The 40,808-nt window shown below is 65.3% G+C and carries 46 protein-coding genes (1 of these 46 cut by a window edge); 27 read left to right on the top strand and 19 right to left on the bottom strand.

The features are described 5' to 3' along the window. From YWC_RS0115145 to YWC_RS0115125, 5 genes are all read left to right on the top strand, one after another. Positions 1 to 241 (top strand): IS30 family transposase (locus tag YWC_RS0115145; RefSeq protein ID WP_027866142.1); only part of this gene is annotated, 241 nt, incomplete at its 5' end. Positions 242 to 707: 466 nt separating this feature from the next. Further along, positions 708 to 1,859, top strand: coding sequence for a TRAP transporter substrate-binding protein (locus YWC_RS0115140; RefSeq protein ID WP_027866141.1), 1,152 nt, complete (start codon positions 708 to 710; stop codon positions 1,857 to 1,859). Between the two features lie 76 nt (positions 1,860 to 1,935). After that, a complete protein-coding gene (locus tag YWC_RS29520; RefSeq protein WP_036214465.1) occupies positions 1,936 to 2,520 on the top strand; it encodes a TRAP transporter small permease subunit in 585 nt (194 codons plus the stop codon). Further along, positions 2,517 to 4,442: a TRAP transporter large permease gene (locus tag YWC_RS0115130; protein ID WP_027866140.1), complete on the top strand. Its 1,926-nt coding sequence runs from the start codon at positions 2,517 to 2,519 to the stop codon at positions 4,440 to 4,442. The genes YWC_RS29520 and YWC_RS0115130 overlap by 4 nt, the downstream gene beginning before the upstream one ends. Before the next feature lie 340 nt (positions 4,443 to 4,782). Further along, positions 4,783 to 5,430, top strand: coding sequence for a YitT family protein (locus YWC_RS0115125; protein ID WP_027866139.1), 648 nt, complete (start codon positions 4,783 to 4,785; stop codon positions 5,428 to 5,430). An 18-nt stretch (positions 5,431 to 5,448) separates the two neighbouring features. Here YWC_RS0115125 and YWC_RS0115120 read toward each other — a convergent pair whose 3' ends face one another. Continuing rightward, positions 5,449 to 6,576 (bottom strand): serine hydrolase domain-containing protein, encoded by a 1,128-nt coding sequence (locus YWC_RS0115120; RefSeq protein ID WP_027866138.1) that lies wholly within the window; start codon positions 6,574 to 6,576, stop codon positions 5,449 to 5,451. A gap of 215 nt (positions 6,577 to 6,791) precedes the next feature. On the opposite strand from YWC_RS0115120, the gene YWC_RS0115115 reads away from it, so the two are divergent. Then, positions 6,792 to 8,486: a sensor domain-containing diguanylate cyclase gene (locus tag YWC_RS0115115; RefSeq protein ID WP_027866137.1), complete on the top strand. Its 1,695-nt coding sequence runs from the start codon at positions 6,792 to 6,794 to the stop codon at positions 8,484 to 8,486. Positions 8,487 to 8,505: 19 nt separating this feature from the next. After that, a complete protein-coding gene (locus tag YWC_RS0115110; protein ID WP_027866136.1) occupies positions 8,506 to 9,237 on the top strand; it encodes a helix-turn-helix domain-containing protein in 732 nt (243 codons plus the stop codon). A 22-nt stretch (positions 9,238 to 9,259) separates the two neighbouring features. Here YWC_RS0115110 and YWC_RS0115105 read toward each other — a convergent pair whose 3' ends face one another. After that, positions 9,260 to 10,555 (bottom strand): alpha-amylase family glycosyl hydrolase, encoded by a 1,296-nt coding sequence (locus YWC_RS0115105; protein WP_229413114.1) that lies wholly within the window; start codon positions 10,553 to 10,555, stop codon positions 9,260 to 9,262. Positions 10,556 to 10,770: 215 nt separating this feature from the next. Here YWC_RS0115105 and YWC_RS0115100 point away from each other — a divergent pair, with 215 nt between their 5' ends. Next, positions 10,771 to 11,760 carry a porin gene (locus YWC_RS0115100; protein ID WP_027866134.1) on the top strand — a complete coding sequence of 330 codons (990 nt, stop codon included), beginning with the start codon at positions 10,771 to 10,773 and terminating at the stop codon, positions 11,758 to 11,760. 74 nt (positions 11,761 to 11,834) lie between these two features. Next, positions 11,835 to 12,269: a hypothetical protein gene (locus tag YWC_RS0115095; RefSeq protein WP_027866133.1), complete on the top strand. Its 435-nt coding sequence runs from the start codon at positions 11,835 to 11,837 to the stop codon at positions 12,267 to 12,269. Here the strand turns inward: YWC_RS0115095 and YWC_RS0115090 are convergent. Beyond that, positions 12,231 to 13,253 (bottom strand): SDR family oxidoreductase, encoded by a 1,023-nt coding sequence (locus YWC_RS0115090; RefSeq protein WP_027866132.1) that lies wholly within the window; start codon positions 13,251 to 13,253, stop codon positions 12,231 to 12,233. The genes YWC_RS0115095 and YWC_RS0115090 overlap by 39 nt on opposite strands. Before the next feature lie 241 nt (positions 13,254 to 13,494). Here YWC_RS0115090 and YWC_RS0115085 point away from each other — a divergent pair, with 241 nt between their 5' ends. Beyond that, positions 13,495 to 13,965, top strand: coding sequence for a hypothetical protein (locus YWC_RS0115085; protein ID WP_027866131.1), 471 nt, complete (start codon positions 13,495 to 13,497; stop codon positions 13,963 to 13,965). Between the two features lie 55 nt (positions 13,966 to 14,020). On the opposite strand, the gene YWC_RS0115080 is transcribed toward YWC_RS0115085, so the two are convergent. Together YWC_RS0115080 and YWC_RS0115075 are read right to left on the bottom strand one after the other, a co-directional pair. Beyond that, positions 14,021 to 15,037: a sulfate ABC transporter substrate-binding protein gene (locus YWC_RS0115080; protein ID WP_027866130.1), complete on the bottom strand. Its 1,017-nt coding sequence runs from the start codon at positions 15,035 to 15,037 to the stop codon at positions 14,021 to 14,023. A 92-nt stretch (positions 15,038 to 15,129) separates the two neighbouring features. Continuing rightward, a complete protein-coding gene (locus YWC_RS0115075; RefSeq protein ID WP_027866129.1) occupies positions 15,130 to 15,342 on the bottom strand; it encodes a hypothetical protein in 213 nt (70 codons plus the stop codon). 162 nt (positions 15,343 to 15,504) lie between these two features. Between YWC_RS0115075 and YWC_RS0115070 the strand changes: the two genes are divergently transcribed. Together YWC_RS0115070 and YWC_RS0115065 are read left to right on the top strand one after the other, a co-directional pair. After that, positions 15,505 to 16,257, top strand: coding sequence for a phosphatase PAP2 family protein (locus YWC_RS0115070; protein WP_027866128.1), 753 nt, complete (start codon positions 15,505 to 15,507; stop codon positions 16,255 to 16,257). Between the two features lie 25 nt (positions 16,258 to 16,282). Beyond that, complete coding sequence (locus YWC_RS0115065) at positions 16,283 to 17,119, top strand: metallophosphoesterase family protein (protein ID WP_027866127.1); 837 nt, start codon at positions 16,283 to 16,285, stop codon at positions 17,117 to 17,119. A gap of 6 nt (positions 17,120 to 17,125) precedes the next feature. Here the strand turns inward: YWC_RS0115065 and cls are convergent, their stop codons facing one another. Both cls and YWC_RS29515 read right to left on the bottom strand, forming a co-directional pair. Beyond that, a complete protein-coding gene (gene cls / locus YWC_RS0115060; protein ID WP_027866126.1) occupies positions 17,126 to 18,514 on the bottom strand; it encodes a cardiolipin synthase in 1,389 nt (462 codons plus the stop codon). Beyond that, entirely contained in the window at positions 18,511 to 20,625 is a 2,115-nt protein-coding gene (locus YWC_RS29515; protein ID WP_036214462.1) for a site-specific recombinase, read from the bottom strand. The genes cls and YWC_RS29515 overlap by 4 nt, the downstream gene beginning before the upstream one ends. Positions 20,626 to 20,751: 126 nt before the next feature. Between YWC_RS29515 and YWC_RS0115050 the strand changes: the two genes are divergently transcribed. Next, positions 20,752 to 21,588 carry a branched-chain amino acid aminotransferase gene (locus tag YWC_RS0115050; protein WP_027866125.1) on the top strand — a complete coding sequence of 279 codons (837 nt, stop codon included), beginning with the start codon at positions 20,752 to 20,754 and terminating at the stop codon, positions 21,586 to 21,588. 30 nt (positions 21,589 to 21,618) lie between these two features. On the opposite strand, the gene YWC_RS0115045 is transcribed toward YWC_RS0115050, so the two are convergent. The 5 genes from YWC_RS0115045 to YWC_RS0115025 form a co-directional block, all read right to left on the bottom strand. Next, a complete protein-coding gene (locus YWC_RS0115045; RefSeq protein ID WP_027866124.1) occupies positions 21,619 to 22,203 on the bottom strand; it encodes an NUDIX hydrolase in 585 nt (194 codons plus the stop codon). Between the two features lie 163 nt (positions 22,204 to 22,366). Further along, positions 22,367 to 23,035, bottom strand: a complete 669-nt coding sequence (locus YWC_RS0115040) for a YiaD family glycine zipper/OmpA-like lipoprotein (protein WP_027866123.1) — start codon at positions 23,033 to 23,035, stop codon at positions 22,367 to 22,369. 112 nt (positions 23,036 to 23,147) lie between these two features. After that, positions 23,148 to 23,294: a lmo0937 family membrane protein gene (locus YWC_RS32830; protein WP_020652694.1), complete on the bottom strand. Its 147-nt coding sequence runs from the start codon at positions 23,292 to 23,294 to the stop codon at positions 23,148 to 23,150. A 116-nt stretch (positions 23,295 to 23,410) separates the two neighbouring features. After that, positions 23,411 to 23,638, bottom strand: coding sequence for a hypothetical protein (locus YWC_RS0115030; RefSeq protein WP_027866122.1), 228 nt, complete (start codon positions 23,636 to 23,638; stop codon positions 23,411 to 23,413). A gap of 179 nt (positions 23,639 to 23,817) precedes the next feature. Further along, on the bottom strand, positions 23,818 to 24,603 hold the full coding sequence (locus tag YWC_RS0115025; RefSeq protein ID WP_027866121.1) for a glycine zipper 2TM domain-containing protein: 786 nt from the start codon (positions 24,601 to 24,603) through the stop codon (positions 23,818 to 23,820). A 219-nt stretch (positions 24,604 to 24,822) separates the two neighbouring features. Between YWC_RS0115025 and YWC_RS0115020 the strand changes: the two genes are divergently transcribed. Next, positions 24,823 to 25,551, top strand: a complete 729-nt coding sequence (locus YWC_RS0115020) for a Crp/Fnr family transcriptional regulator (RefSeq protein ID WP_036214460.1) — start codon at positions 24,823 to 24,825, stop codon at positions 25,549 to 25,551. A gap of 69 nt (positions 25,552 to 25,620) precedes the next feature. Here YWC_RS0115020 and YWC_RS0115015 read toward each other — a convergent pair whose 3' ends face one another. The 3 genes from YWC_RS0115015 to YWC_RS0115005 form a co-directional block, all read right to left on the bottom strand. After that, the gene (locus YWC_RS0115015) at positions 25,621 to 25,842 is read right to left on the bottom strand and encodes a YMGG-like glycine zipper-containing protein (protein ID WP_027866119.1); all 222 of its coding nucleotides are present in this window, start codon (positions 25,840 to 25,842) and stop codon (positions 25,621 to 25,623) included. A gap of 22 nt (positions 25,843 to 25,864) precedes the next feature. Beyond that, positions 25,865 to 26,176, bottom strand: coding sequence for a BON domain-containing protein (locus YWC_RS0115010; protein WP_027866118.1), 312 nt, complete (start codon positions 26,174 to 26,176; stop codon positions 25,865 to 25,867). Positions 26,177 to 26,268: 92 nt separating this feature from the next. After that, entirely contained in the window at positions 26,269 to 28,356 is a 2,088-nt protein-coding gene (locus tag YWC_RS0115005) for an AsmA family protein (protein ID WP_051306480.1), read from the bottom strand. Between the two features lie 191 nt (positions 28,357 to 28,547). Here YWC_RS0115005 and YWC_RS0115000 point away from each other — a divergent pair, with 191 nt between their 5' ends. The 6 genes from YWC_RS0115000 to YWC_RS0114975 all read left to right on the top strand — a co-directional run bounded on the left by YWC_RS0115000 (position 28,548) and on the right by YWC_RS0114975 (position 31,739). Then, positions 28,548 to 28,958 (top strand): DUF4398 domain-containing protein, encoded by a 411-nt coding sequence (locus YWC_RS0115000; protein ID WP_229413113.1) that lies wholly within the window; start codon positions 28,548 to 28,550, stop codon positions 28,956 to 28,958. Between the two features lie 75 nt (positions 28,959 to 29,033). After that, positions 29,034 to 29,954 (top strand): OmpA family protein, encoded by a 921-nt coding sequence (locus YWC_RS0114995; RefSeq protein ID WP_027866115.1) that lies wholly within the window; start codon positions 29,034 to 29,036, stop codon positions 29,952 to 29,954. A gap of 36 nt (positions 29,955 to 29,990) precedes the next feature. Further along, complete coding sequence (locus YWC_RS0114990; RefSeq protein ID WP_027866114.1) at positions 29,991 to 30,524, top strand: ferritin-like domain-containing protein; 534 nt, start codon at positions 29,991 to 29,993, stop codon at positions 30,522 to 30,524. 45 nt (positions 30,525 to 30,569) lie between these two features. Then, positions 30,570 to 30,923 (top strand): ElaB/YgaM/YqjD family protein, encoded by a 354-nt coding sequence (locus YWC_RS0114985; protein WP_027866113.1) that lies wholly within the window; start codon positions 30,570 to 30,572, stop codon positions 30,921 to 30,923. Positions 30,924 to 30,941: 18 nt separating this feature from the next. Next, a complete protein-coding gene (locus YWC_RS0114980; protein WP_036214457.1) occupies positions 30,942 to 31,328 on the top strand; it encodes a phage holin family protein in 387 nt (128 codons plus the stop codon). A 24-nt stretch (positions 31,329 to 31,352) separates the two neighbouring features. Continuing rightward, positions 31,353 to 31,739 carry a hypothetical protein gene (locus tag YWC_RS0114975; protein WP_027866111.1) on the top strand — a complete coding sequence of 129 codons (387 nt, stop codon included), beginning with the start codon at positions 31,353 to 31,355 and terminating at the stop codon, positions 31,737 to 31,739. A gap of 257 nt (positions 31,740 to 31,996) precedes the next feature. On the opposite strand, the gene YWC_RS29510 is transcribed toward YWC_RS0114975, so the two are convergent. Together YWC_RS29510 and YWC_RS0114965 are read right to left on the bottom strand one after the other, a co-directional pair. Beyond that, positions 31,997 to 32,383, bottom strand: coding sequence for a hypothetical protein (locus YWC_RS29510; RefSeq protein WP_036214454.1), 387 nt, complete (start codon positions 32,381 to 32,383; stop codon positions 31,997 to 31,999). A gap of 197 nt (positions 32,384 to 32,580) precedes the next feature. Next, positions 32,581 to 33,045, bottom strand: a complete 465-nt coding sequence (locus tag YWC_RS0114965; RefSeq protein WP_027866110.1) for an outer membrane lipoprotein — start codon at positions 33,043 to 33,045, stop codon at positions 32,581 to 32,583. A gap of 216 nt (positions 33,046 to 33,261) precedes the next feature. Between YWC_RS0114965 and YWC_RS0114960 the strand changes: the two genes are divergently transcribed. The 3 genes from YWC_RS0114960 to YWC_RS0114950 all read left to right on the top strand — a co-directional run bounded on the left by YWC_RS0114960 (position 33,262) and on the right by YWC_RS0114950 (position 35,500). After that, positions 33,262 to 33,810, top strand: a complete 549-nt coding sequence (locus YWC_RS0114960) for a hypothetical protein (RefSeq protein WP_027866109.1) — start codon at positions 33,262 to 33,264, stop codon at positions 33,808 to 33,810. Positions 33,811 to 33,874: 64 nt separating this feature from the next. Next, positions 33,875 to 34,189 carry a BON domain-containing protein gene (locus tag YWC_RS0114955; protein ID WP_027866108.1) on the top strand — a complete coding sequence of 105 codons (315 nt, stop codon included), beginning with the start codon at positions 33,875 to 33,877 and terminating at the stop codon, positions 34,187 to 34,189. Between the two features lie 45 nt (positions 34,190 to 34,234). Next, a complete protein-coding gene (locus tag YWC_RS0114950; RefSeq protein WP_084416443.1) occupies positions 34,235 to 35,500 on the top strand; it encodes an AI-2E family transporter in 1,266 nt (421 codons plus the stop codon). A 205-nt stretch (positions 35,501 to 35,705) separates the two neighbouring features. Here the strand turns inward: YWC_RS0114950 and YWC_RS29505 are convergent, their stop codons facing one another. Next, positions 35,706 to 36,659, bottom strand: coding sequence for a YihY/virulence factor BrkB family protein (locus YWC_RS29505; RefSeq protein ID WP_051306479.1), 954 nt, complete (start codon positions 36,657 to 36,659; stop codon positions 35,706 to 35,708). 108 nt (positions 36,660 to 36,767) lie between these two features. Beyond that, the gene (locus tag YWC_RS0114940; RefSeq protein ID WP_027866106.1) at positions 36,768 to 37,799 is read right to left on the bottom strand and encodes an OmpA family protein; all 1,032 of its coding nucleotides are present in this window, start codon (positions 37,797 to 37,799) and stop codon (positions 36,768 to 36,770) included. Between the two features lie 408 nt (positions 37,800 to 38,207). Here YWC_RS0114940 and YWC_RS0114935 point away from each other — a divergent pair, with 408 nt between their 5' ends. The 4 genes from YWC_RS0114935 to YWC_RS0114920 form a co-directional block, all read left to right on the top strand. Next, positions 38,208 to 38,822 carry a winged helix-turn-helix domain-containing protein gene (locus tag YWC_RS0114935; RefSeq protein WP_027866105.1) on the top strand — a complete coding sequence of 205 codons (615 nt, stop codon included), beginning with the start codon at positions 38,208 to 38,210 and terminating at the stop codon, positions 38,820 to 38,822. 201 nt (positions 38,823 to 39,023) lie between these two features. Further along, a complete protein-coding gene (locus tag YWC_RS0114930; protein WP_027866104.1) occupies positions 39,024 to 39,785 on the top strand; it encodes a glutathione peroxidase in 762 nt (253 codons plus the stop codon). Between the two features lies 1 nt (position 39,786). After that, positions 39,787 to 40,674 (top strand): M90 family metallopeptidase, encoded by an 888-nt coding sequence (locus tag YWC_RS0114925; RefSeq protein WP_027866103.1) that lies wholly within the window; start codon positions 39,787 to 39,789, stop codon positions 40,672 to 40,674. Between the two features lie 89 nt (positions 40,675 to 40,763). Beyond that, positions 40,764 to 40,808 carry the 5' end (the start) of a membrane protein gene (locus YWC_RS0114920; protein WP_027866102.1) on the top strand. The gene runs 513 nt beyond the window's last position, so only the first 45 of its 558 coding nucleotides appear in the window; its start codon is at positions 40,764 to 40,766; its stop codon lies beyond the right edge, outside the window.

The raw sequence follows: 40,808 nt of genomic DNA, 5'->3' as shown, positions 1-40,808 counted from the left end.
GATCTACTTCGCCGACCCGCACAGCCCTTGGCAGCGAGGGTCAAACGAGAACACCAATGGTCTGCTGCGCCAATATATGCCCAAGGGCTCGGACCTGTCGATCTACTCCCAAGACGAGCTCGATGCCATCGCGCTATCGCTCAACACGCGCCCTCGAGAAACGCTCGGATGGAAGACTCCACTCGCCGTTTATACCGAGCATATGGTTCGGCTACAATTGCAGGCCGATTCGATTCATTAATCCGGTGTTGCAGTTGGTTCTTGAGACCGCCCAGCTATACCGCGCAGCGCATCAATTTCACCAAGGCGTGAACGAAGGGCCTGCGGCCGATTTACATTGAGCATCTGATTAATGTTTTGTTATTGAAGCGACTGCAAATGACTGACTTCCCTTGCAGTTTGGACAATCAGAATACTAGCTGAGCTAAAGCTTCAGACCTAGCTATTTGTGATGCTTGTCCGACGAAGGCAACACTGTTGGTTCCCAACCTGCCGTCACGGCCACCCTTCATGTCTGAACGAAAAGCCACACTTGACAGGATAAAAGAACAATATGATCCTGCGTCAGCTTGGCGTAAGAAATCCGTAAGGAAACAAGCCCATCCTGCTTGACGGCGTGTCAATACTCAATGAAGGAGCAGTGCCCTCGAGCCAGAAGTTGTACGTGTACCGATTCATCTCGTAAAAAACCAAACAGGAGACAGACGATGAAGCAGCGTAACGACGATTCAAAGAAGCCAGCATCCACCCGCCGCAAGTTCCTCGGCACCGCAGCCGCCGGCACCGCCGGCGCCACCCTCGCGGTCCCGATGATCGCCACCGCCCAAACGCCGAAGCAGATGCGCTTCCAGAGTACCTGGCCCAGCAAGGACATCTTCCACGAATACGCCCTCGACTTCGCCAAGAAGGTCAACGACATGACCGGCGGCGAGCTGAAGATCGAGGTGCTGCCCGCCGGCGCCGTCGTTCCCGCCTTCGGCCTGCTCGACGCGGTCTCCAAGGGCACCCTTGACGGCGGCCACGGCGTCATGGGATACAACTACGGCAAGCAGAGCGCCATCGCGCTGTGGACCTCGGGCCCGGCCTTCGGCATGGACGCCAACATGGTGCTGGCCTGGCACAAGTACGGCGGCGGCAAGGCGCTGCTGGCGGAGCTGTACAACAGCATCGGCGCCAACGTCGTCTCCTTCCTCACCGGCCCGATGCCCACCCAGCCGCTGGGCTGGTTCAAGAAACCGGTCAGCAAGGTCGAAGACCTGAAGGGCCTGAAGTTCCGCACCAACGGCCTGGCGATCGACATGTTCACGGCCATGGGCGCGGCGGTCAACGCGCTGCCGGCCGGCGAGATCGTGCCGGCGATGGACCGCGGCCTGCTGGACGGCGCCGAATTCAACAACGCCAGCTCCGACCGGGTGCTCGGCTTCCCGGACGTGTCCAAGGTCTGCATGCTGCAAAGCTTCCACCAGAGCTCCGAGCAGTTCGAGGTCACCTTCAACAAGACCAAGTACAACGCGCTGCCTGCAAAAATGAAGGCGATCATCGAGAACGCCGTCGAGGCGGCCTCAAGCGACATGTCGTGGAAGGCGATCGACCGCTATTCCAAGGACTACGCCGGCATGCAGTCCCAGAACGGGGTCAAGTTCTACAAGACGCCGGACTCGGTGCTGCAGGCGCAGCTGGCCGTGTGGGACCAGGTGGTGGCCAAGAAGGGCGCCGACAATCCGCTGTTCAAGAAGGTCGAGGCCTCGATGCGCGCCTTTGCCGAACGCGCGATGAAGTGGGACATGGACACCAACAACCCGCGCCGCATGGCCTACAACCACTACTTCGGTCGCAGGGCGCCTGCCAAGAAGGTCTGAGCGACACCCATAGCCAATCATGTGCCCACCCTTCATGAAGAGGGGCGGGCTCTGTTCGTTCGACCGGAGCAGCTCCATGCGAAACGTCTTGTTTTTCGTCGACCGGGTCAGCAGCTGGGTGGGCCAGGCTTTCTCCTGGCTGATCGTCGCGCTCACCTTCCTCATCAGCTGGGAAGTCTTCGCGCGCTATGTCCTGAACACGCCCAACCCCTGGGCCTTCGACCTGATGATCATGATGTACGGCGCCGCCTTCATGATGGCGGGAGCCTACACGCTGGCCAAGAACGGCCACGTGCGCGGCGACGTGCTGTACAGCTTCTTCCCGCCGCGCCTGCAGGCCGGCCTCGACCTGATCCTGTACTTCGTCTTCTTCATCCCCGGCGTGGTGGCCCTGGTCTGGGCCGGCTATACCTACGCCGCCGAGTCGCTCGCCATCCGCGAGCACTCGACCCTCACCGCCAACGGCCCGCCGCTGTATCCCTTCAAGATGGTGATTCCCTTCGCCGGCGTCCTGCTCCTGCTGCAGGGTCTTGTCGAGATCGTGCGCTGCATCGTCTGCCTGCACAAGGGCGAATGGCCCGCGCGCGAGGCCGACGTCGAGGAGGTCGACGTCGACAAGCTCAAGGCCACCGTGAACGCACCAGGGGAGCGCACGCCATGAGGAAGGAAATCTGGTTCGGCCTGTCGATCCTGGTGGCGATCGTCATTGCCTTGTTCGTCCTGATGCCGGCACCAAGCGAGATGACCAACGGCCACCTGGGCCTGCTGATGCTGGCGCTGGTGGTGGTGGCCATCATGCTCGGCTTCCCCACCGCTTTTACCCTGATGGGCATGGGGGTGATGTTCGCCTGGTTCGCCTACCACAGCCAGAACCCCGACCAGGCGGTGCAGCAGACGCTCGACCTGATGGTGCAGCGGGCGTACTCGGTGATGGCCAACGACGTGCTTATTTCGATCCCGCTGTTCATCTTCATGGGCTACCTGGTGGAGCGCGCCAACCTGATCGAGCGGCTGTTCAAGAGCCTGCATCTGGCGATGGCGCGCGTGCCCGGCTCCCTGGCGGTGGCCACCATCGTCACCTGCGCGGTGTTCGCCACCGCCACCGGCATCGTCGGCGCCGTGGTCACGCTCATGGGCCTGCTGGCGATGCCGGCCATGCTCAAGGCGGGCTACAGCACCCAATTGACGGCAGGCTGCATCACCGCGGGCGGCTGCCTGGGCATCCTGATTCCGCCGTCGGTGCTCTTGATCGTCTACGGGGCGACGGCCGGGGTATCGGTGGTCCAGCTGTATGCGGGGGCCTTCTTCCCGGGGATCATGCTGGCGGCGCTGTATGTCGGCTACGTGCTGATCATCGCCAAGCTCAAGCCGGGCATGGCGCCGCCGCTGCCGGCATCCGAGCGGGTCGTCGCGCTGCCGGCCTTTACGCAGGCGATCCCCGGCGCCTACGGCAAGAGCGCGGTGCCGGCCCTGGTGCGTGCCTTCAAGGGCCGGCGCGCTGCCGATGTCCCGGGCCGCACCCTGGCGTCGAACCTGGCCGTCGCACTGCTGCCGGCACTGGCCTTTGCCGCCGTCATGGGCCTGAGCTACCGGATCGTCACCGCGCCGGATGCTCCCCAGACGGAACTGGTCGAGATGGGCGCGCAGCAGGAATTCGACAGCGCGGCAAGCGTCGAGGAGGGTGGCTTGCAGGAGCCGCCCGCCGAGGGAGAATTGGCCGAGCCGCCGGTGGAAGGGGAGGCGACGCCGCTCGCGGCAGCCGGCGCGACGCCTGTCGCGGCAAGCGCCGAAGCGGCCATCCCCGCGGCCGCGCCGGAGCCGGTGGCCAAGCCGGCGTCCAGGGCCTACTGGATCACGTTTGCCGTGGTGGCTGCGGCGCTGGCCATCTTCTACGTGTTCTTCAGCTTCGCGCGCCTCGAGATCTTCAAGATGCTGCTGGGCTCCTTGTTCCCGCTGGTGATCCTGATCCTGGCCGTGCTGGGCAGCATCGTGTTCGGCCTGGCCACGCCGACCGAGGCGGCGGCGATGGGCGCCTTCGGCGGCCTGATCCTGGCGATCGCCTACCGCCGCTTCAACTTCAACCTGCTGCGCGAGTCGGCCCACCTCACCACCAAGACCACGGCCATGGTCTGCTGGCTGTTCGTGGGGTCGAGCATCTTCTCGGCCGCGTTCGCGCTGCTGGGCGGGCAGGAGATCATCAACAACTGGGTACTGGGCATGGACCTGACGCCGGTGCAGTTCATGATCCTGGCCCAGGTGGTGATCTTCCTGCTCGGCTGGCCGCTGGAATGGACCGAGATCATCGTGATCTTCATGCCGATCTTCGTGCCGCTGCTGCAGCATTTCAATATCGATCCGCTGTTCTTCGGCCTGCTGGTGGCGATGAACCTGCAAACCGCCTTCCTGTCGCCGCCGGTGGCGATGTCGGCCTTCTATCTGAAGGGCGTGTCGCCGCCGCATGTGACGCTGAACCAGATTTTCCTGGGGATGCTGCCCTTCATGGGACTGCAGGTGCTGGGGATCATCCTGCTCTACACCTTCCCGGCGATCGGCATGTGGCTGCCGGAGGTGCTGTACAAATAAGCCTGGCAAGAGGGGGCGGTTCGGCAGGCCGCGCCCCTCATGTGGAATTTCTCCTGCGCCTTTGTCAAGTTATGCGTCGCATGAATGGCTGACATGCGGAACGCGAAGTTTCATTGCGGTGCAACATCGGTAATAATGGCGGCCTCTACCCAGCCGTACCTCCCACGTTTCCGGATCTTGCCACCACAAGTGCCATCTTCCGGCAGCGCTGACTCCCCCGACTTTGTACACGCATTGTGAGGAAAATGAAGCATCATCTCCTGCCCGGCTCGACTTCCTACCGATTTGACGGATGCGCCCCGCATGCGTCGGCGCATGTGTCGAGTACTGAGGTGGCGCGATGATGCAGGGCGCCCTGCAAACGCAGCCAGCCCAGGGCAAGAACGTGGCCTCGATCAAGCCGCACACCCTGTTCGACGACGTCTACGGCATTACCGTGGGCGTGCTGTTCGTCGCGATGGGCGTCCTGCTGCTGCAGGCCGCCGGCCTGATCACGGGCGGCGTGGCCGGCATCTCGTTGCTGACGTCTTACGTGTCCGGCTATTCGGTCGGCCTGCTGTTCATGCTCATCAACCTGCCGTTCTTCCTGTTCGGCTACCTGTTCATGGGCGCGCGCTTCACCATCAAGTCGCTCCTCGGCAGCATCCTGATCATGGCCCTGCTCAAGCTGATGCCGAGCGGCCTGGTGATCGGCCACGTCCATCCGATGGTCGCGGCCCTGGGCGGCGGCACCTTCTGCGGCATGGGCATCCTGGCGCTGGCGCGCCATGGCGCCGGCGTGGGCGGCACCGGCATCGTCACGCTGTGGCTGCAGAAGCGCTACGGCATCAATGCCGGCCGCACCCAGGTGGCGATCGACGCCGTGATCCTGCTGGCGGCGCTGGCCATCGTGTCGCCCGAACTGGTGGGCTGGTCCTCGCTGAGCGCGATCGCCATGAGCAGCATGGTCATGGCATGGCACCGCCCGGGCCGTTATTTCGGCAACTAAGACCGTAGCTAAAGCCATCTACGGCTGGTGCCAGCCGTATTCCCAGCGCCACGGCATGTCGGTCTCGCCCAGCACCCGCCGGGCGATCTCGGGATAGATCCGCTCGGCGCGCACGTCGTTGGCCAGCATGACCACGCAGCGCTGGCCGCGCTCCAGGCACAGCACCATGTTGCCGGTGCTGTCGTTGTGCCCACCCTTGAACCAGGCCGGCCCGCTGCGGTCGAGGAAGCTCACCACGCCCAGGCCCGCCGCCAGCGACTGCGGCCAGCTGGCCTGGGGCGCGGTGAGCGTCGGGAACTGGCTGGCGGAGCCGATCGGCAGCCAGGCCTGTACCAGCATGGCGCGCGCTGCCGCGCTCAATCCGTCTCCCCGTACGATACCCGCCCACAGGCGCGCCTGGTCCTCGATGGTGGTGTCCATCGAGCCCGCCGCGCTCGGGCGGCTGCGCTCGTCGTGCGCTTCCATCTTGCCGTCCAGGGTGTAGCCGTCGGCCAGGTTGTTGGCGAAATCCGCGCGCCACTGCATGCTGGTGTTGCGCATGCCGAAGCGGTCGAATACGCGGCGCTGCATTTCCCTGCCCGTGTCCAGGCCCAGGCCGCGCTCGACCACCAGCTGCAGGATATAAAAGCCTTCGCCCGAATAGGCGTAGCGGGCGCCCGGATCGAAGTGGAAGCGCAGCTTGCGGTCCGGCTCCAGCCAGCGGAAGTTGGCGAAGCCGGACGAATGCGTGAGCAGGATGCGCGGCGTCAGCCGGCGCCAGCGTTCGTCGTGCGCGAGGTCGGAGAAATCCCATGGCTGCTTGTCGTAGGCGGGCAGGGGCTGCGGCAGCAGAGCGGGCAAGGGCGCGTCGAGGTCGAGCCTTCCCTCGTCCACCAGCTGCAGCAGCATGTAGGCAAAGGCGGCCTTGGTGAGCGAGGCGCCATACATCACCGTCTGCGGCGTGAGCGGCAGGTCACGTTCGACGTTGCGCTTGCCGTAGGCCTGCACGCTGACGACCCGGCCGCGGGCTATGGTCGCCAGCGCCAGTCCCTGCACGTACTCGCGCGCCATCAGGCTGCGTACTTCATCGTCGGAGATGGGGGCAAGCGAAGGCGCGGCCGCGCATCCCGAGAGCAGGCAGGCCAAGGCGCACAGTGCTGTTTTCATCGGTGCTCCCGAAATGGTCATGGGCGCGCTCATGCTACACCGGCAGGGCCCGCCTGTGGTCGGCGCGGCGTTCATACGAACGGAACGTGCTTTTTTGTTGCGTTGCCGCAAAAAATTGACCGATCGCCAATAAATGATGCCGATATGTATTTAATTATTGTTAGGAAACTAGTTACAATAGTCGGCTATTTGAATCACATCGCAATCATTCGTCCATGAGCGGCATCTTCGGAAAAATGCGTTTGTCCAGCCTGATGACCCTGGCCGTCTGTGCCACGGTCGCGCTGACGGTTGCGCTGCAGCTGGCGCTGGTGAACCATTTTGCAGTGCGTCAGGCGCGCGAAGAGGCCCAGCTGCGCCTGCAGCAGCTCTCCTGGCAGATGCGCGATTCGCTCAACCGCGTGATCGAGCAGGCGACCCGCGACACCCGCCTGCTGGCCGAACTGCCGCAGGTGCGTTATTCGAGCGATGCCGACGCGACCCGCGGAGTACTCGAAAGCCTGCAGCGCAGCTTCCCCGACTACGCCTGGATCGGTATCGCCGACCTGGACGGCAAGGTGGTGGCCTCGACCGGCCGCATGCTGGAGGGCGCCAACGTCGGCAAGCGTCCCTGGTTCACCGCCGGCATGCGCGGCGTGGTGGCCACCGACTACCATCCCGCCTTGCTGCTCGAGAAGATCCTGCCGCGCAAGCCCGACCCCTGGCGTTTCGTCGACGCCTCCGGCCCGATCGTCGATGCCGGCGGCAAGCCGGTCGCCGTGCTCGGCCTGCACCTGAGCTGGGAATGGGCGCGCAGCCATGCGCGCACGCTGCTCACGCCGGCGCTGCGCGAGTACGGCGCCGAGATCTTCGTGATCCGCGACGACGGCACCGTCATGCTTGGCCCGGCGCCGCTGGTCGAAACCAGGGTGGACACCACCAGCCTGCGCCTGGCGCAGAAGGGGCAGACCGGATCGCTGCGCGAGGTCTGGCCGGACGGGCGCGCCTACCTCACCGGCTACAGCCAGACCGGCGACATGCTCGATCCGGCCTCGCCGCGCTGGAGCGTGCTGGTGCGCCAGACCGAGGGCCGGGCGCTGGCGGGCGCGGAGGACCTGAAGGGGCGCATGCTCGGCTGGAGCGCGCTGCTGGCGCTGGCGCTGGCCGGCGCCGCGGCGCTGATGGCGCGCCACCTGGTGCGGCCGATGGCAGAGCTGCGCGAGGCGATCGAAGGAATCACCGCGGCCACGCGAAGCGGCAAGGAGCCGCCGCCGATCCCGCCGGTGGAAGGCTTCCTCGAGACCCAGATCCTGTCGCGCACGATGCGCGAACTGGTGCAGAGCGAGATCGCGCACCGCAAGGCGCTGCTGGCCCTGAACGAGCGCCTCGAGCTGGCGGTGGCCGAGCGCACCGCCGAACTGCAGGCGCTCCTGCGGCGCGACGTGCTCACCGGCCTGCCGAACCGGCGCGCGCTGCTGGAGGCGCTGCCCGAGGCGATGAGCCGCGCGCGCCGCGTGGGCCGTCCGTGCGCGCTGCTGTTCCTCGACATGGACGGCTTCAAGGCGGTCAACGACAACCACGGACACGAGGAGGGCGACGAGCTGCTGCGCCAGTTCGGCGAGCGCCTGGCGCAGGGCGTGCGCAAAACCGACATGGTGGCGCGCCTGGCCGGCGACGAATTCGTCGTGGTGCTGGAGATGCTGGCCGACGCGCTGCACGCCGAAGACACCGCGCACAAGCTGCTCGAACGCCTCAAGGAACCGTACGTGCTGCGCAGCGCCACCGTGGCGGTCGGCGCCAGCATCGGCATCGCGCTGCACCGGCCGGAAGACCCGGCGGACGTCGACGCCTGGCTGGCGCGCGCCGACCATGCGATGTATGCGGTCAAGCGCACCGGCAAGAACGGCATCGCACTCGCGGCCGAGGTCTGATACTGCTACCATCGCCCGCATGTCCGAAATCACCCAACTCATCGCCACCCTCAAGCGCGAACTCAAGCAGCAGGGCAAGACCTACCGCGACGTCGCCGAAGCCCTCGACCTGTCCGAGCCGAGCGTCAAGCGCCTGTTCGCCACCGAGCAGTTCACGCTCGAGCGCCTGGTCGAGATCTGCGGCTTGCTGGGCCTGACGCTGGCCGAGCTGGCGCAGGAAGCAGGGCAGGGCCATCAGCGGCTGCGTACCTTGAATCCGGCGCAGGAACGTGAGCTGGTCTCCGATGCGCGCCTGCTCCTGGTGGCGGTGTGCGCGCTGAACCACTGGACCATGGCCCAAATGCTGCAGGCCTACCGCCTGAGCGAAGCCGAATGCGTGCAGCTGCTGCTGCGCCTCGACCGGCTGGCGCTGATCACGCTCCTGCCGGGCAACCGCATCCGCCTGAACGTGGCGCGCGACTTCGACTGGCTGCCGGGCGGGCCGATCCGCCGGTACTTCCGCGAGCAGGGCATGCCTGAATTCATCGACAGCGCCTTCGGGCAGCCTGGCGACGCGCTCGACTTCGTGCACGGCATGCTGACCGAGAGTGCACACGCCAAGCTGCAGGGCGAGCTGCGGCAGTTGCGCGCGCGCTTCGCGCAGCTGCACGAGGAAAGCCTGGCCGCGCCGCTGCCGCAGCGCCGCGGCACCGGCTTGCTGCTGGCCTTGCGCGAGTGGGAGCCGGCGGCGTTCGCCGGCTTGCGGCGCTAGCCGCGACGGGCACCCCGCGCGCCTACTTCGCGGGCGCCGACACCCGGTACTCCCACGCGCCCAGCGTCGCCTTGTGCGCGGCGCCGGGGAGCGCATACTGCTGCTGCGTTCCGGACAGGTTCACCGTCACCGCCACCGCATTCCCATCCTTTTCGCGCCTGAACGCAAACACCTTGTCGTTCCCGGTCTCCAGCACCCGCATGGTCCCGCCATACTGTCCGTTCCACAGCGCCGGGTTGTCATGCTTGAGCTTGAGCAGCCAGGTGTACAGCGCTTCGTTGGGATGCTCCCGCCACCCGATCGGGTCCTTCTCGAAGAACTCCAGGCGCTTGTCCAGCCCCGCTTCCTGCCCGCCGTAGATCAGGGGCATGCCGGGCAGCGTCGCCGCCAACACCGCCATCGCCTGGAAGGCCGGTCCGTAATGTTCCGGGTCGCTGCCGTGCCAGGAATTCTCGTCGTGGTTGCTGGTGAAGCGCATGCGGTAGGCGTGCTCCGGGTAGGCCACCGGCGGCTTCTCGAACAGGGTGCGCAGCGCTCGCGCATCGGCCTTGCCCTTGGCGATCTCCTTGAAGACGCCCAGGGTATCCCAGCCATACGTCATGTCGAATGCGCGCGTGTGCAGCTCCGGCTGCCAGGCCTCGGCCAGCATGAACACCGGCTTGATCCGCTCCAACTCGACACGCAATTGTTCCCAGAAGGCGGTCGGCACCTTGGCCGCCACGTCGCAACGGAAGCCGTCGATGCCGGTCTCGCGCACCCAGAACGCCATTGCCTCGGTCATCCCTTTCCACAGGCCGGGCTGTTTCCAGTCGAGGCCGGTGACGTCGGTCCAGTACTCTGGTTCCGCTCCCTCGGTATAGGTCACCGGGAACAGTTCGCCCTTGGCGTCCTTCAGGTACCAGTCCTTGTGCTGGACCGTCCACGGGTTGTCGAAGGCCGTGTGGTTGGCCACCCAGTCGATGATGACGCGCATGCCGAGTCCTTGCGCCTGTTTCACGAGGCGCTTGAAGTCGTCCATGCTGCCGAATTCCGGATTCACTGCCGTGTAGTCGCGCACCGCGTAGTAGCTTCCGAGCGTGCCCTTGCGGTTCTTGGCGCCGATGGGGTGGACCGGCATCAGCCACAGGATGTCCACGCCCATCCTGCGCAATCGCGGCAGGTGCTGCGCGAATGCATTGAACGTGCCTTCCTTCGTGTATTGCCGGATGTTCACTTCATAAATGTTGGCGCTGCGCGACCACGCCACGTGGCTCATCGGCGCCGCGGCCGGCTGCTGGGCCTGTACGGGAAGCGGGCTGAAGGCGGCGCTGAAGGCCACGGCAAAAATCGGCAGCGCGCGGACAACAAATGACGTGGGTCTCCTCCGGTTTTGTGAAAGCCTCTTGTGCCCACTCATTCTACGGTGTAGAACCTTAAGCAAGCGGGAAAGTTCGGCTCAGAAGTGCACGTATGGACGAAGCTGTTTTATGTGAGGTAGTAGACAGATCAGTTCGTCAAAGAAGGCAATGATGGCATCAGAGAGGGAATGACGCCATGAAGATGTCAATCGTCGCATGCGCCGTGCTCGGAGCGAGCGCGGCGTGCGCCTCGGCCGAGAACGCGGCTGCTCCCGACGGGAGCACCGGTGCGCGCGGGGCGCTGAAGGAGGTCAGGGAAGCCGGCTGCGGCAAGGGCTGCGCGGCGCCGTCCGCGGACAGCGCCGGCTCCGGCCGCACGGGCGAGGCGCCGGCAATTTTCATGCTGGAAACCGCGCACGAGGCGCAGCAGCGGCGCACGGGCGAAGCCCAGCTGCTGAGCGCGGGCCGCCAGTACAACCTCGATTTTCGTACGCTGAGCGACGTCGGCGATCCGTTCCACGGCGGCCTGGCCGGCAGCGGCAGCGGCGCTGAGGACGCGCGCCGCAGCAGCGACAGCGTCATCTACCAGGGCCGCTTCAATGGCTTCACGGCCGGATCGTCCTGGGGCAAGGGCGACATCGACGGCTCGCCCTCGGGCCGCGCCTGGGGCATGACGGTCGGCTTCAAGGCCGGCCCGATCACGATCCGCGCGGCGCACCAGAACCGCAACGTGGCCAAGGTCACCCGCATCAATCCGGTCGACATCAGCATGGCCGCGAAGAATTCCATCATCGCCGCCAACATGCGCTTCGACTGGGGCACCGCCTACGCGGCCTACAGCGCCAACCGCGGCTGGGGCAGCTCGCCACTGTTCAACCCGGACAATCCCTACGGCGCCGGCATTACCAGCACGCCGTCCACCGACAGCCGCGACGTGCTGGCCGGGGTGGCCGTGCCGGTCAGCCATGCGACCACCCTGCTGGCTTCCTACATCCGCAAGAACGACCGCGACCCGGCCAACCGCGACGCGCGCCAGATCGCGGTCGGGGCGACCTATGCGATCTCGCGCAAGCTGGACTTCTATGCCGCGTATTCGCACATCCAGCAGCAGAGCGGCATCCGTAACGCCAACGTGCGTCATGGCGGCGGCGGGGCGATCAACCTCGGAATGCGGCGGGCATTTTAAGCGTGTGCGCGGCGACGCGATGTTGCAAAAAACGTTAGCCTGTCTCCATGGCTAAACCACCTTTTGGAGGCAACATGACAGGCGCAAGCACACTTGATCCGGACAACTTCCCGGAACGTCCAGACCGTAGTCTCGGCAAGGGACACGGCATCGATTCCCTCGGCCCGAGCGACATTTCCGACACCGGCAGCGACGTGGTCGGCGGCCCCGGCTTTGCCGACGCGCTCGACCCCGAGCAGACGCTCGAATTCGACCACGGCACCACCTCGGACATGGAAGAAAGCCACGCCGGCGGCACTGCCGGTCCGGATGTCGGCGACGCCGACTTCTCGGGCGATAGCGACATGGGCGGCACCGGCGAGCGCGCCGCGGCCGGGCGCGACAACGTCGGCAAGGACGGCGCCGACATCGACACCGACCAGATCGTGTCCATCCCCGACCTGCCGCTGACCGAGGAGGACACCGACTTCTTAACGACCAAACCGCCGCGAGAGGCTGAAGGCGGCTAACAGCGCACCGCCGCCCACCAGGGCGGTCATCAAGGGCGAGGAGCGCAGGCTGGTCCTGGTGTACAGGCTGCGCTCATGGACGTTTTGCGGCATGCCCTGGCGCTGGCGCAGTTCGGTCGACTCATCCGGCTTGTAGAGGGCGTCGCGGCGGTTCGGCGCGGTGGGACGGTCCGATTTTTGCTGCTTGAACATGCTGGCGTTCATGTAGCGGTCGAACAGCGCCGGCATCAGCTTGGAGCCGGCCGCGATCATCTTCGAGGCGCCGCCCGCGTAGGCGTCGCGCTTCGGATTCTCGGCGCAGTACAGGATGGCGTCGGCCACCACTTCCGGCGCGTAGATCGGCGGCGGCAGGGCCGGTTCCTTGTCCATGTAGTTGCGCGCGTGGACCGCGAACATGGTGTCGATCGCGGCCGGGCGCACCAGCGTGACCGCCAGCGGCGCGCCTTCCTTTTCCACTTCCATGCGCAGCGCATCGGTGAAGCCCTTCACCGCATGTTTCGAGGCCGCGTACATGCCCTGCATCGGGATGGCGCGTTCCGACACTTCGCTGCCGACGTTGATGATGGCGCCGCCGCCGCGGTGCTTCATGCGCCGTACCGCTTCCAGCGAACCGTTGACGGTGCCCCAGAAGTTGGTCTGGAACAGGCGATGGTGGTCTTCCGGCTTGACTTCTTCCAGCCGGCCGAACACCGAGATGCCGGCATTGTTGACCCAGGTGTCGATGCGGCCGAAGCGCGCGATGGCCTTCTCGCCGATCTTCTCGACGTCCGCAATGTTGCCGACGTCGGCGGCCACGGTCTCGACCATGGCGCCGCGGCTGCGCAACTCGTCCGCCAGTTCGTCGAGGGCGTCCTTGCTGCGCGCGGCCAGCACCAGACGGGCGCCGCGTGCGGCGGCCATGCGGGCGGTGGTCAGGCCGATGCCGCTGGTGGCGCCGGTGATGACCATGACCTGATCGTGGAGTTTCCTGAGTCTGATTGCCATGACGTACGTCCTTTTCAAGTGGGTGAAGAGGACTGTCCGCGGCGCTCGGCCGCAGGACAGGCCGTTAATGAACGGCCACCATGCTAGCCCGGCTGGGTAATTTGGCGTTTTCGCTTGCCTTGAAGATATTTTCTTCCTAGAGTGTCGGCGACTCCAACGAACCGCGAACATGACCGCATATCCCTCTCCTTCGACTCCGGAACCCCTGCACATCGTCTGCCCACCGTCGAGGAAGCCCCCGATGATCGCCGTGTCCTGCGCCGGCCTGGCCATGCTGGCGTTCATGGCGCTTCAGCTGTTCAACGGCCCGCCGGAACGTTTTTCCTGGTTCAAGGTATGGGTGCTGGTGCTGATGGCGACTTTCTTGTATGCGATTCTGCATCGCAACCTCTTCGTGCGGGACGAGCTCCTGGTCTATCGCGACAAGGCCGAAGCGTGGGCGCTCGAAGATGAGGACGTGCTGGCGCTGGTCGCAGGCCGCGTGCGCGCGGTGCGCGTCGCGCCAATGCCGGCGCTGGGCTCGTACTCTGCCGAGGGCAAGGAGATTGCGATGGGAATCGGGAACGGATTGATCGAGATCGAAACCCTTGATGGCACCTACCGCTTCGGCGCCGGGCTCGACGAGGATATCGCCAGGGTCAGGGCCAGGCAGATTGCCGCCTATTGCGGCCTGCAGGAATCCGGTCCGATGTGGAAGGCCGCGACAGCCTAGACTTGAAAGGAAAGGGCGCCGTCCCGCGGCGCCCGCTGGTAGAGCCAGGCCCTGCTTATTTGCCCGGCGCGTAGATCTGGTCGAACAGCCCGCCATCCGCGAAGTGTGCCTTCTGCGCCTGCGCCCAGCCACCCAGCTCGGTGATCGGGAACAGCTTCACGTTCGGGAACTGCGAGGCATACTTCTTGGCGAACTTGTCCACCGCCGGACGGTAGTAGTTCTTGGCGACGATGTCCTGTGCTTCATCGGTGTACAGGAACTCGAGGTAGGCCTGCGCCACCTTGCGGGTGCCTTTCTTGTCGACGTTCTTGTCGACCACGGCCACCGGCGGTTCGGCCAGGATGCTGATCGACGGCGCCACGATCTCGAACTTGTCCGGACCGAGCTCGCGCAGGGCCAGCAGGGCTTCGTTTTCCCAGGCCAGCAGCACGTCGCCGATGCCGCGTTCGACAAAAGTGGTGGTAGCGCCGCGCGCGCCCGAGTCGAGCACCGGCACGTTCTTGTACAGCTTGGCCAGGTAATCCTTGGCGGTGGCAGGGGAGCCGCCCGGCTGGCGCAGCGCGTAGCCGTAGGCCGCCAGGTGATTCCAGCGCGCGCCGCCCGAGGTCTTCGGGTTCGGCGTGATCACCGCCACGCCCGGCTTGACGAGGTCGCCCCAGTCGCGGATCTTTTTCGGATTACCCTTGCGCACCAGGAACACGATGGTTGAGGTGTAGGGCGAGCTGCGGTAAGCCAGGCGCTTCTGCCAGTCGGGCGCAATCAATCCTTTTTCGCTGATAGCATCGATGTCGTAAGCCAGCGCCAGCGTGACGACGTCGGCCGACAGGCCGTCGATAACGGCGCGCGCCTGCTTGCCCGAACCGCCGTGCGATTGCTTGACCGTGACCTTGTCGCCGGTCTTCGCCTTCCATTGGCGGGCGAAGGCGGCATCGATGTCCTGGTACAGCTCGCGGGTCGGGTCGTAGGACACGTTGAGCAGGGTGACGTCGGCAGCGAAGACCGTCGCCGGGGTCACGAGCGGCGCCGCCAGGGTGAGGGCAGCCAGCGAATGCAGGAAGGTTTTGCGAAGCATGTTGTTCTTTCAGAGGGCAGTTTGGAGCCTTCAGCTTACGGCTCAGTTCCCCCTGAAGGAACGAATTTATTCGCTTAACAATATGCGGTTTTTTAATGCGCCTTCGACAGGATGAGCAGCCAGCGCTTGAAGATCAGGATTTCCAGATGACCCGCCTCGATGCCGGTATCGCATTCGATGATCGGGTTCACCGCGTAGAAGCGCTTGCGGAAATCACGGGTGATCAGGAGTTCGCGACGGCCGAGACGGACCATAAAAGGGACAGGTGCATATTCCAGGCCGAAGTTGTTGTTCAGAGTGGTCATGGTGTTTCCTTTTATTAAAATCGTTGAAGTGAGTAAAGAATATCATAACCACTGTATAAATCCACAGGTACTGGGTGGATATACAGTAAATTTTTATTGTTGTGGTTTTTTCGCCAAGACCCCACATATGGAAGCTCATCCGCGAAAACACCCGAACCAGGCATGACGAACCAGATTCTTCCCCGACTCCACCGCTTTGCGGCCGCCCGTTTTTCCGCCGAAGGGGAGTACGGCCTGCACCTGACCGCCGGCGTGGCGATGCTCCTGCTGGCGACCGCGATCTTTGCGCACATGGCCGGCGCCGTGGTCGCCGGCGCCCCGATCACCCAGCTCGATGTCGAAGTGGCCAACTGGCTGCACGCCCACGCGCGCGCCAACGAGGGCCTGCGCGCCTTCCTGATGGTCGTCACCCACATGCACAGCACGCCCGGCATCCTGGCCATGGCCCTGCTGGCCGGCATCTGGCTGTACCGGCGCGGACACCGCTACTGGACGCTGGCGCTGGTCGCCAGCGTGCCGGGCGGCCAGATCCTCAACGTGCTGCTAAAGCACACCTTCGAGCGCGCGCGGCCGCATTTCGTCGAGCCCTTGCTGGAACTGAGTACCTACAGCTTCCCCAGCGGCCATGCGATGGGTGCGACGGTGCTGTACGGCTTCCTCGCCTGCTATGCGGCACGCCAGGCGCGTTCCTGGTGGGGCAGGGTGCTGCCCTTCGTGCTGGCGCTGGCCATGGTGGCGACGGTCGCGTTCTCGAGAATGTATCTTGGAGTCCATTATTTGTCCGACGTGCTGGCTGCGGCGGCCGAGGGTTGCGGCTGGCTGGCGATCTGCATCACCGGCGCCGCCACCTTCAACCGGCGCCGCCGGGCGCGCGAGCGGCTTGCCGGCCGGCCGGTGGCGCCGCAGGACATCTGAATAGAAGACCAACCCGGGGAAAAGGATGCGCACTCTCGTACACCTGTCGGACCTGCATTTCGGCCGCGTTGATCACAGCCTGCTGGCGCCATTGGGTGAACTGATCGAACGGATCGCCCCGGACGTGCTGGTGGTCTCGGGCGACCTGACCCAGCGCGCCAGGCCGGAACAGTTCGAAGAGGCGCGCGCCTATCTCGACACGCTGCCGGGCCCGCAGATCATCGTGCCGGGCAACCATGACATCTCGCTGTACAACGTGTTCCACCGCTTCGTGAAGCCGCTTGCGCGCTACCGGCGCTACATCACCGACGATCTGGATCCCTTCTACCTCGACGAGGAGATTGCCGTGGTGGGCGTCAACACGGCGCGTTCCTTCACCATCAAGGACGGCAAGGTCAGCCGCGACCAGCTAGCCGTGGTGCGCCAGCAGCTGGCGGACGTCCCGCCGGACGTCACGCGCATCATCGTGGCCCACCATCCCTTCGACTTGCCCGACCACTTCGAGGAACGCGACCTGGTGAACCGGGCGCCGCGCGCCATGCAGGCATTCTCCGAGTGCGGGGTGGACATCCTGATGGGCGGGCACATGCACGCCAGCCACGCGGGCAGCACGGCGGCGCGCTACCAGCTGAGCGAGTACGCGGCGCTGGTGGTGCAGGCCGGGACGGCCACCTCGACCCGGGGGCGGGGCGAGGTGAACTCGTTCAATGTGCTGCGGGTGGAGGCGCAGAAGGTCGAGATCGACCGCTACGGCTGGGACGTGGTGCACGGCCACTTCGAGGTGATGGCCACCGAGAAGTTCATGCGCACGGGCAGTGTGTGGACGCCGCACATCGATGGCCTGATGGCGGCGGGGCTGTGATGAACATCAGATCCAGTACTCGGCCAGCCGCCCGATGAATTCGCGCAGGCGGTCCTTCCACGGCCGGTCGCGCCACTGGTCCAGCGTGACTTCCTTGGAGCTGCGCAGGTCTTCGTTGAAGGCGGCTTCCATGTCCTTGCCGAAGGCCGGGTCCAGCACCACCACGTTCAGCTCGTAGTTGTGGATGAAGCTGCGGCGGTCGATGTTGGCCGAGCCGATGGTCGACCAGATCCCGTCGATCACCGCCGTCTTTGCGTGCAGCACCGCCACCTGCAGCTGGTAGATCTTGACGCCGCCCGCCAGCAGTTCGTCGTAGAAGGCCTGGCCGGCATACATGATCAGGTCATGGTCGGACACGCCCGGCAACACCAGCTTCACGTCCACGCCGCGCTTGGCCGCCGCGACCAGCGAATCGACGATCTGCCGGTCCGGCACGAAATAGGCCGAGGTGATGTGGATCGACTTCTTGGCCTCGTTCATGGCCACCATCAGCGACTTGTAGATTTCCGAATCGCGGTCCGGCGAGGTGGCCAGCACCCGCATCACCTTGTCGCCGGCCGGGGCCAGGCGCGGGAAGTATTCGGCGGGCGGCAGCTCGCCGGCATCCTGGTGCACCCAGTTGTCGATGAAGGCGTACTGCAGCGCGGCCACCGCCGGGCCTTCGATCCGGATGTGGGTGTCGCGCCAGCCGACCTGCTCGGCATCGACCGTCTCGGGCTTCTTGCGCGAGCGGAACAGCGAACTGTTGGCATAGGTCTCGCTGATGTTGATGCCGCCGGTGAACCCGATGCGGCCGTCCACCACCATGATCTTGCGGTGGTCGCGGTTGTTCAGCTGCCAGGCGCCGGGGCGCTGCAGCGGATTGACCGGGTTGAAGATCACCACGTTGACGCCGGCGCCGCGCAGGCGCTCGAAGAACTCCTTGGGAGTTGCCAGGGTGCCGACGCCGTCGGCGATGATGTTGACGATCACGCCCTGGCGCCGCTTTTCCATCAGCAGTTCGGCGAACTGCATGCCGATCGGGTCGCGATCGAAGATGTAGGTCTCGAGGTTGATCGAGGATGTGGCGTCGCGCGCCGCGGCCATCATTTCGCGCATGGTGGCGGGGCCGTCGAACAGCAGCGTCACCTTGTTGCCGGGGATGAGCGGCGCACCGGTGGCCTGTTCTTCCAGCACCGCCAGCTGCTTGAGGTCGGGCGAGGCATTGGCCCAGCGCTTGCGCAGCAGCTGGGCTGCCTGTTTGTTGTCCAGCATGCCGCGCGGCGTGGCCACCGCCGGCGTCGCCTTGGCCGGATCCGCGGGTAGGGACTCGGCATCGGGCAGCGACTTGCACGAAGCGACCACGCAGACGAAAGCCAGGAAGGCCAGGAAGGAAGTCAGGCGCTTGTTGTTCATTTCGTGTCCCTCATGATGAGTTCACTGCTGGAGTCGCGGCTGATCGGCTGCTGCTTGGGGCCGAGGAAGAAATCGATGGGCGCGGCGATCAGGTGGCGGCCCAGCGCCTGGATCAGCAGGATGCCGCGCTTGAAGCGGATCTTGCGGGCGCGCATCGCCACCCACAAGGCCAGGCCGAAGCTGACCAGCAGGTTGACCGCGCCGATCAGCAGCACGCCGGAGGCGGCATTGACCACCACCTCGAGCGGCACGTGGTAATCCAGGCCGACGAGGGCGGTGGCCAGGTTTGCGGTCGAGAAGGTGACGTGGCGGATGTCGAGGGGCAGGCCGAGCAGGAAGCCGATCGTGCCGGTCATCCCGAGCATCAAGCCGAAGAAGAAGTTACCCATCAGGCCTCCCAGGTTATCCTCGATATAGCCAGCGAAGCGGCCGAGGCGCTCCTCGCCCAGCAGGCGGCGCAGGCGGCGCAGCTGGCGCACGCGCTGGCCCATGCGGGTGTACAGCGCCTTGTTGTCGTAGTAGCCCGAGATCAGGCCCGCCAGGAACAGCCAGACGCCGGCGATCGCCGCATAGAACAGGGCCAGGCTGTGGACCGGATCGATGTCCATCAGCAGGTGGTGCGCCTTGACCGGGTCGACGATGTGGTTGCCGTTGATCGCCTTGTAGCCGATCGCGATCGCCCAGGCCACCGGGAAGGCCAGCAGCACGTTGCCGAGCACGGCTACTATCTGGGTACGGAAGACCTTGGTGACAAGGTCCGCCAGGCTGTCCACGTCCAGCCCGCGTCCGTTGTCGGCGCGCTGCAGCGAGGCGGCGATGTGCTGCGCGGTCATGGCCGGCTGCTTGGTCGCCACCGTGAAGTGCAGGATGTAGATGAGGATGAAGCCCAGCGAGTAGTTCATGCTGAACAGGAAGGCCTCGACCAGGGGCGCGGTGTGCAGGTAGCCCAGCATGATCTTGAACATGGCCATGAAGCCGACGATGAAGCCGGCGCCCGAGGCCGCCACGAACATGTGGCGCAGGTCGCGCCGGGTTTCGGCGATGTAGTGTTCGCCGGTGCGGCTGGCGTTCTCGGTGACGTTGCGGGCCAGCAGGTCGACGTTGTCGCGCAGCAGGCCGCGAACACGGTACTTGGCGTTGTGCGCCGCGATCAGTTCTTCCGCCAGCGCCACGGCCGCCAGGCGGCGGCCGCTCGCTTCCGGTCGCTCCGGGTTGGCGGCGCGGCTGGCCACCGCCACCAGGTCCACGCTCGGCGCGCTCGGCAACGAGCCGCTGAGGTCCACCAGGTAGAGCAGCTTGTGCAGCCGGTCGATGCTCTGGTGCAAGGCCACCAGCAGGTAGGTCAGCGCCACGCTGGTGCCGGTCGACTGGGCGCCGCGGCGGATCTTGAGCACCACCTCTTCGCACTGGTCGAGCATCACCAGCAGGTGGCGCGCGTCTTCCGGCTGTTCGATCTTGCCGTCCAGGTAGCGCGCGTATTCGTCGAGGTAGCGGTTGACCTCGATGTTCTGCATCAGGAAGGGCGAGTCGAAATCCTCGATCTCGCTGTAGCTGTGGATCAGGCGCGGCTCCAGGCCCAGGGCGCAGATGCGGCAGGACAGGGTGCGGATCGCGTCCAGCAGGCCCATCAGGGTGACGTAGCGGGCCCGGTCCGGGGTCGCATCCTGCGGGGGCGGGGCGTTGGCGATGACGTCGAACAGCTCCATCCAGTCGGCGGTCGGCACCATGCAGATCCACTGGTGGTCGTCCTCGTCGTACAGCACCTGGTCGAGCGCGTCCGACAGGTACAGGTCGTTGAGCGCCGGCGGCAGGAAGCGGTAGGTGACGCGCCGCTTCAGTTCGGTGACGAAACCATCGTTCGAGAGGATGCCGATGTCGCTGTACAGGCTGGTATGGCGGCGCCGTTCCAGCATGGTCGTGAGGTAGCGCCGCAGCGCCCAGGCCTGCGACGGATTGCCCTTGAGCAGCTGGGTTAGCGTGCGCACGTTTTGCGCCGGATCGTCCGCCTTTTGCCAGACCCAGCGATTACGCGGGCGCAGGCAATCGACCAGGTCGACCAGCAGGTCGATGTGGTCGCTGTCGGGGTTGATCCGTTCGAGAATGGCGAGCATGGGCAATGTTGATACTGGAAAGCCATAGTGTACGCGAGGCAAAGCCACTTCATGGTTCGCCACCGAACAATGAACCCGCTGAAAGCGTTACACTGACGGGCTGTATCAATGTAAATCGAGGCATGCATGTACCTGACTTATTTCAACGGACAATGGACTGAAGGAAATGTGCCGCTGTACGGCGCGATGGACCACAGCCTGTGGCTGGGCTCCTCCGTCTTCGACGGCGCGCGCGCCATGCGCGGCAAGCTGCCCGACCTGCGCCCGCACCTGGAGCGCGTGATCGCATCGAGCGAGAAGCTGGGCCTGCGCTGCCCTTTGAGCGTGGACGAGATGGAAACCCTGGTGCGCGAAGGCGTGGCCAAGTTCCCGCCTGACGCCGAGCTGTATATCCGCCCGCTGGTGTTCGGCACCGAGGGCTTCCTGATCCCGGTGGCCGAGGCCAGCCAGTTCGCCCTGACGATCTTCGACGCGCCGCTGCCGCCGTTCACCGGCTTCTCGAGCTGCCTGTCGACCCTGCGTCGCCCGCAGCCGGACATGGCGCCGACCGACGCCAAGGCCTCGGCCCTGTATGCCAACTCGACCCGCGCCATGCGCGAGGCCAAGGCCCGCGGCTTCGACCAGGCGATCATGCTCGACGCCGACGGCAATGTCGCCGAGTTCGCGTCCTCGAACCTGTTCATCGTGGCCGAGGATGGCGCTGTGGTGACGCCGAAGCTGAACGGCACCTTCCTGGCCGGCATCACCCGCGCGCGCGTGATCGCGCTGCTGGCGTCGGAGGGCGTGCACGTGGAAGAGCGCAGCGTGGCGCCGGAGGAGCTGATGTCGGCGCGCGAGATCTTCAGTACCGGCAACTACGGCAAGGTGACGCCGTGCACCCGCTACGAGGACCGCACGCTCGAAGCCGGCCCGGTGGCGCGCCGTGCCCGCGAGCTGTACCTGGCGTTTACCGAAACCACCTGAATTGTAGGGTGGACGGCATAGCCGTCCACCCTACGATCGCTGCAACTCCTCGCGCAGGAACTGCAGCAGGATCACCGTCTTGGCGTCGACGATGCCGCCTTCCTTCACCTGCCTGAAGGCCTCCATGACGTCCATCTCGAGGACTTCGATATCCTCGCCTTCCTCTTGCTTGCCGCCCCCTATACCCTTGCGGTCGCGCTCCCCGTATTCGCCCAGGAAGCAATGCACCGTTTCCGTCAACGACGAGGGGTTCGGCAAGAATTCGATCACCTTGCGCAGCCCGTGGCCGCGAAAGCCGGTTTCCTCGCACAGCTCGGCGCGTCCCTGCTCGGCCGGGTCGGCGTCGTCCAGGTTGCCGGCCGGGACTTCGATCATGAAGCCGTCGCGGCCGGCCAGGTACGCGCCGATCCGAAACTGGCGCGTGAGCAGGACCGTGCCCTTGTCGCGGTTGTAGAGCAGTACGGCGGTGCCGCCGTTGTTGGCATAGACCTCGCGGGTTTCTTCCCGCTCGCTGCCGTCGCGGCGGCGCTGAATGAAAGTAACTTTCCTGAGCTCGCAGTAATCGTCGGCCAGGGTTTCCTGTTTGAGGATGCGGATGGGGTCGTCGTCGTGCATGGAGGGCTCCGGATACGCTGGCGGACGACTATAGCGCCCCCGGAGAATTGCCAGCGCCGGGTAAGCGGCTGGCATGAAAAAAGCCGCCGGGCTCTCGCCGGGCGGCTTTCGTTCAAGCTGGCCGTTCGATCAGAACGTGTAGCTTGCCAGACAAAAACGGAACTCAGCCCTGTGCGCGCTCGGCGACGTAGATCTCTACGCGGCGGTTGCGTGCGCGGCTCGACGCATCGCTGTTCGATGCGATCGGCTCGCGCGAGCCGCGGCCTTCGATGGTGATGCGGCCCGGATTCACGCCGCGGGCGGCCAGGTAGTCGCGGGTGCGGGCGGCGCGGTCGACCGACAGCGGCTGGTTGATCGCATCGGTGCCGGTATTGTCGGTATGGCCGATGATGACCACGGTGGTGCCCGGGTTTTCCTGCAGCGTGGAAGCGAAGCGGTTCAGCACCGGCTGGAAGTTCGACTTGATGTCGGAACGGCCGGTATCGAACGAGACGTCGCTCGGGATGTCGAGCTTCAGGCGGTTGTCGGCGGTCTGGCTGACCTGCACGCCGGTGCCCTGGGTGGCCTGTTCCATGGCCTGTTTCTGTGCTTCCATGCGCTTGGACCAGATGTTGCCGATCACCGCGCCGGCAGCGGCGCCGATCGCCGCGCCGCCCGCGGCGCGCTTGCCGCCGCCGCCGCTGGTGCTGGCGCCGACGATGCCGCCCAGGGCCGCGCCGATGCCGGCGCCCTGTGCGGTGCCGCGCTGGGTCGCGCTCATGTCGGCACAGCCGGTAGCGGTAAAGGCCACGAGGGAAGCGGCGATCACGGATTTAGTCAGTTTGTTCTGCATGGTGGTTCTCCTTAACAAAAAATCCGCTTCGCGGTCATGCTTGCCGAGGCAAGCCTGCAGGCATGACTGAGAAGCGGATTGGTCTTACAAAAAATTTTTTAACAACTAACAACTATATACCTCGTCCACTGATCAGGCGCACCAGGATCATGATCACGGCGACGACCAGCAGGATATGGATGAAGCCGCCGATGGTGTACGAAGTCACCAGTCCGAGCAGCCACAGGACAATCAGAATCACGGCTATTGTATACAACATAATGTTGCTCCTTCCAGAAATCACGCGCTTCGGCGTCGTGAATCCAGTATGGCGCCGCTTACTGCTGGCCTCTGTACGATGGCGTACTTACTGCGAAAATCAAAACTCTCAGGAAATCAGGCGTGGCCATTTTCCTTGCGCAAGCCCGGAATCCAGCCCATGAAACCGAGCAGGCCGGTGACCCCGATCAGGCAGGTGACCAGGCCACCCGCCACCAGGAACAGCACGTCCTGCGGCTGGAGTCCGCCCGCCGCCGCTTCGGCCGGCGGATGCGCCGACAACAGGCCGAACGCTGCCACGATCATCCCCCAAATGATAATGCCGATCCATGCCATGCTGTTCATGATGCTTCCCCCTGAAATGGTTATTTTTTGCACCGCACGCAGTGATAGCGTCCTGCCATTGTCGGGTTAGCTCATCCATTGGTCCGTGCGCTGCCGCACATTGCTTTTAGAAAATTATTCTTACGAAATAAAAGCCGGGAGGCTTGCGCCATCCCGGCTTTTTCTGAAAAGAGATGCGCTCAGGCGACCGAGCGCAGGCGGCCCTTCACAATGCGCACGCGGTCGCCGCTGCGCCATGCCGGCGGGCTGCTCTGGCGGAAGGTGCGCAGGGTGCCGTCATCGAGGCGCACGCGGATTTCGTAGCTGGTGCTGGCCTTCATATTGCCTTCGACCTGGTTGCCGACCACCGCGCCGCCGATGGCGCCCGCCGCGGTCGCGATGGTGCGGCCGGTGCCGCCGCCGATCTGGTTGCCCAGCAGGCCGCCGATGACGGCGCCGCCGGCGGCGCCCAGTCCACTGCCTTCGGCGCGCTGCTTGATGGTGCGGACCGATTCGACGTTGCCGCAGTTCGAGCACCAGTTGCGGCCGGTGTCGGCGGCCGCCACCTGCACCGGTTTCTTGGCCGACTCCCTGACCGGTGCCTCGACCACGCGTTCGACCACACGCTCCGGCGGCGGCGCCGGGACATAGTTCGTTGCCGGCGCATAGGCCTGGGCCGGCTGGGCCGGGTATTCGGCGGGCACGGCGCTGTTCGGCGGCTGCACGTAGCCCGGCGCGAGCTGCTGGCCGGGCACGTTGCCGACCACGCCCGGCGCCGGCTGCGGGCTTCCCTGCGGCAGGGTCGAGGCCAGCGCCAGGCGTTCGGTTTCGCTCAGCTGGCGCTCCTTGTTGCCGCCCACGGATGAGGGAATCCAGCCGAGGATCGCCGCCGTACCGACCAGGCAGAACAGCAGGACCGCCAGTGCGGCCAGGATCATCAGCGGATGCATGCGTCCGCGTGCGGACGGGGTGGGAGAGGTGTTCATGCTGGTTTCCTTTCGGGGAAGTTCTTGTTGAGGCCGTTCATGCCGGGGATGCAATACGTCCGGCGGCCTGTGCATTGCCAGATTGTCCTCAGGAACAACAAGCGGTTCCGTGCGTCACCGTACATACCAGATCGGAGCGGGACGGTTACGCTGACCTAAATTGTTTGCAAATGTATCCGACAGACGGCTTGGCTTATGCATCCCCCACGCGAGAATCCGATGAATTTTGCCGCACCGCCGCCGATTGCCGAACACAACAGCAATCTGCTGCTGGCCGCGCTGCCACCGCAGGAACTGGCGCAGGTCCTGCCGCTGCTCGATCCGGTCACCGTCGCGGTCGGGGACGTGCTGTGCGAAGCCGGCGACCCGCTGCGCTACATCTATTTTCCCCACGACTGCCTGATCTCCCTGATGGGCGTAGCCGAAGGGCGCATGACGCTCGAGGTGGGCCTGGTGGGGCGCGAGGGCATGGTCGGCGCCACGGTGGCGCTCGGCCACGACACCACCCAGGTGCGCGCCATCGTCCAGCGTGCCGGCAGCGCCAGCCGCATGGACAGCGCCCGCTTTCGCGCCGAGGTGGCGCGCAACCCTTCGCTGCAGCGCGTGCTGTACCGCTATACCGACACGCAGCTGGCCCAGGCGATCCAGATCGCCGTGTGCAGCCGCTTCCACGTGCTGGAAGCGCGGCTGGCGCGCTCGCTGCTGGTCACGCGCGACCGCCTGCGCTCGGACAAATTCCACCTGACCCACGAGTTCCTCGCGCATGCGCTCGGCGTGCGCCGCGTCGGCGTCACCAAGGCCGCCAGCGCGCTGCAGCAGCAGGGGCTGATCGACTACAGCCGCGGGAACATCGAGATCCTCGATCCGGAAGGCCTGGCGGCGGCCTCGTGCACCTGCTACGAGATCGTCAAGGACGCGGGTATCCAGTCCGTCCACGGTTTCATGTAAGCCCGAACGCCGAATACAAGAAAGCCTGGCAAGGCCAGGCTTTCTTGTATTCGCTTGTCGAGCAATCGATCAGTTGGTCTTGCCAACCTGGTTGCCAACCACGCCGCCCACGGCTGCGCCGCCGACGGTGCCGACTGCGCTGCCGCCGGTCAGGGCGCCACCGATCACGGCGCCGGCGCCGGCGCCGATCGCGGTGCTCTTGTCCTGCTGCGACATGCCGGCGCAGCCGGTCAGGCCCAGTGCAGCGGTGGCGAGGGTGGCGGTCACTACGAGTTGTTTGATGGTTTTCATGTTGATCTCCTTTTACGGTGGGTTATTTCAAGCGCAGGTCATTCTTGACTGACTTCACGCCCTTCACGGTCCGGGCAACCGATGCCGCGGCCGCCACACTGTCCGCCGAGCTGACGAATCCGCTCAGCTGCACAACGCCTTGCACGGTCTCGACGCCGATGTCGAAGATGCTCAGCGTCGGCTCGCGCACGATGGCGGCCTTGACGCCGGCGGTGATGGTGGCATCGTCCACATACTGCGCCACCGGTCCACCGCCGCCCGACGTGGCGCATCCTGCGACCTGGCTAAGTGCCAGCATGACCGCCAGGGCGGTCGTGATACCAAATCGCTTCATGCGGCAACGTTCGTCGAGTCCATGTGAGCAAGATACCGTTTTCCGTTCGTACTGATCTGTTCGACAACTCACAGTGCCGTGTAAAAATTGTTTCAACGGCGCTGGGTCTTGCCCGGCGGCGGCGCCTTCGGCTTCTCGCGCGCGTCGGACAACAGGCGGGCGCAGTCGCTGTCCTCGCCCGGCCCGGTATTGATCAGGGGCAGCAGGGCGGCGACCGGCGCCGCGATGGTCGCCAGCGCGATGGCGCTGCCGGCCTTCATCGCCAGCACGCCCTTGTCCACCGACACGTCCGGCTGGCTGAAGGGACCGCGCACGTAGAAGGGCGAGCGCAAGGAGATCAGGCGCAGGCCCTTGGTCTTCGGATCGATGCGCAGGTCCAATTGCTCGTTGGCCAGGTTGATGCTGCCCTCGATGTTGATCAGCGCTTCCTTGGTGTCCACCACGAAGTAGCGCGTGCGTGCCAGGCCGTTGGTGACCGCGAAATCGGAGGCCATGCAGTTGAGCTGCACCTGCTTGTCGCCGAACACCTTGGTGATGACGATGTTGGCCACGTTCAGGCCCATCATCTCCAGCAGCATCTTGCTGACCTGGCCCTGGCTGATCAGGGTTTTCAGTTCGCCGTTCGAGCCGGCCAGCAGGCTGGACACGGAATTGCCCTGGGCGGTCAGGCTGGCGTCGCCGCTGATGCTGCCCACCGAGGCCTGCAGCTGCTCGATCTTCGGGAACAGCTTCTTGATCTCGATCTTCCGGGCCGTGACCTTGGCCTGGGCCTTGATTGCCTTCGGGCCCTGGCGGCCGCGGCCGTCGAGGCGGATGTTCGAACGCACCGTGCCCCCGGCCATGGCGAATTCCAGCGGCTCGAGGTTCAGCACGGCGTTATCCATCTTCAGGTGGGTCGACAGCTTGCTGATCGGGAAGGCCGTGTCGCGCACGATGCGGTCGGCCGCGAAGCGCACGTCGGCATCCAGTTTGTTCCAGCGTTCGGTCTTGAATTCCTCGACCGGCAATACCTTGCCGCCCGGCTGAACCACATCGGCATTGCGCTCCTTCTTGGCGGCGTTGGAGTCGGCGCCGATCAGCGGCGCCAGGTCGGCGAATACCAGGGTTTGCGAGCGGACATTGCCCGACAGCTTGGGCCGTGCCCCGCCGGTGGCATATTCGAGGCGCCCGCCGATGTCCGAGGATCCGACCTTGCCCTTGAAGCCGTCGTAGACCCAGCGCATGCTGCGCTTGCCGTCCTTGTTCTGTTCGCCGAGGGTGCCGGTCAGGCGGCCCGAGGTCGAGAACGGGCCGGTGGTCGGCAGCACCACGCCGGTGAAGTTGTACAGCTGGTCCATGCTGGGACCGGCCAGCTCCAGCTTCAGGTCGATCGCCGCCAGTTTCGAGGGCCGCGTCGCCGTGCCCTCGACCGCGATCCGCGTTTTGCCCGAACGCATCTCGGCCTGGACCGGGTAGGGCGTGCTCTGCTGCTTGAGCGAGAGCACCGCACCGGCCTTGCCGCCGCCCGTGACCGGCGCGCCGTTGTAGGTGCCGTCGAGGGTCCAGCCGACCCCGTAGCGCCCGCCGTTCTCGAGCGTGCGCACCTTCGCCGTCACATCGGCCTTCGTCACCGCGTCCTTGATGTGCACGATGCCGTCGGTCAGCACGATGCGATCGAGGTCGAGTGTCCATTTGGACTTTTCTTCCTTGCGCTTGAAGGTCCAGTTGTTGCGCCCCTCGTCGAGGCGCAGCAGGTCCACCCGCGGGCCGTCGAAACGCAGCAGCGGAATGTTGATGGTCTTCGACAGCAGGGCGAAGGGATTGACCGAGAACGAGAACTGGCGTGCGCTGCCGGAATCCTGCGCCGGCAGGCCGGCGGGGTTGCCGACGTGGGTGTCGTTGGCGATCAGGTGCGGCCACGGGATGTGGTCGCGCCAGGTGCGTTCGGCCGGCGCCATGGTCTTGGCGGGGCGTTCCCATTCGACGTCCAGGTTGCCGCGGATCTCGAAGGGACGTTCGATGGCCTCGCTCACCTTGGCATTGATCCAGGGACGGGCGCGGTTCCAGTCGAAGGTGAGGATGAACACGATGGCGATCACCGGGATGGCGACCAGGATCCCAAGGATGCTCAACAGTATTTTGCTGCTCGTGCGGCGCGCCGGATGACGGCCCTGCGCCGCCTGCTTGTCGGTCTCGGCCATGGCGGACTTTCGATGGTAGGTAGGTTCAGGCCAGCTTAGCGCAAGGCCTTTACGCCCAATGTGCGCTGCCTAACGTTCTTCTGTTGAGCAGATCGCTACGAGCCGGGCAATGTGCGGCAGCGAACCGAAGGCAAGAGATAACAGGTTTATAACGTTACCAAGGACATTTCCTCATCAAAAGGAGAAAAGCGATGGACCAAGAACATGCGATGCGCCGTCTCTTGACGCCACTGGCTGCCGCAGCCGTGCTGGCGCTGGTCGGCTGTGCCAGCCCGCAGAAGGCACCTGCCACCGCCGACGTGGCGGTGTCGCGCAATGCCGTCGAGAACGCCGTGTCGGCCGGCGCCGCCGAGCTGGCCCCGGCCGAGATCACCGCCGCGCGCGACAAGATGGTGCGCGCCAACGCGGCCCTGGCGGCCAAGGACTACAAGCTGGCTCGCGAGCTGGCGGTCCAGGCCCAGGCCGACGCCAAGCTGGCGCAGAGCAAGGCCAACTCGGCCAAGGCCACCGCGGCCGCCAACGCGCTCGACGCCGACCTGCGCGTGCTGCGCGAGGAAGTCGAGCGCGCCAATGCGCCCTCGGCCACGACCTCGACGCAGTAAGCCGATCAGCAATAAGAAGAAGTTCCCTTCATTGACCGCCGCGCCAGCGCGGCGCCCAGGAAAAAAGGACAAGCCATGAAAACCCGTTCCACGATGTCGCTGCTGGCCGCCGCCGTGCTGGCCACGGCCTGCGCCACCGCCCCGATGACCACGCCGACGCTGGACCAGGCGCGCGCCGATTTCGTCTCCGCCAACAACAATCCGCAGGTCGCCCAGTATGCGCCGCTCGAGTTCAAGCAGGCCAGCGACGCCCTCGACCAGGCCAATGCCGCCGCCGCGCGCCGCGAAAGCCTGAACGACGTCGACCGCCTGGCCTACGTGGCCAAGCAGCGCGTCGCCACCGCGGTGGAGGTGGCCAGGGCAAAGGCGGCCGAGGCCGATATTGCGAACGCATCGCGCGAACGCGACCAGGTCCGCCTGGCGGCCCGCACCGCGGAAGCCGACCGCGCCAAGCGCGAGGCCGAGGCCGCCCAGGCCCAGGCCGCCCAGGCGCAGGCCCAGGCCCAGGCGGCCCAGCAGCAGGCCGCCGCCGCCCAGCAGCAGAATGCCGCGCTGGCCCAGCGCGCCGCGGTGCTGGAAGCGCTGCTGGTCGAGCTGCAGGCCGTCAAGACCGAGCGCGGCTATGTCGTGACGATCGGCGACGTGCTGTTCGCCACCAACCAGGCGACCCTGACACCGAACGGCATGTCGACCTTGCGCAAACTGGCCGACGTCATGGCGCAGAACCCGAACCGTACCGTGCTGGTCGAAGGGTTTACGGATAGTACCGGCAGCTCCTCTTACAACCAGGAACTGTCGCAGCGCCGTGCCGAAGCCGTGGCCTCGGCGCTGGGTTCGCTGGGCGTGCCGCGCGACCGCATCGCCATGAAGGCGTACGGCGAAGCCTTCCCGGTGGCCCCGAATGATACGGCGTCCAACCGCCAGCTCAACCGCCGTGTCGAAATCGTGCTGTCGAACGAGAACGCGCAGATCCCGCCACGTACCGCGGGGCGCTGAGCTGGTTCATTTGCATTTGGTTCATGAGGTAAAACTATGGAAGAAACGAAACACCTGGCGCATGGCTTCGACGTCGCGGCGATCCGCCGCGCGGCGGCCAACCTCGACGACGGCGCCGTCACCGAGGGCTACCAGGCCGACCGCGAGGCGGTCATCGCGATGCTGAACGACGCGCTGGCCACCGAGCTGCTGTGCGTGCTGCGCTACAAGCGGCACTACTACACCGTGAGCGGTCCGAACACCGGCCACATCAAGGCCGAGTTCCTCGAGCACGCCCAGCAGGAGCAGGACCATGCCGACCGCATCGCCGAGCGCATCGTGCAACTGAACGGATCGCCGAACTTCAACCCGGCCACGCTGACCGCGCGCAGCCATGCCGAGTACGACGATTCCGACGACGTGCAGGCGATGATCCGCGCCGACCTGATCGCCGAGCGCGTGGCGATCGAATCCTATCGCCAGATGATCCAGGCGATCGGCGACCGCGACCCGACGACGACAAAGATGCTTACCGACATCATGGCCGTCGAAGAAGAGCATGCCGACGACATGCGCGACCTGCTGGCCTGAGGCCGGATTTACATTCATCACCCATCGATAACAATGGAGCACACCATGCTAGACACCACCCGCAGCAACCTGAAATCCCACGCCCACGGCTACCAGTTCGACAGCAAAGCCGCCGACGCATCGTCGGACATGCAGGCACTGGTGCGCGACGCCCAGTCGATGCTGAGCGCCGCCGCCGCCCTGACCGGCGACAAGGCCGAGGAACTGCGCAGCCGCGGCATGGAGCTGCTCGACCGCGCACTGGGCCGCGCCAGCCACTACCAGGGCCAGGCGATGGAAAGGGGCCGGGAACTGGCCCACGAGGCCGATGTCTATGTGAAGGACAACCCATACCGTACGCTCGCGGTTGCCGCCGGTATCGGCGTGCTGCTCGGCGTCCTCCTGAGCCGTAAGCAATAAACGTCGCCGGGGACCGCCATGCAAAAAGACGACACCGTCGTGCATACCCCCGGCCTCATGGGCGGGATCTCCAGCCTCATGAAAAGCCTGTTCGGTCTGGTGGTATCGCGCGTGGAACTGGCCGCGCTCGAGCTGTCCGAGGTGCGCAACCACCTGATCGAACTCGTGGCCCTGTTCGGCGCGGCCATCCTGGCGATCTGGTTCGCCATCGCCTACGGCACCGCGACCATCGTCGCGCTGGCATGGGACGACATGGGCTGGAAGATCCTGCTGATCCTGTTCGTCGTGTTCCTGGTCATCACCGGCATCCTGGTGGCGAAGGGCCTGGCCCTGCTCAAGCAGGACAAGCTCTCGTTCCCGGCGACCATGAAGGAACTGAAGAACGACCGCGACATGCTGCTCTAAGCGGCGACACGAAGGAGGGGAAACATGCACAATCAAGATGGAACGACCGGACTGGCCGGCCACAAGCACAGCCTGGATCCGGTGGCGCGCAAGCAGGAGCTGCTGCGCGAGGGCGAGTTCTTCCGCAGCAACGTGGCGCACGCGCGGGCGCAGATTCGGCACGCGGCGCGCCCCGAGGTGATGTTGCACAGCACGATCGACCACGCCACCTGGGCCCTGCGCGCACGCGCCGACGCCTTGTTGAAACCGACCGGCACCAGCGTGTCGGTGCTGATGCCTTACGGGCTGGCGCTGTTCAACTTCATCCGCCAGCGCAAGCTCGGCAAGCCTGCCGGCGCTGCCGCCATCCTGCTGGGGGTAGCGGGCTGGTACATGAACAAACGCCGTGTCCAGCAGAACGGGCTGAGCTGACACGGCCCATAAGTCAAACCGATCCGAATATGGTGGGGCTTGAGCGGCGTCGCAATCATTGATTGCACGCCGTTTTTTTTCGCTGGTACGGATGAGTCAAGATAATATCTGTTGTTGCGTAGGGTGGTCGGCTCCGCCGACCGCGCGTTCAACTGTCGCTGGCGCTGAAGCCCCTCATGCCGTAGCCGAACGCGCGCACGGCAAAGCCGGCTAAGCGCCCCGGTGCACCCTACCAGTACATCGGCGCTGCAGAGGGTTCAGGGCGTTTCTCCCTGCCCAGCTACCCGCGCCTTGGCCTGCGCCATGTCACGCTGGTAGATCGCGCGTGCTTCCTGCATGCAGGCGTTGCGCTCGGCCGCCGGCGCTTTCTTGCAGGCGTTTCGTGCCTCCTGCAATGCCGCGCCGATTTCCTTCTGCAGCGTGCGCATCCGCGCCTGGGTGGTCGCGTCTTCGCGGTACCAGCGCGCCGGATCGCCCTGGGCGATTTCACGCGCCTGCTTGCTGGCGGCGGCTGGATCGACGAGGGCGTCGCTGCTGGTATGGGTCGGGGTCTGGGGCTGGGTAGGGGTCTGGGCGTGGGCGAGCAGGGTGCTGCCGAGCAGGCAGGCACAGGCCCCGCGCAACACGGTCGATAGGATTTGCATGGTGTCCTCCAGGGTCGGAAGAAGTGCCGCGGCGAGGCCTGCCGCAGCGCAAAGGAGGGCACCGGGCCGCTGAACAGCACGGCCAGCACGAGGACCGGCGCCCCGTCGTTGCGGTCGGGCGATGCCGGTGCAGGGATGCACCGGCCGGGGAAAGGCGGACCTGCGCCGCTTCCCCCTGTCACGACCGCTGGTGGCGATCAATAGCGATAGACGCGGCCGTCGACGATGCGCACGCGGTTGCCCACGCGCAGGTCGTAGACGCTGTCCTGGTTCACGGCGCGGTACTCGCCGTTATCCATGCGCACGTTGATCTGATACATCTCGGCGCCGCCGGCCTGACGGTTGCGTTCGACGTTATTGCCGATCGCCGCGCCTGCAACGCCGCCGGCGACGGTCGCCGCGGTACGGCCGCTACCGCTGCCGACCTGGTTGCCGGCCAGGGCGCCGACCACGCCGCCCAGGATCGCACCGGCGCCGCTGGTGCGGTTTTCGCCCTGGACTACCTGGATCGACTCGATCGTGCCATAGCCCATCGAGACGTTGTTGTAGCCGCTGTTGTAGCCGTTGTTGGACGCGTAGGGGTTCGACGACGTACTGGCGCAGCCGGTAAGGAGGGCGGTGGACGCCAGCACGGCAACAGCGAGGGTACGGGTTGCTTTCATGTTGTTCTCCTGATAAGTGTATGGCTCCAGCTTAGCCACGGCCGTGCAAGGGGTCTGTGCGTTGCCTAACCGTCCTTGCCCTGTGTATTTAGCCAAGAGTTTGAGCCAAATACAGATGAGTTGTTGCAGGTAAGTTGCTGTGTTCGGCACCGAACAGAAAACGCGGCAGTCCACGTGTAAAACGTCATTAGCGTGTTGACAAATGGAGAATAAAAAATGAAAACATCCCATGCATTCCTGCTCGTCGGCGCCGCGCTCGCCTGGGCCGGCGCGGTACGGGCGCAAGCCGTGCCGGATGCGAAGACGGCCTACGAACAGGCCAAGGCCACGGCCGAAGCGAACTACAAGTCGGCGCGGGCGCGCTGCGACCAGATCGCCGGCAACCCGCACGACCTGTGCATGGCCGAGGCCAAGGCCGCACGCGTGCGTGTCGAGGAAGAAGCCGAGGCCGCCTACAAGAATACCCTGTCGGCCTATACCCAGGCCCGCATGCGCATCGCGTCCGCCAACTACGACCGCGACAAGGTGCGCTGCGCCGCCGTCACCGGCAATGACCGCGACGTCTGCATGGAGCAGGCCAAGGCGACCCTGGTCGCTGCGCAGGCCGATGCCAAGGCCGACCGCAAGGCCATCGAAGCGCGCCAGGATGCGCGTGAAGACAAGCTGGCCGCCGAATACCGTGTCGCGATCCAGAAATGCGACGCCTACGCCGGCGCCGTCAAGGACCAGTGCGTCAACACTGCCAAGACCGCGTTCGGAAAATGATCCCACTTGCCCGCATGGGCTTTACTGTAGTTCGACCACCGCAGTTTTTAATCAAGGAGCTATCATGAAAATCGCACAACGCCTCGTCACCGCCGCCTTCACCGCCGCCGTCGCCATCACCGCCGTAGGCTGCTCATCGAACCCGACCTCGAAGAGCGCCGGCGAGTACGTCGATGACGCCGTGATCACCACCAAGGTCAAGGCCGCCTTCGCCGCCGACCCGACCGTCAAGGCGACCGAAGTGAACGTGGAAACCTACAAGGGCGACGTCCAGCTGTCGGGCTTCGTGGCCGAGCCGCGCGACGCACAGCGCGCTGTGGAAATCGCGCGCGGCGTACAAGGTGTAACCTCTGTGAAGAACGACATCCGCGTCAAGTAATCCCCAGCGCCGGGGCGGCCCGGCTCCATTGTCAAGGCACGATCCATGCAGCTCGCACCACCCGAACCTGTCGAACCAGCTGCAAGCGCGCCCGACAATGCCGCCCCGGCGGCGCCACCCCCCGCTTCCCCAGGGGCGGGACCCGGCGCCGAGCCCGGCCCTGCAGGCGACGAGCTCACGATGCACGTGGGCGGCCTGCGGCTGCCGATGCACGTCAATGCCCGCGGGCTCTCGCTGGGCATCCTCGCCACCATCGCCAGCCTGTTCGCGCTCCAGTGGGCGCAGAAATTCTTCGTGCCGCTCCTGCTCGGCATCTTCATTGCGTATACCCTGAATCCGCTCGTGCGCTGGCTAGAGCGCTGGCACGTCAAGCGCGTCATCGGCGCGACCCTGGTCACCGCCGTCATCATGGGCGCGCTGGGCGGCACCCTGTACCGGCTGCAGGACGAATTCTTCAACATCATCGACGAGCTGCCGACCCTGACGACCAAGGTCACCAGGATCCTGACCGACAGCACCGGCCAGCGCTCGACCATCCAGCAGGTTCAGGCCGCCGCCGCCGAGATCGAGCGCGCCGCCTCCAGCGCCACCGGCGGCGAGGAACGCCGTGCGATCCAGAAGCGCACCCAATCGGTCCCGCCGGCGCCCGCCGCCGGCAGCAGCATCCGGGTGATGGACTGGGTCCTGGCCGGCTCGATCGGCCTGGCCACCTTCCTGTCGCAGGCCACCATGGTGGTGTTCCTGGTGTTCTTCCTGCTGCTTGCGGGCGACACCTTCAAGCGCAAGCTGGTCAAGCTCACCGGGCCTTCGCTGACGCGCAAAAAAGTGACCGTCCACATCCTGGACGACATGAACAATGCGATCCAGATGTACATGTTCATGCTGCTGGTGACCAACGTGCTGCTGGCGCTGCTCACCTGGGCGGCGCTGCGCGCGATCGGCCTCGAAAACGCCGGCGCCTGGGCCGCCTTCGCCGGCGTGGCCCACATCGTGCCTTATTTCGGCCCGCTCCTGATCACCATCGCCACCGGGGCGGTGGCCTTCTTCCAGTTCGAGTCGCTGCGCATGGTGATCCTGGTGGCCGGGTCCTCGCTCGGGATCGCGACCCTGGTCGGCATGGTCGTGACGACCTGGATGACCGGCAAGATCGCCAAGATGAACCCGGCGGCCGTCTTCGTGAGCCTGCTGTTCTGGGGCTGGCTGTGGGGGATGTGGGGCCTGCTGCTCGGCGTGCCGGTCGTGGTGGTGCTGAAGGTGGTGGCCGAGCGGGTCGAGGGGATGGAAGCGCTGGCGGAGTTGTTGGGGGAGTAATTTGGTCCAGTGGACCAAATTACGCTCGGGCGGCAGTGCCGCCCGGCTAGAAACACAGTGTGCAGACCGATAGCGCCGACCAACGCCGCCGCCCGGCTAGGAACACAGTGTCCAGACCAATAGCGCCGACCAACGCCGCCGCCCGGCTAGGAACACAGTGTCCAGACCAATAGCGCCGACCAACGGCGCCGACCGTTAGCGCAAATTACCCCGCGCGACCGTTCTTCCAGGTGACAGTCGGCTCGGGCGGCGCATCCTCCTTCTTCTTGTCCCCGGTCTCGTGCGCCGGCTTGTGCTTCAGGCTGCCCATCTTGAGGGCATACTGGCGGGCGAACTCGGCGCCCAGGAAGAAGATCTGCGCCGAGTAATACACCCAGAGCAGCAGGGCGATCAGCGAGCCGGCCGCGCCGAAGCTGTCCGTGGTGCCGCTGTTGCCGATGTAGAGGCCGATGCCGAATTTGCCCAGTGTGAACATCGCGGCCGTACCCAGCGCACCGATCATGACGTCGTGCCAGGACAGCTTGATGCGCGGCAGCAGCTTGTAGATCACGCCGAACAGGGTGGCGATCACCAGGAAGCTCACCGCCGCGGCGACCCAGCCCATGACCACGGCGGCTTCCTTCCACATGCCGCCGATGTAGGTCTCGACCACGGCCAGTGCCGCACTGACGACCAGCGAGACCATCAGCAGGAAGCCCAGCACCAGGATCAGGCCGAAGGAGAGCAGGCGGGTGCGCACCAGGTTCCAGAAACCGGACTCCTTGGGCGGCGGAACGTCCCAGATCTCGTCCAGGCTGTCCTTCAGTTCCGAGAACACGGTGGTGGCGCCGACGAGCAGCAGCACGAAGGCGACGATGGTCGCGAACAGTCCGCTCTCCTTGTTCTGCGCGCCGGCCAGGATGGCCTGGATGGTTTCGGCCCCCTGGGGACCGACGAGGCCGCGCAGCTGGGCCAGCAATTGTCCCTGGGCCGCTTCGGCGCCATAGAAGAAGCCGGCGATGGCGATCACCAGCACCAGCACCGGCGCCAGCGAGAACAAGGTATAGAAGGCAAGTGCCGCCCCTTTGCTGGAGGCGCGATGATCGAGCCATTCCATTACCGCGCAGCGCATCACGTGGACCAGTTCACGCGAATACGGCAGCCATTTTTTGATTGCCATGACTCCTCCAATTGAAAAGGGGGCCGCGGCCCCCTTCGATCATGCGGTGATGCCGGGCCGTCCTGCCGTGCGGGACGGAAGGCGCGGCCGGGCAGGCGCTGTCGCCTGTTACTGAACGCGCTTCTCGACGGTGATCTGCTCGACCTCGACGCGGCGGTTCGGCTCCAGGCAATCGATCAGTTCCTTGCGCTTGCGCTGGTTGCACTGGACCAGCGGGTTGGCTTCACCCTTGCCGTAGGCCTTCAGGCGGTTGCCGTCCACGCCCTTGCTGATCAGGTAGTCGCGCACGGTGTTGGCGCGGCGCTCGGACAGCTTCAGGTTGTATTTTTCCGAACCCAGGCGGTCGGTGTAGCCGGTGATGTCGACGTCGGTGACGCTGGTGTCGGCCTGCAGGGCGGCGGCGATTTCATCCAGCTTCGGCGACGGCATGATCAGGTCGGCCTTGTCGAACTCGAACAGCTTGGTGGCTTCCAGGGTGACCTTCTCGAAGCGCGGTGGCGGCGGCGGCGGAGCGACCGGTGCCGGTGCCGGTGCCGGGGCTTCCGCGACCGGTGCCGGTGCGGGCGCCGGTGCCAGCGCTGCCGGCGGCGGGTTGAAGGCGTAGTTCAGGCCGATCGTCATGTACTTGTTGTTGATGCGGCGCGGGCCGAACTGCTCGTGGTCGCGCAGGAAGCCGCGCACGGCGCGCACGTCGAACTGCATCGACCATTGCGGGCTCAGCGTTGCCTGGTAACCGATACCGGCGGTCAGGTAAGGCGAATTCTTGCCGACGTTGCGCAGCGGGTTCTGCACCTTGTCGCGTTCGATACCGACACCGAGGAGCACGAAGGGACGGAAGCTCTTGCGCGAGAACATCAGCAGGGCGTCGGCGCCCAGCAGGGTCTGGCGGTAACGCGCCGGGCCGTCTTCGAAACGCACCTGGCTGCCGCCGAACTGGATGTCCCACATTTCGTTCACGGCCTTACCGAACTTCAACCCGCCGCCCCAGTCGCGGTCCGCCACGCCCATGCGTGCGTCCGGCTTCGCGAGGATGACGCTCGGCTGGATGTACCACGACGGGTTGATGACTTCTTGGGCCATGGAGCTGCCGGCGGCGCACAGGAGGGCGGCGGCCAGGGCGATCTTCTTCGTATTATTCACAGGTGACTCCCATAAGGTGAAGGGTTATTGACATCGCATGCCTTGACACAGATGTTGGATAAAGATTAACAGTGCAAGTTCCACAATCTCGGTGCGGTACCGCACCTAGCGGCGATGAACTGTGCAATTTTACAACAGTGGTAAAAGTGCCACAGTGGCCTGGCGTGCGCACCATTTTGGTGCGCAGATTTTTCAGGTGGAAACAAGCATGATCACGGGCTGTCGACAAGCGGCCTTATCAAAAATGCTTGCAGGAATAATTCCGAATGTTGGATGGCGCACAGACCGGGATGTCTGACGCAGGCAATCTTGAGCCCAGTTAAGCGGAACCGAGGTGTTGTCAGGGTGTCATACGACACACAGCGACCCGGACCACACAGTCTCACTCTCTAAACGGAGCTCAATAACATGCATGCAACGACCCATCACAACGCGGTGCAAGGCGACATCGGCGCGGTGCACACTTCCAGCAACTCTGCGCTGATCGAACGCGTCCCTCCGCAACCAACCGAGCGCGCGCCGATTTCGCTGGCGCCGATCGAACGCGTCCGTTCGACCTCGGCCACGCAGCGCCGGATCGAAAACATGCAGAAACTGATCAACGAACTGTCGACCCATGAAATGCTGGCCGACGAAATCGCATGGTTCCTGAAATTCTCGCCGTCGGGCGCACGCAAGTACATCCGTGACCTGCGCGAAGCCGGCGTCATCGAGCTGGCACGCTATATCGAAGGCACCGCCACCTACCTGGGCAAGGCCGTGTACCAGATCTGCCCGGACCAGGAGCGCGTCAAGGCCTTCCTGGCCGCGATCTGCCAGCCGAAGCGTGAAGGCGCCGCCCCGCGCAAGGAGCGTCCGGGCCTGCGCGAGCAGAACATGGCCGGCAGCGGCCGCCACTTCCACATCCTGGCGGACGACACCCACTACGCGATCCGCGTGAACCGCAGCCCGGTCACCCGCGATCCGCTGGTGGCAGCCCTGTTCGGCCCGGCCCCGAGCCAGACCGCCAAGGAACGCGCTTAAATAAGCGCTCCCGGCCGGCCGCGGTAGAGACCCGCGGCAGCCGCCGGTCCAGACGATCGCTGTCGTCATTCAAGCCGCGCATTGCGCGGCTTTTTGTTTTTCAAACGAACAATTTTTGATGACGGCGTGTTGAAATCCGGTCAATAATCCCTACTTCCCTCCCATCGCGGCCGCGCTGCCGCCACAAGGAAAGGAAGACCGATGCCAAGCACTTTACCGACCGCGGAGTCCCTGCAGGGCAGGCCGGTCCCGCGCGTGAGCTTCAAGGCGCGCCCCGACGACCAATGGCAGGACATCAGCACGGACGAGCTCTTCAAGGGCAAGACCGTGGTCGTGTTCTCGCTGCCCGGCGCCTTCACGCCCACCTGTTCCTCGACCCATCTGCCGCGCTACAACGAGCTGGCGCCGACCCTGCGTGAGAACGGCGTCGACGACATCGTCTGCATCGCCGTCAACGATGCTTTCGTGATGAACCAGTGGAAGACCGGGCAGGATGCCGGCAACATCACCCTGATCCCGGACGGCAACGGCGATTTCACCGAGGGCATGGGCATGTTGGTCGACAAGCGCGACCTGGGTTTCGGCATGCGCTCCTGGCGCTACGCGATGCTGGTCAAGGACGGCATAATCGACAAAATCTTCATCGAGCCACTGCGCGAAGGCGACCCCTTCGAGGTTTCGGACGCCGATACGATGCTGAGCTATATCAACCCGAACGCGAAGATTCCCGAGCCGGTCGTGATGTTCTCGCGCCCCGGCTGCCCGCATTGTGCGCGTGCCAAGGCCGCCTTGCGCGAGAATGACATCGTGTTCACCGATATTTCGGAAGACCAGAAGATCACGACGAGCGTGCTGCGCGGCCTGACCGGCCACCTCACCTGGCCGCAGGTATTCGTGGGCGGCAGGCTGATCGGCGGTGCCGAGGACGTGCTGGCCTGGGTTGCATCTTCGCGGGAAGCCTGACATGGAAGGCATCATTGCCGGCCTCATCGGGGCCGGACTACTGGCGGCATGGCTGCTGCCGAAGCTGCGCCTGCGCCGCGCACTGGCGCGCCCGCTCGCGCCGGAGCTGGTGGCCATCCTCGAGCGCAACCTGGCCCAGTATGCCCGCATGGACGAGGGGCAGCAGCGGCGCCTGCGGCGCCTGGTCCAGCAATTCCTGCACGAGAAAGCCTTCGTCGGCTGCGCCGGCCTCGAGGTGACGGACGAGATGCGCGTGACCATCGCCGCCCAGGCCTGCATGCTGGTGCTGGGAGGGACCGGCGACGCCAGCCCGGCAAACCTGTACCCGTCGCTGCATGCGGTGCTGGTCTATCCCGGCGCCTTCCTGGTGCCGCGCCGCGAGGTCGATGCCGCCGGCGTCGTCACCGAGCAGCGCCAGGACCTGCTGGGCGAATCCTGGGGCGACGGCCGCGTGATCCTGTCCTGGGACCATGTGCGCCGCGCCGGGGCCGAAGAATCCCCTGATCATAACGTCGTCCTGCACGAGTTCGCCCACCAGCTCGACAGCGAATCGGGCAGCACCAACGGCGCGCCCTACCTGGGCAGCACCGAGCGCTACCGCAGCTGGTCCGAGGTCCTGTCGCGCAACTATGCGGCCTTGCGGCGCGATGCGATGTGGGGGCAGCGCGGCGTGCTCGACCATTACGGCGCCAGCAGTCCGGCCGAGTTCTTCGCGGTGGCGACCGAAAGCTTCTTCGAGCAGCCATGGGAACTGTCCGCGCGCCACCCGGACCTGTACGAGGAATTCATGAAGTATTTCCGCGTCGATCCGCGCGACTGGGTGGCCGAACCGCAGCCGGTGTTCGACGATCCGTTCCAGCATGGCCTCGTCTACGGCCAATGGCGCTAGGCGTGCGCCTGGGCTGCGTGCGGCCCCGTACAGAGCAAGACAGGCGCGGCGGGCATAGTTGAGCTACCAACGATCCAGGAGAAATCGTCATGTCCACCATTATTGCAGGGCGTTTCCAGCTTCAGGATGAAGTC

It is taken from the genome of Massilia alkalitolerans DSM 17462 (genome assembly GCF_000427785.1).
GTDB lineage: Bacteria > Pseudomonadota > Gammaproteobacteria > Burkholderiales > Burkholderiaceae_D > Telluria > Telluria alkalitolerans.
Note: the sequence above shows the minus strand (reverse complement) of the source record. Positions and strands in the feature narration are given on the sequence as shown.

Excerpts from the sequence above, each read along its gene's own strand:
- YWC_RS0115140 (WP_027866141.1), top strand. The coding sequence starts at position 708 with ATGAAGCAGCGTAACGACGATTCAAAGAAGCCAGCATCCACCCGCCGC.
- YWC_RS29520 (WP_036214465.1), top strand. The coding sequence starts at position 1,936 with ATGCGAAACGTCTTGTTTTTCGTCGACCGGGTCAGCAGCTGGGTGGGC.
- YWC_RS0115130 (WP_027866140.1), top strand. The coding sequence starts at position 2,517 with ATGAGGAAGGAAATCTGGTTCGGCCTGTCGATCCTGGTGGCGATCGTC.
- YWC_RS0115125 (WP_027866139.1), top strand. The coding sequence starts at position 4,783 with ATGATGCAGGGCGCCCTGCAAACGCAGCCAGCCCAGGGCAAGAACGTG.
- YWC_RS0115120 (WP_027866138.1), bottom strand. The coding sequence starts at position 6,576 with ATGAAAACAGCACTGTGCGCCTTGGCCTGCCTGCTCTCGGGATGCGCG.
- YWC_RS0115115 (WP_027866137.1), top strand. The coding sequence starts at position 6,792 with ATGAGCGGCATCTTCGGAAAAATGCGTTTGTCCAGCCTGATGACCCTG.
- YWC_RS0115110 (WP_027866136.1), top strand. The coding sequence starts at position 8,506 with ATGTCCGAAATCACCCAACTCATCGCCACCCTCAAGCGCGAACTCAAG.
- YWC_RS0115100 (WP_027866134.1), top strand. The coding sequence starts at position 10,771 with ATGAAGATGTCAATCGTCGCATGCGCCGTGCTCGGAGCGAGCGCGGCG.
- YWC_RS0115095 (WP_027866133.1), top strand. The coding sequence starts at position 11,835 with ATGACAGGCGCAAGCACACTTGATCCGGACAACTTCCCGGAACGTCCA.
- YWC_RS0115090 (WP_027866132.1), bottom strand. The coding sequence starts at position 13,253 with ATGGCAATCAGACTCAGGAAACTCCACGATCAGGTCATGGTCATCACC.
- YWC_RS0115085 (WP_027866131.1), top strand. The coding sequence starts at position 13,495 with ATGATCGCCGTGTCCTGCGCCGGCCTGGCCATGCTGGCGTTCATGGCG.
- YWC_RS0115080 (WP_027866130.1), bottom strand. The coding sequence starts at position 15,037 with ATGCTTCGCAAAACCTTCCTGCATTCGCTGGCTGCCCTCACCCTGGCG.
- YWC_RS0115075 (WP_027866129.1), bottom strand. The coding sequence starts at position 15,342 with ATGACCACTCTGAACAACAACTTCGGCCTGGAATATGCACCTGTCCCT.
- YWC_RS0115070 (WP_027866128.1), top strand. The coding sequence starts at position 15,505 with ATGACGAACCAGATTCTTCCCCGACTCCACCGCTTTGCGGCCGCCCGT.
- YWC_RS0115065 (WP_027866127.1), top strand. The coding sequence starts at position 16,283 with ATGCGCACTCTCGTACACCTGTCGGACCTGCATTTCGGCCGCGTTGAT.
- cls (WP_027866126.1), bottom strand. The coding sequence starts at position 18,514 with ATGAACAACAAGCGCCTGACTTCCTTCCTGGCCTTCCTGGCTTTCGTC.
- YWC_RS29515 (WP_036214462.1), bottom strand. The coding sequence starts at position 20,625 with ATGCTCGCCATTCTCGAACGGATCAACCCCGACAGCGACCACATCGAC.
- YWC_RS0115050 (WP_027866125.1), top strand. The coding sequence starts at position 20,752 with ATGTACCTGACTTATTTCAACGGACAATGGACTGAAGGAAATGTGCCG.
- YWC_RS0115045 (WP_027866124.1), bottom strand. The coding sequence starts at position 22,203 with ATGCACGACGACGACCCCATCCGCATCCTCAAACAGGAAACCCTGGCC.
- YWC_RS0115040 (WP_027866123.1), bottom strand. The coding sequence starts at position 23,035 with ATGCAGAACAAACTGACTAAATCCGTGATCGCCGCTTCCCTCGTGGCC.
- YWC_RS32830 (WP_020652694.1), bottom strand. The coding sequence starts at position 23,294 with ATGTTGTATACAATAGCCGTGATTCTGATTGTCCTGTGGCTGCTCGGA.
- YWC_RS0115030 (WP_027866122.1), bottom strand. The coding sequence starts at position 23,638 with ATGAACAGCATGGCATGGATCGGCATTATCATTTGGGGGATGATCGTG.
- YWC_RS0115025 (WP_027866121.1), bottom strand. The coding sequence starts at position 24,603 with ATGAACACCTCTCCCACCCCGTCCGCACGCGGACGCATGCATCCGCTG.
- YWC_RS0115020 (WP_036214460.1), top strand. The coding sequence starts at position 24,823 with ATGAATTTTGCCGCACCGCCGCCGATTGCCGAACACAACAGCAATCTG.
- YWC_RS0115015 (WP_027866119.1), bottom strand. The coding sequence starts at position 25,842 with ATGAAAACCATCAAACAACTCGTAGTGACCGCCACCCTCGCCACCGCT.
- YWC_RS0115010 (WP_027866118.1), bottom strand. The coding sequence starts at position 26,176 with ATGAAGCGATTTGGTATCACGACCGCCCTGGCGGTCATGCTGGCACTT.
- YWC_RS0115005 (WP_051306480.1), bottom strand. The coding sequence starts at position 28,356 with ATGGCCGAGACCGACAAGCAGGCGGCGCAGGGCCGTCATCCGGCGCGC.
- YWC_RS0115000 (WP_229413113.1), top strand. The coding sequence starts at position 28,548 with ATGGACCAAGAACATGCGATGCGCCGTCTCTTGACGCCACTGGCTGCC.
- YWC_RS0114995 (WP_027866115.1), top strand. The coding sequence starts at position 29,034 with ATGAAAACCCGTTCCACGATGTCGCTGCTGGCCGCCGCCGTGCTGGCC.
- YWC_RS0114990 (WP_027866114.1), top strand. The coding sequence starts at position 29,991 with ATGGAAGAAACGAAACACCTGGCGCATGGCTTCGACGTCGCGGCGATC.
- YWC_RS0114985 (WP_027866113.1), top strand. The coding sequence starts at position 30,570 with ATGCTAGACACCACCCGCAGCAACCTGAAATCCCACGCCCACGGCTAC.
- YWC_RS0114980 (WP_036214457.1), top strand. The coding sequence starts at position 30,942 with ATGCAAAAAGACGACACCGTCGTGCATACCCCCGGCCTCATGGGCGGG.
- YWC_RS0114975 (WP_027866111.1), top strand. The coding sequence starts at position 31,353 with ATGCACAATCAAGATGGAACGACCGGACTGGCCGGCCACAAGCACAGC.
- YWC_RS29510 (WP_036214454.1), bottom strand. The coding sequence starts at position 32,383 with ATGCAAATCCTATCGACCGTGTTGCGCGGGGCCTGTGCCTGCCTGCTC.
- YWC_RS0114965 (WP_027866110.1), bottom strand. The coding sequence starts at position 33,045 with ATGAAAGCAACCCGTACCCTCGCTGTTGCCGTGCTGGCGTCCACCGCC.
- YWC_RS0114960 (WP_027866109.1), top strand. The coding sequence starts at position 33,262 with ATGAAAACATCCCATGCATTCCTGCTCGTCGGCGCCGCGCTCGCCTGG.
- YWC_RS0114955 (WP_027866108.1), top strand. The coding sequence starts at position 33,875 with ATGAAAATCGCACAACGCCTCGTCACCGCCGCCTTCACCGCCGCCGTC.
- YWC_RS0114950 (WP_084416443.1), top strand. The coding sequence starts at position 34,235 with ATGCAGCTCGCACCACCCGAACCTGTCGAACCAGCTGCAAGCGCGCCC.
- YWC_RS29505 (WP_051306479.1), bottom strand. The coding sequence starts at position 36,659 with ATGGCAATCAAAAAATGGCTGCCGTATTCGCGTGAACTGGTCCACGTG.
- YWC_RS0114935 (WP_027866105.1), top strand. The coding sequence starts at position 38,208 with ATGCATGCAACGACCCATCACAACGCGGTGCAAGGCGACATCGGCGCG.
- YWC_RS0114930 (WP_027866104.1), top strand. The coding sequence starts at position 39,024 with ATGCCAAGCACTTTACCGACCGCGGAGTCCCTGCAGGGCAGGCCGGTC.
- YWC_RS0114925 (WP_027866103.1), top strand. The coding sequence starts at position 39,787 with ATGGAAGGCATCATTGCCGGCCTCATCGGGGCCGGACTACTGGCGGCA.